We start from the raw sequence: 57671 nt of genomic DNA on the forward strand, positions 1-57671 counted from the left end.
GCGGGAGCGGAACTGCGCACGGCCGCCCACCTCGTCAGTCGCGGCGGCGCGGGTGTGATGGTGACGGCGTACAACCAGGCGGGCGGCAGCGGCAAGGTGCTGGCCATGGACGAAACCCTGGCGCAGTTCGCGGACCACCAGAGGTTTGCCGGGACGCTGGCGCAGTCCGCCGAAGCGTCGAAGGCCGTGCCCGCCGACACCCAGGCGCAGCAGTCAATCAACGACGGCCTGAAGGCGCTGAAAAAGCCTGGAGTGCTGGTCACGGGACCGGGGCCGGTCGCAGTGGCCTCGGGCGACGGTGTGCAGCTTGCCGCCGACGGGCCGATTCTCGGCACGGCGAAAAAGGGCATCCACTTCAGCACGCTCAGGCGGTTCACGGTGGCCGCCGGTGACCTGTTATCGCTCTTTACGCAGAAGGGCATGAGCCTGATCGCGGCGGCGGGCGACTTCGTGGCGCAGGCCCAGCGTGGGCGCATGCAGCTTGCCGCGCAGGAGGACATGTCGGTCGAATCGGTCAACGGCGTGGTGCACGTGAAGGCGGCGAAGGAGATCATCCTGAACGTGGACGGCACCTACGTGAAGCTCAGCGGGGCGGGTGTCGAGATCGGCTCGCGCGGGGGTGTGCTGTACCGCACGGCGGGCGTGAAGGGCACCGGCCCCGCGCAGATGGACCTGGGCGGGGCAGCGTTCGCGCCGAAGTTCGTGCCGTACACGACCGGGTGCGAGGTGTGGCGCACCAATCCGAATTTCGTGCCGCCGCCCGCACCGGTATCGAACCCGGCGGAATGGCCGGCGCTGACTAACACGGGAGCCGTGCCGCCTGCCCCATCGCTCGACGCGGGGTCGATGGCGTCGGCAGGCGGTGGAGCAATGTCAGATGCTGGAAACCCTTGGGGGCCAGGGTTGTCGGGTTCGACAGGATCTGCGGGTGGTCCAGGAGGCAGCGGGATTCTGGTAATTAACGATCCAGAGAATGAGAAGGCGATTTGTGTTGCGCCTGATCCGGTTGAGCTGAAAAGCCCCGCGCCATGTAACTGGCAGCTCTCAGATTTTACGGTGGCGGCCAAAATGGATCGGGAGACGCCAACGTACCAGAAATACGGCTGGACGCGGACTGAACGGCTTGTAAAGGATGGACAGCCTGAAATGTGCGGCGGGACAGCGCCGACCACATGCCGGTTTTCCTATGACTCCAGCAGTAAAACCTTGACTGCAACGGTCGTTACCGCATTGGTGCCGAAACTGCTGGTGCAGATGGACCGTGCGACCAGACAACCTCTACGCGATGCCAGCAACAACTACGTCATTGTGCAGTATGAGACCTTTGGAAACGGAGCTAATTCTGGCAAGTCGTTTGCCGAACAGGGTTTGATGCTGGTCGAACGCGACCCAGCGGAAGTTGATGCCTCGACGTACAAAAACATGGTCGAGAAAACGCTGAACCAGGGGAACTACAAACTGATTCTCGATGGTTGCAGCAAAGGTGGAGCCTGTGGTTGCCGGGTTGCAGTCAAATTCTGTGCCGATGTGCACGTCGTCAGGGAAGCGGACGCACCGGCGCTTAACCCGAACATCACTATCAATTTATTCCCGACGACTGCACGGGCGGACGCTAATAATTGGCCAGAGGCAGACTATCAAATAGTTTCAGGTCGCCCCAGGGAAAAAGTGACGCAAACCAAGGCGCATGAAACCGGGCACCTGTTTAATTTCCCTGACGAATATTGGCAGCAAGGTGGATTCGTGCATTCGATATATATTAAGAATGGCAGGGATATTGATTTCGACCTGGCTGACAAAAATAAGGCTGCGGGTAAATTTTGGGTAATCGAAACCGAAAACAACCTGATGGGCGGCGGGTGTCTTCAGCCAACAGCCACGACTTCACCTTATTACCTTGAGTATGTTCGGAGATGGTTTTCGGCTCATACAAACAAGCTGTGGCGCGTGGGCTATGCCGCACCTGTTGTTCCCGTCAAAAACGCTGCAACAGCAAGTGGAGTCTCGTCGGTGAAAGCGGGGGCTGCTTATGGAAAGAAATAACTGCTCGCCGAGACTTCGAAAGTTGTTGAAGATAGTTCCTTTTATCTTGGTAATGATATGGATGGGGGGTCGATACGCGATGGCAAATGATTCTAATAATGGTGTTTTACGGGCCGATGCGTTTTCTCTTTCATGGTCTGGTGGCCTTGAATATGGTTCGAGGGAGATGACGTTTGATGGCGAAGGCAAGTTTTACTTTGCCAAGGGAGACACCATCAACGACGAGACGCAGACGGGCGTGGGAGTTTTTGTACTGAATCTGCAAAATCGCGACGTCGAGGAATTGAAAGCGGTGGCGCAGACGTTGTGCGACAGCAATATTCAAACTGGTGGACCGGAAACACATGATCCGGCCGCAACGTTCAGCGTTGTTTGCATGGACGAGGGAAAGGTCGTGAGCAGATCGGGTTCCCTGCGCCTGATTCCTGAGAGCTTTAGGCATAAGATTTTCGATGCTCCACTCCGTCTATCGGAGCGGGCGCGGACTGAGGGCAGGAAACTCATCAAACTCGATTTCACCACCGAAAGTGTTGAGTACAAGGACGGCCGCTATATCGTTTCTGTACGTTTCATTAATTCCGGGGATCGCTGGATTAAATTTAAAACACCAGATCAATGGCGAGGGAGTACAACGGGGGGCGATTTGGGTGTTGCCCCATTTAGTGAGATTGGAAAAATGAGTCCGCGCGATGATTGGGGATTTCCCTTGGCCGGGGTAAAGATGGTCAATCAAGAGGATTTTCATGATGGAATTGTGGTTGTGAATCCAGGGAGTAGTAAAACTTTAAAATTCAACGTGCTTCCCGACAATAATATTACCAAAGGGGAATATGACTTCTCTGGCGCTGCTTTTATGAGGATTGAATACGAGGGCTATGGATGGGGCTTGTCAACCCAAGTAGATTTCAGACCAATTAGGACCCGTATTACCATCGACCGCGACTATCCCTCGACGCCCGAGGAACGTGAGCAGTACGAGAAAACTCACCGTGAGAACATGTCCCAGTGGCCGGTCAAGCCCGGCGAAACCTTTCCCGAGGACGGCCTGTATCGCGCCGTACAGATGAGCGGCGGCGTCGCCTTTCGCAGCCTCCAGCTCACTCCGTTCAAGGCCGGGGACGTTGCGCCCACGGACGGCGTGAAGATGTTCACCGAATCCGCCAGCGGCACGGTGCTGAACGGGCGCGCGCAGTGGCTGTGGGTGGGCAGCGCACCTACGCCGGTCAAGCAGTGGTCGCCCGACCTGATCGACGGCACCCAGCAGCGTTGCGCGGCAGGCGATGTCTGTCCACGGACCGGGCGGTGGTTGGCGCGTGTGCATTCGGGGGACTGGAATTACCGCTACGACCTCGCGGGCATCGTGACCCGCAAACGGGGGGAACGCATGCCTGGTGCGAGCGGCGACAGCCACCACGGCGGGTGGGAATGGCTGGGGGCGTGACGTGAGCGAACGCGCCCACATCTACGAAGGCGACCACACTACCGCGGGCGGGACCGTGGCGGACGGCATCGACGGCACTGGCTACGACGGACGCAGGATGGGCTACATCGGTGCGCCGGTAATCTGCCCCGCCTGCGGCACCACCGGCAGGATCGGCAAGAATGGCGGGCGCTTCGAACAGGACTGGTACGGCAAGGTGCCCGCGCTCGAAGACGACTTCTGCCTGTGCGCCTGCGACCCGAAACCCCGGTTGCTTGCGACCGTGAAGAACTGGTCGGTTGATTGACAGGAGGTCTGATGAGTTTTCGCTGGGATCAGCGCATGCCGGACGAATGGCCTGCCGTAAAGCCCATTTCCGGCTGGGTCAGGTTGCTCCTGTACCTGATCGTTGAGATCGTCGCCGTGGCCATTGTGCTTTCAGGGTGGCAAAAAGGGGTTTCCCTTTTGTCGGGGAAATTTTTCCACGATGTGTTTCTGGTTCCGTTTCCTGCCTGGCTGGCGCTCTGTTTCGTTGTGTACATGGTCGCGTATGACGGGCCTGCAATGGAAGCCGCAAGGCACAACAGGAAGCGGTATTTCCAGGCAACCCGCTGGCAGCGGGAGGTCCGCTCGGGTGTTGCGGTGCTTGACAGCGTGGTGCTGGCACCGGAGCCGGACCTTGCGGTGCGCATGCTCGGGCTGGAGGGAAAGGCACTGGACAATCCTGGGAAGGTGATGGCAATCGACGTTACTGGGACGACGGATACGCCGCGCCTTCAATGCGTGCTCACCCAGCTCCTGACTCCCTTGCTGCCCCGGCTCGCGAAGGCCATACGTACCGACTCCTTCGATATCGTCACGCAGGCCGAAGGGGTAGAACTGGCGGCCCAGGTGCACGAAGTCTGGAAGCAACTGGAACTGCCCCGCACGCCTCGCGTCAGGTCGCTCGATATTGGCACGGACCCCGGTTTTGCGGCGTGCTGGTTCGAGGACGATATCCAACCCGCCTACCCCTATGCCTCGTACAACGTGGACCGCACGCCGAAATACCGGCTGCTGCTCACGTGGCATCTGAACAGCGAAGGACAGGAAGGAGAGCAGGCGTTTTCGGAAGCGGCCGTGGCGCTGTTGCTGGGTTCGCCTGCCCTTATGGCGGAAGAGAAGCCACCGAAGCAGCAGGCGTGGCTGCTCCGCGAAATTACCGGTGGCGCTGACGAAGTGGACCGTTCGCTTTCCCTGCTGCTCGATGCCGGACAGGTGCCACGGGAACGCATTCACCACTTCTGGCACAGTCGCCTCAAGGGTATAGCCCAGCACGGGACGATGGGTGCGGTACGGGAAAGCGGTTTGAAGCTGGACGGGCACGACCTGGAACAGGCGGTCGGTCCGCAGGCGCGCGTGTCGCGTTGGCTGCTCCAGGCACTCGCGGCAAAGATGGCGCACTTCGGGCAGGGACCTCAGCTCATTGCATTGCCTCACGAACAGGGCGTTGCGCTGAACCTGGTTGCCAAGGTGCCCGCTCCGATGGACGTGCCGTGGAAGAAGGAATACGGCTACGACCCGGTTGTGGGTCCCGAATCCGGGGCGTTTGCATCGCTCTGGGCGTTTGCCATGTTCGTATCGCCCAACAAGGATTGGGGCACGTTCGAAACTACCTTTTCGGCCGCGATAGTGGCGTGTCTGATCGGGTGTTTCGTCTTCCGCAATCCTGAAGTCGTCAAGGCGGCAGGCGAAGGGGTTATGGATTTTGTGGCGAGCATGACCGGATTTTGAAGAGGACAACGGCGTGAGCAGTGCGAAAGAAAACAGGGCAGTGCTTGAGCAGTACACGGTGGCAGAACCGGAAGCGCGCCGGTCGGAAATCTGGCGTTACTGGCGCGTCTTTCGCTGGCTACTTCTGTCCTTCGCCGGTGCCCTGATCCTGACCGTGGCGGGGTACTTCGGGCCGGGTGACCCTCTCAACGCGGTTACTTTCCGGGCTGGCATCGGCGCACTCGTCTGTTGCCTGGGTCAGAGCGTGTGACCTGTTGTCCCTCTTCACGCAGAAGGGCATGAGCCTGATCGCGGCGGCGGGCGATTTCGCGGCGCAGGCCCAGCGTGGGCGCATGCAGCTTGCCGCGCAGGAGGACATGTCGGTCGAATCGGTCAACGGCGTGGTGCACGTGAAGGCGGCGAAGGAGATCATCCTGAACGTGGACGGCACCTACGTGAAGCTCAGCGGGGCGGGTGTCGAGATCGGCTCGCGCGGGGGTGTGCTGTACCGCACGGCGGGCGTGAAGGGCACCGGCCCCGCGCAGATGAATCTGGGCGGCGCGGCGTTCGCGCCGAAGTTCGTGCCGTATACGACCGGGTGCGAGGTGTGGCGCACCCATCCCGGCTTCGTGCCGCCGCCCGCTGTGCCTGCGCCACTCCCGGCGCAGTGGCAAGCGCCGGCGAATACCGGTGCGGTTGCGTCAGCACCTGACGCGGGCGGTGTAGCACCGTCGCCGCTTGGCGACTTTTTCTCGCGTCAATCCGGCGGTGGCGTGCCGGCGAGCGCGTCTGCTTTTTCGCCGTTTGACGGGCAGCCCTCAAGTGTGGATTCAGGGATATCCAAGGCCAAGGTGACGCTGAATAACCCCGACGATCAGCAAGCTTGTGTTGCGCCTGATCCCATCAAGCTTGTGAACGCGGTGCCCTGCGACTGGAAAAGCACTGACCTAAAGGCAGACGTTTCGGAGCATATTGAAGCCACGTTGTATTGGGGCAGGCTGGACAACCGGACGCCATGGAAAAGCAAGGATGGAGCAACGTGGTATCGGGGTGGAGGTTCAAGAGACTCGAATTTTGAGTTTGCATACAGCGAGCAGGACAAGACGATTACCTGCACCGTTCGGGTGATGCTGGTTCCGATGGAGCTGTTTCCGGTTGATGCAAGAGGAAATCGTGAACTTTCCGCCCAGCTTCAATCGATTCCATATGAATCACCCGTTCATTATCAATTGACCCCTGGCGCTACGCGTAAGCGTATCAAGATGGACTACCGCGAGGCGGTTGGGAATGACTACGACGTTGCCGCATTGAGAAATCGTATCGAAGCCGTGCTGAACCAGGGTGGCTACAAGCTGATTCTGGATGGGTGCTCCAAGGGGGCGGCATGCGGATGCCGGGTAAAGGTCAATTTCAAGGCCGATCTGCGCGTGTCGATCCGGGGTGAGCCGATTAGCGGATTCCGCGAGCACGTTTTGATTCACCTGTTCCCTTCAATTCTCCGGGCGGACACGTCTGCCTGGGGAGAGCAGCAAAAAATGAGGGATGACCAAGGCGGTATACATAATCTTCCGCGTGCACACGTCGAGGCACATGAGTGTGGTCACTATTTTAATTTCCCGGATGAATACTACGACCAGGGCGGTTGGCTCCATGAATCGTATATCAATAACGAGCAGATCGATTTTTCGCTGGTTGATGCGAAAGCTGGAACTCCGGTGTGGCAAGGGCGTTCGCAGAGCAACTTGATGGGCTATGGTGCGAATCTGCCATTTGATCAAGGGCGTGCGACTCTCAAGCCATACTACCTGGAATATGTGCGACGTCAGTTTTCGCTCGCTACAAACAAGTTGTGGAGAGTCGGCTATGACGCGTAATCCATGGATCAAATTGCTGGGTCGAGCGGCCCTGTTGTGCTTTGCCTTTGGAAACAACGTTCATGCTCAAGCTATAAACCCGGAGAATCAGACGATGCAATTCAGCTACACGACAAATGGCGCCGCGGACGGTAACTTCAATAAATATGGGAACAATGAAGTCTCAGTTTCCGGTGATGTGCTGACAGTGGAAATAGGCGATTCTGACGGAGATAGAAATGTTAGCGGTGTGGGAATATATGAATTGAAGTTGTCAAATCAGAATCTGGAAAATGCAAAAAAGCTCGCGAAGCTGCTGTGCTCTCCCAAAGACCCAACAAGTGATGTGCCGAGTACTGACCTTTATGGTGCGATGTGTAACGGCGAGATGAGAAGCAGCTACATCAGGGATTTCAGTCGTCCTGTAGCAGTCAAGATTTCTGATCTGGTAGATATACTCACGAATGTTGGGGTTGAATATGGGAGAAAGGTCGTCAAGCTCGACCTTTTCCTGGATTCTATTGATCGTGAAAAGGATGGTTTTCTGGTTTCTTTCCGGTTTGCTAACGGCGGTGATTATCCGATCAAGTTCAGAACGCCAGATAAATGGAATACTCAAAAGGGCTGGAATATGGACATTCTGGCCGTAAATGGCTATCGGGTGGGCGGCACTGGCAACGATGACGATCAGCTTGGATTGGCATTGGCCGGGAAATTACTTGCCGATCCAAAGCAATTTCCCGACGAAGAAATCAACCTCGCGCCACATAGCTATGTGGTACTGAAAATGAAAACTCATAGCATCAAGAAGTTTTCTGCTGGTACATATGATTTGAATATGAGCGCATTCATGAACATGGAGGTCACTGGAATTCACTCGAATCTGCTGCGCGTCGATTTCCATTCCGACTACAAGAACCCGACCCGCATCACCTTCGACCGTGACTATCCCGCGACGCCCGAGGAGCGCGAACAGTGGGAAGCGGATCACAAAGCCCGCATGTCTTTCCAGCCGGTAAAGCCTGGTCAGACGTTTGCCGAGGACGGCCTGTATCGCGCCGTACAGATGAGCGGCGGCGTCGCCATCCGTAGTCTTCAGCTCACTCCGTTCAAGGCCGGGGACGTTGCGCCCACGGACGGCGTGAAGATGTTCACCGAATCCGCCAGCGGCACGGTGCTGAACGGGCGTGCGCAGTGGCTGTGGGTGGGTAGCGCGCCTACGCCGGTCAAGCAGTGGTCAGCCGACCTGATCGACGGCACCCAGCAGCGTTGCGCGGCAGGCGATGTCTGTCCACGGACCGGGCGGTGGTTGGCGCGTGTGCATTCGGGGGACTGGAATTACCGCTACGACCTCGCGGGCATCGTGACCCGCAAACGGGGGGAACGCATGCCTGGTGCGAGCGGCGACAGCCGCCACGGCGGGTGGGAATGGCTGGGGGCGTGACATGAGCGAACGTGCCCGCATCTACGAAGGCGACCATACGACCGCAAGCGGGACGGTGATCGGCGGTATCGACGTTCTGGCAAGCCGCCTGAAGGGTCTCGCGCTGCACGCCACGCTGGGTACGGCACGGAATGAAGCGGACTCGATACGACTGCCGGTGCAAGAGCCGTGGTGGTTAATGGTGACCCCGGAGATTGCGCCGGAGGCGCGTCCTGGGTGCTGTATCCGTTGATTCTGCCGGGTTTCACCGTAGCTCTGCCATCGGACGCCACTCCCCACGCACGAGCAGAAAATCTTTGCGCGACAAGGTCTTGGCGCGATTGGACAGGTGTTATCCACGGACCTATCAACGGTTTCTGTGGATAACGGCACGGGGTCCTCACGTCCTCGCGGCCCCAATCAGATGACCCACGCAAAAATTACATTTCTATTTCAATTCCATGTAATTTCCCGAAACATTCCAAATCCTTACTAACAGCAACCCTACGATTGAAATAAACAGAAACATATGAAATGATACCGATTCTCATTTGAATCGACCCAAAACGCATCGGTTCAACCTATAACAACCAGCCAGCGTAGCGTCGTGTCCTTGTCCGTTCGAGGGGCGGCCCAGCCAGCCAACGCACCCGTGCCGTCATGCGCTGTCACGCATGTCCAGTCGGCCGGGGCCTTCGTCGGACAGGACTCCCATGTTGAACAGGACGCCGCTCGCGAGTGCGCTCGCGCTGGCCTTTGCCGTGCCCTTCGCTTCCACCGCGCTCGCGCAGAGCGCGCCCGCGTCCGCACCACAGGCTACCGCGCCAGCAGCGGCCTCTTCCGCTGCGGCAGAAGGCTCGACGCTTCCCGCCATCTCCGTTTCGGGACAGACCGATCCTCAGGACTTCCAGGCAGAGCGCTCGACGGTGGGCGCGAAGACGCCCACGGCGCTGCGCGACATCCCGCAGTCGGTTACGGTCATCAACAAGGCCGTGATGCAGTCGCAGGGCGCGACTTCGTTCCAGGACGCGCTGCGCAACGCGCCGGGCATCACGATAGGCGGCGCGGAAGGCGGCCAGATCGGCAACAACATCAACCTGCGCGGCTTCACGGCGCAGAACGACATCTACCTCGACGGTTTCCGCGACCGCAATCAGTACTATCGCGACACGTTCGACCTCGACGCCATCGAAGTGCTCTACGGTCCTTCGTCCATGCTGTTCGGCCGCGGCTCGACGGGCGGCGTGGTGAACCAGGTGTCGAAGAAGGCCAATCTCACGCCGTCCGCGGAAGTCTCCACCACGGTCGGGACGGACGACCGCTATCGCACGTCCGTCGACCTGAACCATCCGCTGGGCGACACGGCGGCGTTCCGCCTGAATGCGTTCGGCCAGTCGCTCGGTTCCACGCGCGACGAGATGAAGAACAAGGACTACGGCATCGCGCCCGAGCTGCGTTTCGGCATCGGCACGCCAACGGAGGTGACGCTCTCCGCGCTGATCCAGCACAACTACGACATGCCCGACTACGGCGTGCAGTCGATCAACGGCCATGCGTTCGCGCCGTCGAAGAGCACGTTTTACGGCCTCACCGACGACCGCACGATCCAGGACGTCCAGACGGTCGCGGCGCGCGTCGATCACAAGTTCAACGACCAGTTCAAGCTCACTAACCAGACCGAGTTCTCGCACTCGCTCACCGACGCGCGCGAGACCGCGCCCGGCGCGGTCCTGACCGGCCCGCTGGCTTCGAGTCCGGCGCTCTCGAACGGCAACTACACGACGCTGCCGCTCTCGGACCTCTACGTCAAGCTCGCGAGCCACGACCGCGTGATCGAGAACCACTCGATCTACAACGACACGATGGCCGAGTACAAGTTCGACACGGGCTTCGTCAAGCACGACGTGATCGCGGGTGTCGAGGTCGGCCACGACAGCTATACGAATCAGGCCTATACGCGCAATAACCTGCCGATTCTCTCGCTGCTCGATCCGGCGTACATGTCCACGCCGTCGAACGTCACGCAGACCGTGGGCAACCACGCGGAGTCGGGTGCGACTTCGCTCGCGGCCTACATGAACGAGACGATGTCGTTGGGCGAGCACTGGAAGCTGATAGGCGGCCTGCGCTGGGACCGCTTCCAGGCGCACATCTCGAACACGATCAGCGCGCCGGGCTACGCGGACCAGACCAACACGTTCACGAGCGTGCGCGCCGGCGTGATCTATCAGCCTACCGATTGGCAGTCCTACTACTTCTCGTACGGCACCTCGTTCGACCCGTCGCTCGAATCGCTCACGGTCACGAACAACACGCAGAACCTCGCGCCGGAACACACGAAGTCGTATGAGGTGGGCGGCAAGTGGGACTTGCTGAACGGCAATCTTTCGGTGACTTCGGCGCTGTTCCAGCAGGAGATGGACAATGCGCGCACGCAAACGTCCTCGGGCGAATACCTGCTGGAAGGCGACGTGCGCGTGCGCGGCTTCCAGGCGGGCGTGAGCGGGCACCTCACGGACAAATGGCAGGTGTTCGGCGGTTACACGTACATGGACGGCGTGGTGCTCCAGGCGCTGGACGGCACCCAGGGCAATACGCTCGCGAATACGCCGCGCAACACGCTGACGCTCTGGACAACTTACGAAGTGGCGCCGCACTGGGAAGTGGGCGGCGGCCCGACCTACATGTCGGCGCGTTATGCGGCGAACACGAACTACGTTTCGGTAGGCGGCTACACGCGCTGGGATGCGATGGCCGAATACGAGCAGAAAAAGTGGGACGTGCGCCTGAATCTGCTGAACCTGACCAACAAGTTCTACTACGACGCGCTCATTCAATCCGATGGCGGACGTTCGGTGCCTGGCGTGGGACGCACGCTGCTCGCGACCTTCGACTATCGGCTCTGAGTGCAAGATGCCGTCACGCGCCGTAACGCAATTGCCCGAAAAATCGCGCACAATGCGCGGTTTTACGCGCACGGCGCACGTGACGCGCGTGGCGCACGGAAAGGAAACCCGATGCTGGTGCACATACCGAATGTCCTGACACCCGACCAGGTGCGCGGCCTGCGCGAGCGGCTCGACCGCGCGGGCGACGTCTGGGTGGACGGCCGCGCGACGGCCGGTTATACCGGCGCGCCCGTGAAGCGCAATCGGCAGATCGCCGAGCACACGCCGATCGCGCGCGAGCTGGGCGACGTGGTGCTGGCCGCCATCGAGCGCAATCCGCTCTTCATCAGCGCGGCGCTGCCCAATCAGGTGTATCCGCCGCTCTTCAACCGTTACGAGGGCGGCATGACGTTCGGCAGCCACGTGGACGGCGCCGTGCGGGTGCTGCCCAACGGCGTGAAGCTGCGCACGGACGTTTCGGTAACGCTGTTCCTTTCGGCGCCCGACGAGTACGACGGCGGCGAACTCGTGATCGAGGACAGCTACGGCGTGCAGGAGGTCAAGCTGCCGGCCGGCGACATGATCGTCTATCCGGCCACGAGCCTGCATCAGGTCACGCCGGTCACGCGCGGCGTGCGTCTCGCAAGTTTCTTCTGGGTGCAGAGTCTCGTGCGCAGCGATACCCAGCGCGCGCTGCTCTTCGACATGGACACGGCGATCCAGCGCCTGAACGCGAGCGACGCGGACGCGCAGGCCCGCCGCAGCCTGGTCGGTTGCTATCACAACCTTTTGCGTATCTGGAGCGAAACGTGAACTATCCCGAGGCCGTGGAAATCGAGGCGACGCAGCCGCGTCCGGCGCAATTCGACGCCGCGGCGCGCGACGAGCGCGCGAAACGTCCACGCCGCGGTTCGCGCCGCGCAACCTTCATCAAATGGCTGCGCAAGGTGCATGGCTGGGTGGGGCTCTGGGGCGCGGCGCTGGGTCTCCTGTTCGGCGTGACGGGTTTCGTGCTCAACCATCGCGGCGAACCGCTGCATGTTTCCCCGGGTGCGCCGCAGGTTTCGACCGTGCAGCTCAAGCTGCCCGATCCCGCGCCTGAAACGCCGCGCGCGCTCGTGAAGTGGTTGCAAGGGCAGCCGGACCTGAAGCTGCCGGCGCGCGTTGGCCGCGTACAGAAGGAGCCGGAACATCCCGTGGCCTGGGGCGACCGCGAGACCGTTCAGCCCGAGCACTGGCAGTTGATGTTCTCGTCGCCGAACGAGAGCGTTACGGTCGAGTACTGGGACGGCAACGACTTCGTGACCCTCAAGCGCAACAGCAATTCGCTGCTCGCCACGCTCACGAACCTGCACAAGGGCGTGGGCATGAGCGTGGGCTGGGTGCTCTTCGTCGACAGCTTCGCCGGCGCGCTGATCCTGCTTTCGCTGACCGGCGTGCTGCTCTGGACCGAGCTCAACAAACGCAAGACGGTGGGCGCCGTGCTCGTGATCGGCTCGATCATCGTGGCCGTTTGCGCGGGGTTGTCCTGATCGCGCCCGGATGGCGCTTCATTGCCGTCAATCAATCGCCTTCGTCTTCCACGCCGCGCCGGCGCAGCAGATAGGTGTCCATGATCCAGCCGTTCGCGTCGCGCGCCTCGCCGCGCACGCGGACGATCTCGTCCTTTACCTCGTCGAGGCGGCCCGAGATGAGGATCTCGTCGGGCGTGCCGACATAAGCGCCCCAGTAGATGTCGAGGTCTTCGCCCGCGAGGTCGCGGTAGGCGTTCTGCGCGTCCAGCATCACGACCACGCTGTCCGTGTCCGCGGGAAAGCCCTGCGCGAGACGGCGCCCGGTGGTGATCGCCACGGGGCGGCCGATGAAGTTGAGCGGCACGCGGTGCTTCGCCGCGAGCGCCTGCACGCTGCTGATGCCCGGAATCACCTCGAAGTCGAACGCGAGGCGCCGTTGCGCCAGGATCGCGTCGAGAATGCGGATTGTGCTGTCGTAGAGCGACGGATCGCCCCACACGAGAAAGGCGCCGCACTGGCCGTCTGCGAGTTCCTCCTCGATGAGCCGCTCGAACACGCGCTGCTTGTCGCGGTTCAGTTCCTCCACGGCCGCGCGATAGTCGGCGCCGTCGCGCCGCCGCTCGGGGCTCGCCGCTTCGACGATCCGGTACTCGCGATCCTCGATGAAGCGCGCGCAGATTTCTTTGCGCAGCGCCACGAGCTTGTCCTTGGCCGGCCCCTTGTCCATCACGAAGAACACGTCTGCCTGATTGAGCGCGTTGATGGCTTGCACGGTCAGGTAGTCGGGGTCGCCCGCGCCGATGCCGATCACCAGTATTTTCTTCAGTTTCATAGGGGGTTCCGTCCAGGATTGCCGGCGTGCGCGCGAAGGCGGAACGCGCTGCCCGGCGAATGATAGCGTGACTTCGGCCTGGCGCTTCGGCCTTCAGCGCCCTCGCTCGCCGCCGAGGGGCATTTCCTTCAATACGCGCTCGCGCGGTCCGCTTACGCTTGGGTCGTGATGCGCTCGCCCGCCGGGCGCGCAATCAGGACAACCCGAGGATGACCGTGAACATGGCACTTTCCATGGCCGCTTTCGCGCTGGCCACGTCGATCACACCAGGACCCGTCAATGTCGTCGCGCTGGGCGCGGGTACGCGGTATGGACTGCGCGCGAGCCTGCGCCACGTGACCGGCGCGACAGTCGGCTTCGTGCTGCTTCTGCTGCTGATCGGGCTCGGACTGCACGAACTGCTCGCGCAATGGCCGTGGCTCACGCGCGCGATCCGCTGGGCTGGCGTGGCCTTCCTGCTCTACGTGGCATGGCGCCTTGCCGCCGACAACGGCGAGATCGACACCGCCACCTCCGCGCGCGGTCCCTCGCTGTGGGTGGGCGCGGCCATGCAATGGCTCAACCCGAAAGCGTGGCTCGCCTCGGTGGCGGGCATGGGCGCCTATGCGGCCTCGGGGGAGAAGGTGCTGGTCTGGCAGTTCGCCGCGATCTACTGCGTCGTCTGCTATCTCTCGATCGCCTGCTGGGCCTGGGCCGGGGCGTCGTTGCGCGAGGCGCTGCGCAAGCCGGCGCGCGTGCGCCTCGTGAACCGCAGCATGGCGGTGCTGCTCGCGGCGAGCGCGCTGTACCTGCTCAAGACCTGAGCGGCGCTCACCCGTTGCCGCGGTACTGTCCCGGCGTGGCCGCGACGAACTGGCGGAACGCGCGCTGGAGATGCGCCTGATCGGCGAAGCCCGCATCCGCGGCGACTTCGGCGATGGCGCGTCCGCGCCGCAACTGTGCCCGGCTGAACTCGATGCGCCGGTTCACCACATAAGCGTGGGGCGTCATGCCGTATTGCTGCCGGAACGCGCGGATCAGATACGAAGGCGAGAGGTCGGCCGCCGCGCAGATTTCGTCCAGCCTGAGCGCGCGCGTGTAGTTGTCGTCGATGTATTCGGCGGCGCGCGCGAGGCGGTGGTTCGGCTCGCGCCCGCTGCAAGGCGCGGGGTTCAGCGTCTGTTGCAGCGTCGAAAACCAGGCCGTGATGGCGCTTTCCTTGCGCAGCGTGCTCTCGTGCATATCGGTGAGCAGCGAGTAGAGCCGGTTGAGCCCGGCGAAGAGATCGGGCCGCAGGCTCAAGGTCTGTTCGAACGCGCGAAAGCCCTGGCCGGCGTTGAAGCCCAGATCCTGCTGCCGTTGCGCGAGCCAGTCCACGTCCAGATAGAACATGCGGTAGGCCCACGGCGCGTCTTTGGCCGGGTTGCATGCATGCGCGACCTCGGGATTGACCACCACGACCGTGCCCGCGCCAATCGGCTCGAGCGTGCGGCCGTTCAGGTAGGTGCTGCGCCCGCCCGTTACCGCGCCGATCGAGAACGTGCTGTGCGCGTGCAGGCCGTAGCGCACCTTGCGGCCGTCGGCAATCGCGCGCACCTCGACGAACGGCAACGCGTCGTCGCGCCAGAATTGGGGCACGGCTGCGGAGGTCCGAGGCGATGAGGGCACGGCGGATTTCCGTTTTGAAAGGCGAGAGTCGATCTTATCGCAAGGTGCCGTTTACCGCTTACCGTCTCGCGTGGCGCGTCACCGTGCGCTGGCGCACATTCCTGTGAAGATTCATAACAGCGTCACATACCCCCCGCGATAATTCCACGCTCGAATAGATGGCTTTATGCGTCATGAGTTGCACAACGATAGTGCGGCCGGCGCAGTAACAGCCCGGGGATTTCGACATGACCATTCGTCACCGCATCACGCTACTCATCGTACTGATGTTCGTCGCGCTGTCCGCCATCGGCGGCTACGCGGTCTATCAGACACGCCGCAGTGCCGCCGACGTCCGCCAGGTTACGCAAGGCGTCGTGCCGAGCGCGCTGGCTTCCTCCGACCTCGTCGCCCTCGTGAAGGACGTGCAGCTCGCCACGATGACGCTCGTCTACGCGCCCGACGCGAACATGGTCTCGCAGGCGCAGGACGACCTGAAGACCAAGGAAGCCGCGCTGCGCGCCGCGCTCGACGTGCAGCGCAAGGCTGCCGCGAGCCACGCGCAGGAAGGTCTCGTCGCGCAGGCCGACGAAAGCATCGGCAACTACTTCTCCGCGATCGACGACACCGCGAAGATGAAGGCCGCGGGCAAGAACGAGCTCGCGCAGGCCTACCTCTTCGCGAACGTCGCGCAGTACCGCGACGAGCTGGAAGGCATCGTCACGACGCTGCGCGTCGAGAAGAACCGCCAGAAAGACGAAGCGATCACGGCGCTCAACGGCACGCTCGACACCACCACGAGCGCCATTGCCGGCGTGACGGGCGGCGCGGTCGTGCTGCTCACGCTGATCGGCCTCCTGCTGTATCGCCAGATCACGCGCCCGCTCTCGAGCATGCAGGCCATGATGAGCGAGATCGCCTCGAACCAGGACTTCACGCGGCGCGTGCCGGTGGGCCGCATGGACGAGATCGGCCATTCGATCGTCGCCTTCAACGGCATGATCGAGAAGATCCAGCAGAGCTCGGCGCAGCTCAAGCGCAAGACCGACGACATCCAGGCCATGCTGCAGAACATGCAGCAGGGCATTCTCACGGTGGTCGAAGGCGCGACCATCCACAACGAGTACTCGGCGTATCTGGAAGCGATCTTCGAGACCAACGAGATCGCGGGCCGCCCGCTCATGGATCTCGTGTTCACGAACACGACGCTCGACGCCGACACGGTCGCCCAGGTGCAAGCCGCCGTCGACGCGTGCCTTGGCGAAGACAGCGTGAACTTCGCGTTCAACCAGCACCTGCTCGTGAACGAGATCACGCGCACGATGCCCGACGGCCGCGAGAAGGTGCTCGACCTGAGCTGGTCGGCGATCACGGACGAAAACGACGTGGTCGTGCGCCTCATGCTTTGCGTGCGCGACGTGACGGAACTGCGCGAACTCGCGGCGGAAGCGGGCGAGCAGAAGCGCCGCCTGCAGATGATCGGCGAGATTCTCGCGGTGAGCGAGGAGAAGTTCCATCAGTTCGTGGAAAGCTCGAAGGGCTTCATCCACGAGAACGAACGCATCATCCGCCAGTACGACTGCGCCGACATGGACGCCGTCGCGGCGCTGTTCCGCAACATGCATACGGTGAAGGGCAATGCCCGCACGTACAGCCTGCAGCACCTCACGGGCGTCGTGCACGAGGTCGAGCAGCGCTACGACGCGCTGCGCCGCGAAGACCCGGATCACACGTGGGACCAGCAGTCGCTGATCGAGGATCTCGAGCGCGTGAAGCATTCGCTCGAACACTACGCGACGATCAATGCCGAAAGCCTTGGCCGCGGCACGGGCGCGAAGGGCGGCGACGGCCGCGTGAGCGTGGCGCGCGAGCAGATCGAAGCCAGCCTGCGTGCGCTCGACGCCGCGCACGACGACGACCTCGCTTCGCTGCGTGCGATGCGCGCGACGGTGCGCGGCCTGCTCGCCCGCATCGGCACCGAAACGGTGGGCGACGCGCTGGCGGGCGTGCTCGACTCGCTTCCTTCGCTGGCCGACGAATTGGGCAAGGTCGCGCCGATCGTTCGGATTGCGGACCATGACTTGCGCCTGAAGAGCGAAGTGGCGCCCACGGTGAAAGACGTGTTCACGCACCTGCTGCGCAACTCGCTCGACCACGGCATCGAAATGCCGGCGCAGCGCCGCGCCCAGGGCAAGGACGAGGCGGGTCATATCGACATCGCGGCGAACGTGGAAGGCGGCGCCCTGAAGATGGTGCTTGCCGACGACGGCCGCGGCCTCGCGCTGGCGCGCATCCGCGGCATTGCGGTGGAGCGCGGCTGGCTCGCCCAGGACGAAGCCGCGAGCGACGAGACGATCGCCGGCTTCATTTTCGGCGCGGGCTTTTCGACGGCGCAGCACGTGACCGAGGTATCGGGCCGCGGCGTGGGCATGGATGCGGTGCGCGCGTTCCTCGAACGCGAAGGCGGCCGCATCGAGCTGCGCTTCACGGACAGCCGGCAGGGCGCGGATTACCGCCATTTCGAAACGATCGTCTGGCTACCGCAGCAATGGGCCGTGAGCGGCGCCGATCGCACCGCGCACGCGCGGGTGCTGGCGGACTGATCCATGGCGGGGGTTGAAGTGGTGTTACCGATCTTGTTGGGGGGCGCGGCCGGGGCCGCGCTCGTGGCGTTTGCCGCCGCGGCGATGCACGCGCGGCAGCGCGCGTTCTGGCGCCGCGCGTCCGAAACGCAGCTCGCCGCGCATGGCGCGGCGCTCGCGCAGGCCGAGGAACTCGCGGACGAACGCGTGGCCGCCGTTATGCAGGAAACCGAAGCGCTGCACACGCAGATCGACACGCTGCGCGCCGAACTGGCCCAGCGCAAGTCGCTCGCGGACGCGCTGGAGGCCGCGCTCGGCGAAGAGCGCGCGCGCAGCGAGGACGCCCTGCAACGTGCCTCGCGCATCGCGGGCGAGGCCGCGCGCCTGCGGCTCATGTCCGCCACCTTCGAGCGCTGGCACGAACAGATGATCTCGCTGATGGCGCAGAACCACGACATGCACCAGAAGAACCAGGAGCTCTCGTCGATCGTGAGCCACGTGCTGATCGTTTCGCTCAACGCATCGATCGAAGCGGCGCGCGCGGGCGCGGCCGGGCGCGGCTTCTCGATCGTGGCGGGCGAGGTGCGCGCGCTCGCCACGCGCTCGCAGGATCTTTCGAAGAGCTACCGTGACAGCCTGAACCGCAACGACCTCATCACGGCGGCCACGTTCCAGGACATTCAGGCCGGCGGCAAGATGATCGCGGCTTCGCTCGCGAGCGTGGAATCGCTGTCGAACCAGCTGCAGGCGCATCTGGAGGAAACGCGGACCGAGGCACACGCATGATCGGCGCGCAGGCAAAGGACAGCATCGAGCGCATCTTCTTTTCGGCGGTGCGCACGCGTCTCGTGACGGACGCGCAGCACCACTGCGAGATCAGCCCGCGCCCGGCGGAAGCCGCGCAGGGCGCGCAGGTCGTGGTGCTCACGATTTCCTCGATGCAGTTCCGCCTGCTGCTGCTCCTGCACTTCGAAGACGACGAAGCGACGCGCCGCTACTACATGGGCGACACGCAGGGCTCGCTCACCGAGTCCTTCATGGAATTCGGCAACCTGTGCTGCGGCGCGATGAACCAGCAGCTCGTCGAGCATTTCCCGGACCTCGGCATGTCCACGCCGTATGCGCTCAGCAGCGCCTGCCTGCCGTACCTGCGCGAGCTGAAGCCGGACTACGTTTCCACCTACGCGCTCACGCTCGACGGCAGCGTGCGGCTTGGCGCGACGCTGTGCGTCTGCTCGCAGACGTCGCTTGATTTCGTCGCCGCGCAGACGGAAACGGCGAACGAGGGAGCGGGCGAGCTGGAACTGTTTTAACGAAGGAAGCGCCGCACGCGGCGCAAGGAAATATCGACATGGCAAAGATTCTGGTGGTGGACGATTCGAGCACGGTGCGCGACGAAGTGGCGGGCTTTCTGCGCAAGAACGGCCTCGAGGTGGACACGGCGGTGGACGGCAAGGACGGTCTCGCGAAGCTGCGCGCGAATCCCGGCGTGAAGCTCGTGGTGAGCGACGTGAACATGCCCAACATGGACGGCCTCACGATGGTCGAGAAGATTCGCAGCGAGCTCGCGAACACGGCCGTCAACGTGGTGATGCTGACGACGGAAAGCAGCCCGGCCATGAAGGAGCGCGGCAAGGCGGCCGGCGTGCGCGGCTGGATCGTCAAGCCGTTCAAGGGCGATGCCGTGCTGGAGACGTTTCGCAAGCTGGCGGGTTAAAGCCGGCCTGAATCTCTTCGAACGCGCGTGAGCCGCGGCGCGCGCGTTCAGGCCGCCGCGGCCTCCGCGCGCACGCCCGGCATCGCGCCCGCTTTCGCCGGGCTCAACAGCACGGGAATCGACTTCGACGTGGGCGTGCCGGCGCCGTCCGCGACGGAAGAGAGCGGCACGAGCGGATTCGTCTCGGGGTAGTAGGCGCCGAGGCAGCCGCGCGGAATGTCGTACTCCACGAGCAGAAAGTCTTCCACGTGCCGCTCCACGCCGTCGTCCCAGACACTCGTGATGTCCACGTGCTGGCCCGGCGCGAAGCCGAGCATCGCGAGATCCTCGCGGTTCGCGAACAGCACGCGGCGCAGGCCGTACACGCCGCGATAGCGGTCGTCGAGGCCGTAGATCGTTGTGTTGTACTGATCGTGCGAGCGCGTCGTCATCAGCGTGAGAAGCCGCTCGCCGTGCAAGGCGCGCGCGCGGTGCAGGGGCGTGTCGAGCGCGACGGGATGCACGACGAACTGCGCCTTGCCGCTGGGCGTCTTCCATACGCGATCGCGCGAGGCCACGCCCAGGTGAAAGCCGCCCGGCTTCTTGAGGCGCTCGTTGTAGTTCTCGAAGCCGTCGAACACCTTCTCGATACCGTCGCGAATCTTCGCGTAGTCGCTCGCCAGATCGAGCCAGCTCACTTTGCCGCTGCCGAGCGTGGCGTGCGCCATGCGCGCGACGATGGCGATCTCCGAAAGCAGGTTCGGCGAAGCCGGACGGTTCATGCCGTAGGAGATGTGGACCATGCTCATCGAGTCCTCCACGCTCACGCCTTGCGGCACGCTGTTCTGCAGGTCGATCTCGGTGCGGCCGAGCGTGGGCAGGATCAGCGCGTCGCGGCCGTGCACCAGGTGGCTGCGGTTGAGCTTCGTGGTGATGTGCACGGTGAGATCGCAGGCCCGCATCGCTTCCCATGTGCGCGGCGTGTCGGGCGTCGCGATCGAAAAGTTGCCGCCCAGGCCGATGAACACCTTCACCTTGCCTTCGAGCATGGCGTGGATCGTTTCCACCACGTCGTAGCCGTGTTCGCGCGGTGGCTCGAAATCGTAGGCCTCGCCCAGGCGGTCGAGGAACGCCTGGGTCGGCTTTTCCTCGATGCCCACCGTGCGGTCGCCCTGCACGTTCGAATGGCCGCGCACGGGGCACAGGCCCGCGCCGCGCCGGCCGATGTTCCCGCGCATCATCATGAGGTTCGAGAGCAGCTGGATGGTCGGCACCGAATTCTTGTGCTGCGTGAGGCCCATGCCCCACGTCGAGATCACGGCGCGCCCCTTCGCGTAGATGTCCGCGAGCTTCAGCACCTCTTCGAGCGGCACGCCGGCTTCGGCGACGAGGGTGTCCCACGACTCGGCGCGCAGATCCTCGGCGAAGGCGGCGAAGCCCACGGTATGCTGCGCGATGAAGTCGATGTCGAGCACGCGTTCGCCGCCGGCCGCGAGCGCCGCGTCGTCGAGTTCGATCACGCGCTTGGCCACGCCCTTGATGAGCGCGAAATCGCCGCCGACGCGCGGCCGGATGAACACCGAACTGATCTTCACGCCGGAGGGCGAGAGCATGTCGAACGTATGCTGCGGGCTCGCAAAGCGTTCGAGGCCGCGCTCCTTGAGCGGATTGATCGAGACGATGGTGGCGCCGCGCTTTGCGCACTCGCGCAGCTCGCCCAGCATGCGCGGATGGTTGGTGGCGGGATTCTGGCCGAAGATGAGAAGCGTGTCGGCGTGCTCGAAGTCGTCGAGCGTGACCGTGCCCTTGCCGATGCCCACCGTGCCCGGCAGCCCCCGGCTCGTGGCCTCGTGGCACATGTTCGAGCAGTCGGGGAAGTTGTTCGTGCCGTACAGGCGCACGAAGAGCTGGTAGAGGAACGCCGCTTCGTTGCTCGCGCGGCCCGAGGTGTAGAACGCGGCGCGGTTCGGGTCGTCCAGTGCCTTGAGATGCTTCGCGACGAGCTTGAACGCGTCGTCCCAGCCGATGGGCACGTAGCGGTCGCGCGCGGCGTCGTAGACGAGCGGGTCGGTCAGGCGCCCATGCTGCTCCAGCTCGTAGTCGGACTGGGCCATCAGTTCGCTGACCGTGTGGGCCTCGAAGAACGCGGGCGTCACGCGCTTGCCCGTTGCTTCGGCGGCCACGGCCTTCACGCCGTTCTCGCAGAACTCGAAGGTGGACGCGTGCTCGCGGTCGGGCCACGCGCAGCCGGGGCAGTCGAAGCCGTCCGGCTGGTTCTGCTTGAGCAGCATGCGGAAGTCGCCGCCCGGCACCCTTTCCTTGACGAGGTTGATCGCAACCTGCTTCAGGGCGCCCCAGCCGGCTGCGGGGTGGTGGTACGGCTCGATGCGGGCGGAAGGCTTCTTCATGATGCGTGGTGTTCGAGGTCAGGGCGCGAAGCCCGATGAGACGAAGCCTACTGTGTTCCTGCGCGGCCGGAGGTCACAGAAAAATGGAAAGTCGAGGGATACAGTTGCGGCGATTTGTCATAGACTGCGGGGATCGCCCCCGAAACTTGCCCCACCGCCGCTCCACTGCTGCATACGCCGCCCATGACTCGCTACGAACGCCTTGCCGACGATATCGAAGCCGCGGTGCGCCGCGGCGTGTTCGGCGCGGGCGAGCGCATTCTTTCGGTGCGGCGCGCAAGCGAGCAGCACGGCGTGAGCATCAAGACGGTGCTGCACGCCTACGCCTTGCTGGAGAGCCGGGGGGTGATCGAGTCGCGGCCGCAGTCGGGCTATTTCGTGCGGGAGTCCTGGCGCGCGCATGGCACGGCGGCGCGCGACGGCGCCGCCGGGAAGCCCAAGGCGCGCCGCGCGGGCGCGCCGAAGGCGCCCGCGGCCGCCCCTGTGGACGTGAGCCGCCTCGTGCTCTCCACGCTGCGCAGCATCGGCGCGCAGGACGCCGTGCCGCTCGGCTCGCCGTATCCCGACCCGGCGCTGTACCCATGGCGCCGCATCAACCAGTATGCGAACGCCATCGCACGCCGCCATGCGAGCTGGAACCTGATCGACGACCTGCCGCCCGGCAATCCCGAACTGATCCGCCAGATCGCCCGCCGTTACGCGGAAAACGGCACGCCGGTCGACCCCGAGGAGATCGTCGTCACGGTGGGCGCGACCGAGGCCATCAATCTGAGCCTGCAGGCGGTGGCGAAGCCCGGCGACACGGTGGCCGTCGAATCGCCGACCTACTACGCGATGCTGCACGCCATCGAGCGGCTAGGTATGCGCGCGATCGAAGTGAGCACGCACCCGGAGACCGGCCTCGACCTCGACGCGCTCGAACGCGTGCTCAGGCGCCAGAAGGTGGCGGCCTGCATGGTGATGCCGAATTTCCAGAACCCGCTGGGCTTTCGCATGCCCGACGAGCGCAAGGCGCGGCTCGTGGCGCTGGCCGAGGCGCACGACATGCCGCTCATCGAAAACGACGTCTATCAAGAGCTTTATTTCGGGCCGACGCGGCCCACGCCGCTCAAGCATTTCGACGCGAGCGGAATCGTGCTGCACTGCGCCTCGTTTTCGAAAAGTCTTTCGGCCTCCTACCGCATCGGCTGGGCGATGCCGGGCCGCTATCGCGCCCAGGTCGAAAAGCTCAAGTTCCTGAATACGCTGACCACGCCTTCGGTGCCGCAGGTCGCGCTCGCCGACTATCTGCGCCACGACGGCTACGACCGCCATCTGCGCCGCCTGCGCCGCTTCTACCGGCAACAGGCGCGGCTCATGCGCGCGATGGTGCAGCGCTTCTTTCCCGCCGGCACGCGCACCTCCGACCCGCAGGGCGGCTACGTGCTGTGGGTGGAGCTGCCGGCGAGCGTGGACTCGATGCGGCTCTACCAGGCGGCGCTCGCGCGCGGCATCACGATCGGGCCGGGCTACATGTTCTCGATGCGCGACGACTTTCACCATTACATCCGGCTGAACTACAGCTATCCCTGGACGGCGCAGACCGAAGCGGCGCTGAAGACGCTCGGCGAACTGATTGCTCAGATGACCTGAGGAAAGAGACGATGAACGCAGAAAAGAATGGAGCAGGCGACGAAGACGAGGGCATCGACCCGGCGCTCGTGGCCGTGCTCGAACAGCTCTGGCGCGCCGAGCGCGAGACGCCGGGGCGCGCGTGGTCGCTCGCGAAGCTCTCGAAGCAGGCCGCCGTGCCGATGAGCGGACTGCGCAGACATTTGACGGCGCTGGTGGACAGCGGCCTCGTGGTGATGACGCTCGCGGAAGACGGCACGGGCACCGCGAGCCTTTCCGCGGACGGCCGGGCGTTTTGCGCCGAGGTGTTCGGCGAGGGCGCGCCTGGCGCAGACGAGGCCTGACACGGCCGGCCTCGGGCAAACAATTGCGGCTGGCGCTAAGCTGGCAGCCATCGGTTCCCCACCGGCTCCCATTGACAGACTGACAAAGACGGGCAACAACGTCCCATGGACTATATCGACAGCCTGCGGATCTTCCGCTCCGTGGTCGAGGCGCGCAGCTTCACGCGCGCCGCGGACATGCACGGGTTCACCACACCGGTCGTTTCGCGTGCGATTGCGCGGCTCGAAAAGCGCCTCGGCAGCCGGCTCTTTCACCGCACGACGCGCGCCGTTTCGCTCACCGAGACCGCCGAGCGTTTCTACGAAGGCTGCTGCCGCGTGCTGGACGACCTCGACGCGCTGGAGGCGGGCGCCTCCGAGCAAACGCGCGAGGCGAGCGGCGTGCTGCGGCTCGTCGCGCACACCACGGCCACGGTGAGCCGGCTCGTGCCGCTCATCGCCAGCTTCAAGCGCGCGCACCCCCAGGTCACGCTCGACGTGATCCTCACGGAGCGCCCCGTCGATCTCGTGGCGGACGGCTTCGACATCGGCCTCGTGCTGCCCTTCATGCTCAACAGCGACTCGACGGTGACGCGCCTGCTCGAACGCATTCCGCTCGCGCTCGTGGCGACGCCGGCCTACCTGGCGCTGAATTCGTCGCCCACGCATCCTTCCGAGCTCGCGCACCATACCTTTTTGACGATGCCGCCTTCGCTGCGCAAGCCGGAGCTCTCGTTCCGTCGCGGCGACGAAGAGGTGACCGTGCCGCTGCGCTACGAGGTGGCTTCGAACAACCCCGAATTCAACCGCGCGATGGCGCTGGAGGGCTTCGGCATCGGCATCCTGCCGGTGGGGCTCGTGCGCGCCGAACTGGCGGCGGGCCGGCTCGTCTCCTTGCTCGACGACTACGAGATCAGCAACGCGGCGATCGAGATCCGGCTTGCGTACAGCACGCGCACGCTGCTGCCCGCCAAGGTGCGCGCGTTCATCGACCATGCCGCTGCGTTCTACGAGGGCATGGAGCCGTCGGCGCAGGAGGTGGCGCCCATGCTTTCGAAAGCGAAATGAAGGAGTGACGCCTATTATTGCCGGCGCGTTCACAATGTGATGCCGGTCCTGGGGCTTGTACCGGGACCGGCTGGCCGCTAATCTGTGCATATGCACAGTAACCCGACACTTCGGCTTCCCGAACATGACGATTGCTTCGCCGTTCGCCAGGCCGCCCGTCATTTGTCGCAGCTCTACGAGCGGCATCTTTCGGCGGCCGGGCTCACGCCGACGCAGTTCAGCATACTCGGCGCGCTCGAACACCGGTCGAGCCTGACGATGGCGGAATTGGGCCGGGCCCTGGTGATGGAGCGCACGACGCTCGTGCGCGCGCTGCGGCCATTGTTGCGCAACGGCCTCGTGGCCGACGCCGCCGGCACACGCCGCCGTCAGCTGGCGTTGACGCCGGCAGGCCGGGAGCGCTTCGGCATTGCGGGCGAGTATTGGCGTTCGGCGCAGGACGAGTTCGAGCGCCGCTTCGGCCCGCAACGGGCGGCATGGCTGCGGCGCGAGCTGTTTCGCGTCACGCGCGCGGTCTGAGGTGGCTTCGGTCGTGCAGCAGTTGGGTTGCCGGTTCGCTTGAAATCGAATAACGGCGCTTTTTTTGTCTTGATAAGTGCATATACACAGGTGAGCGACATGTCGAGTCCTTCCACTCCCGTTACAGGTCAGGCCGCGCCGGCCCCCGGGCGCGCCCGGTCGGCCCGGCCGCCATGGATGGCGCTGGCCGTCGGCGCCGTGGTGCTGGTGCTCGCGCTGGCGGCCGGCTACTGGTTCTTCGTGCTGCGCTTCGAGCAGACGACCGACGACGCCTACGTCGGCGGCAACGTCACGGTGATGGCGCCGCGCGTGAGCGGCTTCGTGAACGACATCCTCGTGCAGGACAACCAGTACGTGCACGCGAACCAGGTGCTGATCCGCCTCGACGCGCGCGACTACGACGCGAAGCTCGCGCAGGCCAATGCCGAAGTGGACAGCGCGCACGCGGCCGTGGCCGAGCTGCAGGCGCGCCAGACGCTGCAGGAAGCGGTCATCAACCAGCATCAGGCGGAGGTGCGCGCCTCGAACGCGGAACTCACGCGCAGCGGCGAGGACGAGACGCGCTATCGCGAGCTCGTGAAGGACGACGCGGTGTCGAACCAGCTCGTCGAGCGCGCCGATGCGGACTACGCGAAGGCTCAGGCAACGGTGGCGAGCAGCGGGGCGGCGGTGCAGGCGGCGCAGCGCGAGCTGGAAGTGCTGGCCGCCCAGCTTGCCGACGCGAAGGCGCGAGTCGCCACGGCCGAAGCGAACCAGCGGCTCGCGGCGCTGAACGTCGAGTACACGACGATCCGCTCGCCGGTGGACGGCTACATCGGCAACCGCACGGCGCGCGTGGGCTTGCTCGCGAACGTGGGCGCGCCGCTCCTGACCGTGGTGCCGGCGACCGACCTTTGGGTGGATGCGAACTTCAAGGAAGACCAGTTGAAGAAGATGCGCGCGGGCGACCGCGCCGACGTCGAGCTCGACGCGGCGACCGGCACGCTGCACGGCTACGTGGAGAGCCTCGCGCCTGCCACGGGCGCGACGTTCAGCGTGCTGCCGCCCGAGAACGCCACGGGCAACTTCACGAAGATCGTGCAGCGCGTACCGGCGCGCATTCGCCTCGAGGTGCCGAAGGGCATGGAGGGCGTGCTGCGCCCGGGCCTCTCCGCGACCGTGAAAGTGCATCTGGACGACACCGTGAAGACGGCGTCGGCGCACTGAAAAGGGGGAGCGACATGAATGCCCCCCAGACCGAGGCCACGCTGGAGCGGCCCGTAGAAACACCGGTCGCCGCGCCCGCCGCCGTCGCGCCCGCGAAGCCGCTCGAACCGCATCTCCAGCCCATGGCGCAGCGCGCGTTCGCATTTGCGCTCATGTGCATCGGCTTCTTCATGGCGACGCTCGACATCCAGATCGTCGCCTCCTCGCTGCGTGACATCGGCGGCGGTCTTTCCGCGAGCCAGGACGAACTCTCCTGGGTGCAGACGGCCTATCTGATCGCCGAAATCATGGTGATTCCGATGTCGGGCTGGCTCTCGAAGGTGTTCTCCACGCGCTGGCTCTTCGTCGCTTCGGCGGTGGGCTTCACGATCACGAGCATGCTGTGCGGCCTCGCCTGGGACATCAACTCGATGATCCTCTTTCGCGGTCTGCAAGGGGCGCTGGGCGCCGCGATGATTCCCACGGTGTTCACGACCGCCTTCGTGCTCTTTCCCGGCAAGCAGCGGCTCGTGGCCTCCACGACGATCGGCGCGCTCGCCTCGCTCGCGCCCACCATCGGCCCCGTGATCGGCGGCTGGATCACCGACCAGTGGTCGTGGCACTGGCTGTTCTATCTGAACGTCGTGCCCGGCATCGCCGTGGCCCTGCTCGTGCCGCGTTACGTCCACGTGGACGAAGCCGATCTCTCGCTCATCAAGCGCGGCGACTACCTCGGCATCGCATTGATGTCGGGCTTTCTCGGCTGCCTCGAATACGTGCTCGAAGAAGGGCCGCGCAAGAACTGGTTCGGCGACCACGTGATCGTCGCGTGCGCCTGGATCTCCGCGATCTGCGGCTTTCTCTTTCTCGTGCACGCGCTGACCGCGAAAGACCCCATCGTCGACCTGCGCGCGCTGGCCGTGCGCAACTTCGGCATCGGCAGCCTGCTCTCGTTCGTGACCGGCATCGGCATCTTCGTCTCCGTGTTTCTCACGCCGCTCTTTCTGGCCGAAGTGCGCGGTTTCAGCTCGCTACAGATCGGTCTTTCGCTGCTCTCGGTGGGCGTGTTCCAGTTGCTCGCGCTCGGCGTGTATGCGTTCGCCACGCGCTACGTCAGCATGCGCGTGCTGATGGTGTTCGGCCTTGTCATGTTCGGGCTGGGCTGCTACCTCTACGTGCCGCTCACGCACGACTGGGGCTGGCAGCAGTTCCTGCTGCCGCAGGCGCTGCGCGGCATTGGCCAGCAGTTCGCCGTGCCGCCCATCGTGACGATGTCGCTCGGTTCGCTGCCGCCCTCGCGGCTCAAGTCGGCCAGCGGTCTCTTCAATCTGATGCGCAACCTGGGCGGCGCGATCGGCATTGCCGTGAGCGCGACCATGCTCAACGACCGCCTCAACTTTCACTATCTGCGGCTGAACGAAAGCGTGACGCACGGCCAGCCGCAGGTGGAGTCGCTGCTCGCGGGGCAGGCGTCGTACTGGTCGTCGGTGGCGGGCGACGCACTCGACACCGGTGCGGCGGCCCTCGCGAACCTGCATGCGCTCGTGCTGCGCGAAGCCCTCGTGCTCACGTTCTCGGACACGTTTTTCGTGCTTTCCCTGTGCTTCGTGGTCGCCATTGCGAGCGTGATCTTCTCGAAGCCGATCACGCTGGGCGGCCCGCCCCCCGACGCTCACTGAGCCATAGAGGTCAACATGGATTCCTCCTTGAACATCATGCCGCTGCGCGTCGCGCGCACGCTGGTTGCCTCGCTCGTGAGCGCCGTGCTCGCGGCGTGCGCGGTGCAGCCCGCCACGCATGCCGACCTGCCGGCCGCCGTCCGCACCACGGCGCCCGCCGCGTGGCGTATCGATACCCCGCAAGACGCGGTGGATGCGCAAACGTGGTGGGGGCAGTTCGGCGACCCGACGCTGAACCGGCTGCTCGACACGGTGCTGCACGGCAACCTGGACCTGCAGGCTGCCGCCGAACGCGTGAAGCAGGCGCAGTCGATCACGACGCAAAAGCATGCCGTGCTGCTGCCGCAACTGGACTTCACGGCACAGGGCGCCTACGAGCGCGAGAACGTGCCGCCGCCGCTCGGCTATGTGAAAGAGGCGGGCGCGGGTCTCGCGCTCTCGTGGTCGCCCGACGTGTTCGGCGGCGAGCGGCTCGACCTGCTGGCGGCCCAGGCGAACCTCGTGGGCCAGCAGCACGCGCTGGATGCGGTGCGGCTCGCGCTCGCGGCCGATACGGCCTCGGCCTATGTCGATCTGCGCTGGGCTCAGGCGGAACTGAAGATCCTTCAGGATAACGTATCGATCCGGCAGCGCGCACTGGCGCTCACGCAGGATCGGCTGAAATACGGCCTTTCCACGCAGCTCGACGTCACGCGCGCACAGACGCAGTTGAGCGAACTGCAGGCGCGCCTTCCGCGCGCCCAGGCGAGCATCGAGCATCAACTGAACCTGATCGCCGTCTATACGGGCCGCACGCCCGAATCCGTCGCGCAGCTTGCGCTCGCAACGCCCGCGCCCATTCCGGCCGCGCCGGCGAGCGCGCCGCGACTGCTGCCCTCGGAAGCGCTGCTGCGCCGTCCCGACGTGCAGGCGGCCTACGCCACCGTCGAGCAGCGCGCCGCCGAAGTGGGCGTGGCGCGCGCGGAGCGCTACCCGAAGTTCTCGCTGAACCTCTCGGACGGCGTGTTGGCCGCCTCGTACCTGGGCATGCCGACGCTCACCGACAACCTCTTCAGCGCGGTCCTGGGCGCGACGAGCCCGATCTTCAACGCGGGCCGCATCACGGCCGACATCGACCAGAGCGAGAGCCGCATGCGCGAGTCGCAACTGAATCTGCAGCAGGCCATGCTGCAGGCGCTGCGCGAAGTGGAGGACAGCCGCACGGATCTCGTGAGCACGGCGGCCCAGACGCAGCAACTGACCGACGCGGTGGCGGCCTCGGCGCAGGCGCTCAAGCTCGCGAACCAGCTCTACAAGGGCGGCGCGACCGACTTCCTCGACGTGCTGACGGCGCAGCAGACCTATCTCGCCGACGCCGACCTGCTCAACCAGGCGCAGCGCGAGCACGCGCTCGCGGCGGTGGCGCTGTATCGCTCGATGGGCGGCGGCTGGAGCCAGAGCGGCGAGGTGATCGCGAAGACGGCCGATGCGCCGCGCGGGTGATGTGCGATGCGAGGACCGCGCCGCCGGCCGACGAAGCGAACGCTATTCGCGCGCCGCGGCGCGCCACTGCGCGGGCGTCATGCCCACATGGCGCTTGAACACGCGCTGGAACGCGGCGTCGGACTGATAGCCCACCGCTTCGCCTATCTCGGCCACCGGCTGGCTGCCCTGCGCGAGCAGGCGGCCCGCGAGGGTCATGCGGATTTCGGTGAGCACGTCCGCGGCCGAGCGGCCGAAGGCCTCGTCGAAGTGCCGCGCGAAGGTGGCCCGCGACATGTGGCACAGCGCGGCGAGCCCGGGCAGCGTCCAGTCGTTGCCGGGCGTGTCGAACATCGCGTCGATGGCCGGCTGCAGGCGCGGGTTGCGCGCGAGCGCGAGCAGTCCGCGCGGCGGCGCGTCGGCTTCGCTTGCGTAGCGCAGCGTGAGCGCGAAGAGCGCGCCCGAGAGATGGTTCACGAGCGACTCGCTGCCCGCCGCCGCTTCGAGGGTCTCGTCGCGCATGAGCGCGATCAGGCGCACGAGACGCTCGGGCGCCGCGCCTTCGTCGTGCACGCTGCGCACGATGAGCCGTGCGGGCAGGTTCTCGCGCAGGAGCCGTTCCGGCACGGCGGGCAGCAGGAAGCGGCCGCACAGGATGTCGGCGGGAGCGCTCGCGCCTTCGTTGGTCTCGAAGGCGAGGCCGTTGCGCATGTGCCGCTGGGTGGCGGCCGGCGTCTCGCCGCTGCCGTCGTGCAGCGTGTGGGCGCTGCCGGTGGGAAAGAGCACGATGTCGCCGGCGCGCATCGCAACCGGCGCGCCGTGCGCGTCCTCGAGCATGGCCCGGCCGCTCAGGAGCACGTGATACGGGATCTCGCGCGCTTGCGCACCCGGGTGCTCGATGCGCCAGGGCATGCCGAAGTGGCAGCGCACGTCGAGACGTCCCGTGACGGGCATGAGCGTAAGCAGGCGGCTGAGCAGGTCCATGGCGGTAAGCACCCCGTAAGGAATGGGATGAGACGATCGGGCATGAATTCGCGTCATTGTGGCATTAAAAAGGCGGGTCTGCGCGACTAGACTGGCATCACGCCATCGCCGATGGCCGCGCAAACCCAACCACCCAGAGTTCAAGGAGTCGATCATGTCCCGTCTTACCGCCATCCAGCCCGAAGCCGCCACCGGCGCCGCCGCTGAAATCTTCGCGAAGATCCGCAAGGCTGTCGGCAAGGTGCCGAACGCCTACGCCACCATCGGCAGCCATAGCCCCGAAGCGCTCGGCGCGATCCTCGGCGTCGAAGCCGTGATTGCCGCGGGCACGCTCACGAAGCAGGAAGTCGAAGCCATCAAGCTCGCCGTGAGCGAAGTGGCGGGCTGTGATTATTGCGTGGCCGCGCACACGCTGGCCGGCAAGTTCTCCGGTCTCTCGCCGGAAGCGATGAAGCAGGTCCGCGCGGGCGAGCCCACGGGCGATGCGAAGCGCGATGCCCTGGTGCGCTATGTGCGCGTTCTCGTGACGACGCGCGGCACGGTGCCCGAAAACGAGGTGAACGCGATTCGCGAAGCCGGCTATACCGAGCGCCAGATCATCGAGATCGCGCTGGCGGTCGCTTCGATCACGTTCACGAATCTCGTGAACCGCGTGAACGACACGACGCTGGATTTCCCGGCCGTGGCGTAAGCGCTTTCGCCAACCTGCGTGCGTCGATAGCGTGACGTCGAGACATAAAGCGTGCCATGCCGGACGAAGTTTGCCTCGACGCAAGCATTTGAATGTGTGCATATGCATACATAGAATGAATCGACGCATGCAGTTTTTTGTTTGATGGAGGATCGAAGATGAGCACTCGCGAGATCGTACTGTGCGAACCGGTACGCACGGCAATTGGCGGATTCAACGGCGCGCTGAAGGGCGTGCCGGCAACGGCATTGGGCGCGGCGGTCGTGCGCGAGACGCTTGCGCGCGCGAAGCTCGATCCCTCCGAACTCGGCTCGGTCGTGTTGGGCAACGTGGTCCAGGCGGGCAACAAGATGAACCCGGCACGCCAGGCGGAGCTCGGCGGCGGCGTGCCCGTTTCGGTGCCCGCGCTCACGGTGAATCGCGTGTGCGGGTCGGGCGCGCAGGCCGTGGCGAGCGCCGCGCAGGAAGTGCTGCTGGGCTTGGCCGACGTGGCGCTGGCGGGCGGCATGGAGAACATGGACCGCGCCCCGTATCTGCTCGACGGCGGCCGCTGGGGCTATCGCATGGGCAACGCGGAGATCCACGACAGCATGCTGCGCGACGGCCTTCTCGACGCGTTCTCGGGCGAGCATTCGGGCTGGCACACCGAAGACCTCGTGACGAAGGCGCAGCTCACGCGCGAAGCGCAGGATCGCTTCGCGGCGCGCTCGCAGCAGCGCTTTGCGGCGGCGCAGGCGGCAGGGCGCTTCAGGGAAGAGATCGTCGGCGTGGAGATCAAGGGCAGGAAGGGCGTGGAAGTGTTCGATGTCGACGAAGCCCCGCGGCCCGATACGACGGTCGAGGTGCTCGCGAAGCTGCGTCCCGCGTTCCGTCCCGACGGCACGATCACGGCGGGCAATGCACCGGGCCTGAACAGCGCGGCTTCGGCCATGCTCGTGGCCGATCGCGCATACGCCGAAGCGAAGGGCATCGCGCCGATGGTGAAGCTGGCCGCCTGGGGCGTGGGGGCGGTCGAGCCGGGCCTCTTCGGCCTTGGTCCTGTGCCGGCCGTGCAGCTTGCGTTGCGGCGCGCGGGCTGGTCGCTCGCGGACGTCGAACGCTTCGAGATCAACGAAGCCTTTGCGGCGGTGCCGCTCGCGGTCGCGAAGCAGCTTGGCATTCCCGAGGACATCGTGAACGTGGAGGGCGGCGCGATCGCGCATGGCCATCCCATCGGCGCCACGGGGGCGATCCTCACCACGCGTCTTGCCTGGTCGATGCGTCGCGACGGCGTCCGTCGCGGCGTGGTGACGCTGTGCATTGGCGGCGGCCAGGGTATCGCGCTCGCGCTCGAGGCCGTATGATGGCCGTGCGCCGCGTGGTGTGGAACTGCAGGGAGTGAACGGCAATGACGAAGCGGGTGACTCGCGAAGAATGCAACTGTTTTGCGCTGCGGCAGGCCGCGCGCTTCGTCACGCAGCTTTATGAGCGGCATCTCTCGCAGGCGGGCGTCACGGCTGCGCAGTTCACGATTCTTTCGCGCCTCGCCGGCCGGCCCGATGCAACGGCCGCCGAACTCTCGGACGACCTCGTGATGGACCGCACCACGCTCGTGCGCGCGCTCAAGCCGTTGCAGCGCGACGCGCTCGTGGTGTCGGCGGCGTCGGAGCACGATACGCGCGTGCTTGTCTACCGCCTTTCGGCCAGCGGCTTGCGGCGCTACGAGAAAGCGCATGCGCTCTGGCAGGACGCTCAGGCCGAATTCGAGCGCTACGTGAAGCGCGACCGCGCGAAGGCGCTGCGCGCCGAGCTGTTTGCGCTGACGAAAGCCGCCTCGGCTTGAGCCGTCTCCGGCCCGCTTTCAATCCGTAAGCACGCCTGAAGCGTGCATAAAGCGTGCAGCCAGCATTGCGATCTGGCTCGAAAATGGCATCATGAGATCCTGGCGCCTGCCGTCAAATGAGCAGGCCACAGGAGTCTGACGCTTTGCCGCCGGGTTCTCATGAAACGACATCGACCGCCGCCGCCGCATCTCCTGCGCGAGCACACGCATTATGCGTGGCGCGATCTCGCCCTCACCTCGCTGCCCGTGGCGTTCTTCTGCGCCGTCGTGGTGGCGCTCGTGGTCTGGCTCGTCAATCCCGCGCCGCCGCGTACCATCACCATCAGCGCCGGGCCGCGTGACAGCGCCTTCATGGCGATGGCCGAGGCCTACCGCACGATCCTCGCGCGCAACGGCGTGAAGCTCAAGGTGATCGAGTCGGACGGCTCGGTGCAGAACCTCGCGCGCCTGCTCGATCCGAAGCAGCACGTCGATGTGGGCTTCGTGCAGGGCGGCGTCGTCGACGGCAAGGACGTGAGCTCGCTCATGTCGCTCGGCAGCGTGGAGTATTTGCCGATGGTCGTGTTCTACCGCGGCTCGGGGCTCACGCAACTTTCGCAGCTCGAAGGCAAGCGCATCGCCATCGGGCGCGAGGGCAGCGGCACGCGGCTCCTCTCGCTCAATCTGCTTGCCGCGAACGGCATCGAACCCGGCGGCGACACCACGCTGCTGCCGCTGGACGGCTTGCAGGCGGCAACGCAGCTCGTCTCCGGCAATGCCGATGCGGCCATGCTGAGCGGCGACTCGGCCACGCGCGGGCTGATGTTGCGCCTGCTCACGATACCGGGCATCTCGGTGATGAGCTTCGACGAGGCTTCGGCCTACACCCGGCTCTTTCCGTATCTGGAGGACATCGAACTGCCGCCGGGCGTGCTGGATCTGCGCCGGCGCGTGCCGGCCGAAACCATTCATCTCGTCGGGCCGACGGTGGAGATCGTGGCGCGCGACACGCTGCATCCGGCCGTCTCCGACCTGCTGATCGAGGCGGCGACCGAGGTGAACGGCGCACCGGGCCTGTTGCAGCGCGCCGGCGAATTCCCGAACACCGAGCTGCACGACTTCCGCATCAGCGAGGACGCCACGCGCTATTACAAGTCCGGCAAGAGCTTTCTCTACCGCACGCTGCCGTTCTGGCTGGCGAGCGTGGCGGACCGGCTGCTCGTGCTCCTGCTGCCGCTCGCGGTGCTCGTGATTCCGGCGCTGCGCACGATCCCTGCGCTGTACAGCTGGCGCGTGCGTTCGCGCATTTACCGCTACTATGGCGCCCTCATCGCCATCGAGCGCGATGCGCTCAAGCACACGAGCGAGGAGGAGCGGCGTCAACTGAAGGAGGACCTCGACGAAATCGAGCGTTCGCTGAACACGGTACGCATGCCGCTTGCCTACGCCGACGCGTTCTACGTGCTGCGCGAGCACATCGGTTTCGTGCGTGTTCATCTGAACGAGAATGAGCCGATGACGCAATGATCGATGCAAGGTGGATTGTTTCGTAGCGCGAATCGAAGTGGGCAATTGATGCATGTCATGAGATGGATCGCGGCGTCGTCGCATAGCGATTGACACCATGCGAGCAAGGCCCTAATTTCCCGGTAGCACACGCAACGTCCGCCTCAGATCGCAGTGTTTTTGCAGGTCCGATCTGTTGCCGGAAAGCCTGGATAACACCTCAAGTCACCAGGAGGACCTCAACGTGAAATCGTCCGGTGTCGGCCAGCGTCACCTCTGGCTCATCTGTGCCGCCCTCGCGGGTGCGCCGCTCTTCGTCGGCCCAACCGGCCCGACTGCCGCGCTGGCGCAGAACGCGGCCAGGCTCTCCAACCAGCAGCTCGATTCGCTCACCGCGCCCATTGCTCTGTATCCCGACGCACTGCTCGCCCAGGTGCTGATGGCCGCCACGTTTCCGCAGGACGTGCAGGCCGCGGCAGCGTGGTCGAAGGCCAATCCGAACCTGAAGGGCGACGACGCCGTGAAGGCAGTGGCTTCCCAGCCGTGGGATCCGAGCGTGCAGTCGCTCGTGGCGTTTCCGCAGGTGCTCGCCACCATGGACTCGAAGCCCGACTGGGTCCAGCAGATCGGCAACGCTTTTCTCGCGCAGCCCAACGACGTGATGGACTCGGTGCAACGCATGCGCGTGCTGGCGCAGAAGGCGGGCAACCTGAAGTCGAACGACCAGCAGAAGGTCGTCGTGCAGCCGGCCTCGAGCACCTCGACCACGCAAACGATCGTGATCGAGCCCGCCAGTCCGCAGGTTGTCTACGTGCCGACCTATAACCCCACCGTGGTGTACGGCGCGTGGCCCTATCCGGCGTATCCGCCCGTGTACATGCCGCCGCCTCCGGGGTATGCCATCGCCACGGGCTTCATGACCGGGCTCGCGTTCGGCGCGGGCGTGGCCGTGGCGAACTCGCTGTGGGGCGGTTTCAACTGGGGCGCGCATGACGTGAACATCAACGTCAACCGCTACAACAACATCAACGTCAACAACCGCATCAACACGAACAACGCCACGTCGAACTGGAACCGCAACCAGAACGTCGAGCGCCGTAACCAGAACTTCAACGGCAACAATCTGAACCAGCAGCGCAACCAGTACCGCGGCTACGACCAGTCGCGCCAGCAGGCCGCGCAGGCGTTCCAGAACCGCACCGGCCAGAGCATGGGCGGCAACGCGAACGAACGGCTGCAGGGCATCCAGAATGGCGGCAACCGGCCCGGTGCCAATGGCGCGAACGGCGGCAATGCGCTCAACAACCGCGGACAGAACGCGAATGGCGGCAACGCGATGAACAATCGCGGACAAAACGAGAACCGCGCAAACGGCAATGGCCTGAACAATCGCGGCGAGAACGCGAACCGCCAGAACGACATCAACAACCGCGCCCAGAGCGCGAACCGCGACAACGCCTTGCGCGGGGCGGGCGACGGCAGCGGCGCGCGCGCCGACACGCAGCGCGGCCAGCAAAGCCGCGACGCCTTCCAGAATCAGAATCGCGGCGGCATGGGCGGCGGCGGCCAGGCGGGCGGCGGTGCCCGGGGCGGATTCGGTGGAGGCGGTGGCGGGGGCGGCCGGCTGGGTGGCGGCGGTGGCGGGGGCGGCCGGCTGGGTGGCGGCGGTGGCGGTGAACGCCATCTGGGCCGACGTTGAATATCTACAGGAGTCTAGCGATGATCCGTATTCAAGCACGCCGCCTGCCGCAAGACGCCAGTCGCCTTCGGACGCAGCTTCCGACGATCCGCCCACTCGGGCTTGCCGTTGCGCTCGCATTGGCGTTCGGCATGGGCGCCGCGCACGCGCAGGCTGTCTATCCCACGCCCGATGCCGCAGCCGAGGCATTCGAGAGCGCGCTCGCCACGAACGACCACGAAGCGATCAAGCACGTGATGGGCGCCAACTTCGAGCAGTTCATCCCCACGCAGAACATCGGCGAAGAAGACGTCTACGACTTCCTCGGCGCATGGGCGAAGGGCCATCAGATCGTGCAGGACGACAAGCCGGTTGCGGGCAAGGCGAGTGCGCACCTCCAGGTGGGCGACAGCGGCTGGACGCTGCCCATTCCGATCGTGCAGGGCGCGCACGGCTGGAGCTTCGATCCGCGCGAGGGCGCGAGCGAAATACTCACGCGCCGCATCGGCCGCAACGAGCGCGCGGCGATGCTTACGTCGCTTGCCTATGTCGATGCTCAGAAGGAATACCAGTCGCAGATGCAGCACTACGCGCAACGCTTCGTGAGCACACCCGGCACGCACGACGGGCTCTACTGGCCGGTCGAGCCGGGCGAAGCCGAAAGCCCGCTCGGGCCGCTTGCCGCCACCATGCCGCACGACGCGAAGGTGGTGCCGAAAGAGGGCTATCACGGCTATCACTTCCGCATCCTCACGGCGCAGGGGGCGCATGCGAGCGGCGGCGCGCGCAACTATCTCGAGAACGGGCAGCTTGCCGGCGGCTTCGCGCTGATCGCGTGGCCGGCCGACTATGGCAAGACGGGGGTGATGAGCTTTATCGTCAATCAGGACGGCCAGATTTACCAGAAGAATCTCGGGCCGAACGGCGCGCGCACGGCGGCGGCAATCAAAACGTTCGACCCCGATCCGTCCTGGCAAACCACCACGCCGTGAGCGGAGCGCCAAGGGTATGAACTGTCGGCCGGCGTCGGGTCGTGACTCGCGACGCCGCGCGCACGCCGGGTTGTTCTATGCTGATTGGGCGGGTACGCGAATTGCTGTTCACGTGCCCGCCCTTTCTTTCGCGTGGAGACAACAATGCAACGACGACATTTCATCCTCACGGCAGGCGCGGCCCTTGCCTCGGGCGGTCTGGCCCTCGCGGGCTGTACCACCACGCCAGGGTCATCTCCCACCGCCGCGGACAACGCCTCGAAGCGCGCATCGATCGACTCGAGCGTGAGCGGCACGATGAGCAGGCTTTACTCCACGGTGCCGGGTTCGCACGAACTCGTCGCCAAATCGCGCGGGGTGCTCGTGTTCCCGTCGGTGCTGCAGGCGGGTTTCATCGTCGGCGGGCAGTACGGCGAAGGCGCGCTGCGCGTGGGCGAAGCCTCGGTGGGCTACTACAGCACCGTGTCGGGGTCGTTCGGACTGCAGGCCGGGGCGCAGTCGAAGGCCATCATCTTCTGCTTCATGACCCAGGATGCGCTCAACCGGTTCCGCAGTTCGGATGGTTGGTCGGTGGGCGCCGACGCTTCCGTGGCGCTCGTGAAGGTCGGGGCGAACGGTGCGGTCGACACGACCACGGCCACGGCGCCCGTCGAAGTCTTCGTGATGACCAATGCCGGCCTGATGGGCGATATCTCGCTGGCAGGCACGAAGGTCTCGCGTCTCAATATCTAGGAAGACCGAACCGGACGAGACATCGGCGTCACGTCCGGTTAATCTGGGGCCCGTTTTTCGTGCGAACGGTCCCCAGCACGGCTGCCGGTTGCGCCGGCAGTACGTCCCTTGCGCCTCGTTCGGGCGCGGATCATGGATATCCCCTATGCAGGCGTCCGGCCTATATGCCGATACGCCGAACGGGCCGCGCCTTCGGGTGAAGAGCGGCCACTACGCTATGGGTTATTCAATGCTAAAGAACCTCACTATTCGCGGGGGGCTCACCCTCGTCATCGGCGCCTTCATTGTGTTTTTGCTGATCGTGATCGGCGTGGCCTACGGCGCGCTCAAGCTCACGAACGACAGTCTCACGGAAGTGCGCACGGGCGCGCAGGCGCTGTCCGACCTGAAGACCAGCTCGGAAAAACTGCTGCAGGTGCGCCTCGAGCTTTCCGGCTATGAGACGCGCTTCAGCGTCGGCAAGTCCACCGACGGGATGCTCGACCACGCGCAGCATGTGCTCACCCAGTCGAACGAACAGTTCCGCCGCTACAGCGCGGGCCCCTTTGCCGATCCCGAGCAGGCGCAGCTAGTCGAGGCTGTCGCGAAGGCGCGCGCCGCGCTCGTGAACCAGGCGTTGGAGCCGGAGTACAAGGCGCTCGTCGACAACGACTTCAATACCTTTCGCACGATCCAGGGCGAAACCGCCGATGCCTTTTATGCCGACTATGCGAAGGCGATCGACGCCCTGGAGCAGTGGCATGTCGCGCGCGGCCAGCACGATGCCGATACGGCCGCGCAACGGTTCCGGCTTTCGCTCATCGTGTTCGGCGTGATCGGCGCAGTTGGCCTCGCGCTGGGGCTGATGGCGCGCGCGGGGCTGGCGGCGGCCGTCATCAAGCCCGTCAACCAGGCGATCCGTCATTTTCAGCGCATTGCCGCGGGCGACCTGAGCGTGGACGTGCGCGTGCGCTCGAACAACGAGATGGGGCAACTGCTGGGCGCGCTCGTGCAGATGCGCGACGGCTTGACCGGCACCGTCTCGCGCGTGCGCGGCGGCACCGAGGAAATCTCGCAGGGCGCGAACCAGATCTCGGCGGGCAATGCCGATCTGTCCGACCGCACCTCGCAGCAGGCGGCGGCGCTGGAGCAGACCGCGGCGAGCCTCGAGGAACTCTCCGGCGCGGTGCGCCAGAACACGGCGAGCGCCAAGGAGGCGAGCGGCCTGGCTCAGGGCGCGCTCGATACCGTGACGCGGGGCGCGGACGTGGTGGCGCGCGTGAACGCGACGATGAGCGAGATCTCGTCTTCGTCGCAGAAGGTCGAGGAGATCACCGGCATCATCGAAGGCATCGCGTTCCAGACCAACATCCTCGCGCTGAACGCCGCCGTCGAGGCCGCTCGCGCGGGCGAACAGGGCCGCGGCTTCGCGGTGGTCGCGAGCGAGGTGCGCAGCCTCGCGCAGCGTTCGGGCACGGCGGCCAAGGAGATCAAGGAGCTGATCTCGGCTTCCGTGGCGACGGTGGGCTCGGGCGCACGGCTCGTAGCCGAGGCGCGCAGCACGATGGACGCGGCGCGCGACGCCGTGGCGCGCGTGAACCACATCATGCGCGAGATCGAGGCGGCGACTCACGAGCAGAGCGACGGCATCGAGCAGGTCAACCGTGCGATCGCGCAGATCGACGAGGTGACGCAGCGCAACGCAGCGCTGGTGGAAGAGGTGGCGGCCTCGGCCCAGTCGCTCGAATCGCAGGCCCAGTTGCTGCGCGAGGCCGTCTCCGTGTTCAGGACGAGCGAAGCGGCGAGGCACGTCATGACGCACGAAGCGGCTGGCGCCGAAGTGCCGATGCTGGCTGCGCCGGCCCTGGCGTGAGGTCTTGACCTGACGGCCTGAAGTTGCCCCTCCCCGGCAATTCGCATTTGCGCGCCGGGGCGGTGACGCGGGCGGCGGCGCAGGCCTTTAAGCGTCCTCCGCCTGCCCCGTCAGCATCTCGATGAACCGCTCCGCCGGCGGCGAAAGCGCGCCGCCTTTGCGCGTGACGATCCCGAAGCTTTGCGACTGCGATTGCAGCGCGATCGGCAGAATCCGCAGCATGCCGTGCTGCGCGCACAGGTTCGCCACGTCCGCGGGCAACACCGAAACGAGCCCGGAGTCCTGCATCAGCAGCGTGATCGTCACGAAGGTCGAAGCGGTCGAAATCGGGTTGGTCGGCAGTGCGAATCCGGCAAGATCCATCTCGCGCTCCACCAGCGCGCGCAGCGGCATCTGCGTCGGGTAGACCACCCAGCGGTGGCCGACGAGGTCGCGCCATCCCACGTCGGCGGGCAACGGCGGGTGCGCATGGCCCACCACCACGGCAAGCGGCTCGTCGCCGATCTTGCGGTAGTGATACTTCGAAGGCTGATCGCTCACCGCGGCGCGTCCGATCACGAGGTCCAGGTGCCCTTCGTCGAGCTGCAGCAGCATCTTCGCGCTCGTGTCCTCGACGATCTCGACCGAGAGGTTGGGCTGGCTCGCGTGCAGCCGGTCGATGACCGGCACGACGATCTCGGGAATCGCCCCCATGATCGAGCCGATCGCGAGCCGGCCGCCGCGCCCGCTGCGGATCTCCGAAATGTCCTCGCAGAGCGCGTTGAGGTCGGTCGTCAACAGCCGCGCGTAGCGGATCACGCAGTGGCCGAACTGGTTCGCGATCATGCCGTTTTTCGAACGCTCGAAGAGCGGCGCGTCGAGCATCGACTCCAGCTCGTGCAGCATCTTGCTCGCGGCCGATTGCGTCATCGACATCGCGCCCGCCGCCTTGTGCAGCGATTTGTATTCGTCGAGTGCGATCAGCAGCTGCAGCTGGCGGATCCGCAGCCTCGACAACAGGGCATCCAGGGTTTTCATCTAAGTCGTAAAAGCGATCACGAGATGGAAATTTCTCAATATACAGGTGCGAAAGGCGGCCCGTATAGTCTCGGCTGGAGACGGTCTCCGGCGCCCCCGCGCCTTCCTGGAACACCACAATGGCAACACTCAGCGACGAAACGGCTCGCCTCAACCCGACTTCCCCCATCATCCGGCTGCACCGCAACGACGACGTGGTCATCGCCCGCTCCCAGCTCGTGGGCGGCACGACGCTGCCCGGCGAGGGCGTGACGGTGGCGGGCCTCGTTCCCGCCGGCCACAAGGTAGCGGTTCGCGCGATCGCGCCGGGCCAGCCCGTGCGCCGCTACGGCCAGATCATCGGCTTCGCGAGCCGCCCGATCGCAGCCGGCGAGCATGTGCATACGCACAATCTCGCGATGGGCGAGTTTCAGCGTGATTACGCCTTCTGCGAAGACGCGAAACCGACCCGTTATGCCGCGACGAGCGCGACCTTCGAGGGCATCGTGCGTCCGGATGGACGCGTCGCGACGCGCAATTACATCGGCATCCTTACGTCGGTCAATTGCTCCGCGACGGTCGCGCGCGCGATCGCGGACCACTTCCGGCGCGACATCCACCCCGAAGCGCTCGCCGCCTACCCGAACGTGGACGGCGTGGTCGCGCTCACGCACGGCGTGGGCTGCGCGGTGGATGCCGAAGGCGAAGGACTCGCGATCCTGCAGCGCACGCTGGGCGGCTACGCGATCCATCCGAACTTCGCGGCGGTGCTCGTGATCGGGCTGGGTTGCGAGACCAACCAGATCACGCGGCTCGTGGAGAAGCAGCATCTTGAGGGCATGGTCGCTTCCGGGCGCCTCAGCACGTACAACATCCAGGACGCGGGCGGCACCGTCAAGTCGATCGCACGCGGCATCGACCGCGTCGAGAGTCTGCTTGCGCAAGCGAACGAGGTGCGCCGCGAGCCGGCGCCGGTTTCGCATCTCGTGGTCGGCCTGCAGTGCGGCGGCTCGGACGGCTACTCGGGCATTTCGGCAAACCCGGCGCTCGGCGCGGCCGTCGATCTGCTGGTGGCGAACGGCGGCACGGCAATTCTCTCCGAAACGCCGGAAATCTACGGCGCCGAACATCTGCTTACGCGCCGTGCCGAGCGCCCCGAAGTGGCGGGCAAGCTCGTCGAGCGCATTCGCTGGTGGGAGGATTATTGCGCGCGCAACCATGCGGCGATGGACAACAATCCCTCGGCGGGCAACAAGGCGGGCGGTCTCACCACCGTGCTCGAAAAGTCGCTGGGCGGCATCGCGAAGGCGGGCCACACGAATCTCGTCGACGTGTACGAGTATGCGCAGCCGGTCGCGGCGAAGGGACTCGTGTTCATGGACACGCCAGGCTATGACCCGATCTCCGCGACCGGCCAGGTGGCGGGCGGCGCGAACCTGATCTGCTTCACGACGGGACGCGGCTCCGCGTATGGCTGCGCGCCGACGCCCTCGGTCAAGATCGCGACCAACGAGGCGCTGTGGCAGCGCCAGCAGGACGACATGGACCTGAACTGCGGGCCGATTCTCGCGGGCGAGAAGTCGATCGAGGAAGTGGGCGCCGAACTATTCCAGCTCATGCTCGACGTGGCGTCCGGCCAGCGTTCGCGCAGCGAGATACACGGCTATGGACAGAATGAATTCGTGCCCTGGCAGATTGGCGCGATTACCTGACGGCAGCCGGCAACCACGAACCGAATCCATCATGAAGACTACTTCCCAGACGCCCTATCTAGGCGTGTTCCCCGTCGTTCCGACCATCTTCGACGATGACGGCCGGCTCGATCTCGACGGCCAGAAGCGCTGCGTCGATTTCATGATCGACGCGGGCTCCAACGGCCTTTGCATTCTTGCGAACTTCTCCGAGCAGTTCGCGCTTTCCGACGCCGAGCGCGACACCGTCATGCATGCCGTGCTCGACCACGTGGCAGGCCGCGTGCCGGTGATCGTGACCACGACGCATTTCAGCTCGCTCGTGTGCGCGGCGCGCAGCCGCGCGGCCCAGGACGCGGGCGCGGCGATGGTCATGATCATGCCGCCGTACCACGGCGCGACCATCCGCGTGAGCGAGCGCGCGGTGTTCGACTTCTTCACGGAAGTTTCGGACGCGATCGACATTCCCGTCATGATCCAGGACGCGCCGGTGGCGGGCACGCCGCTTTCGGCCGCGTTTCTCGCGAAGATGGCGCGCGAGATCGAGCCTGTTTCGTACTTCAAGATCGAAACCGCACAGGCCGCGGCGAAGCTGCGCGAGCTGATCGAGCTGGGCGGCGACGCGGTGATCGGCCCGTGGGACGGCGAGGAGGCGATCACGCTGATGGCGGATCTCGAAGCCGGCGCAACGGGAGCGATGACGGGGGGCGGCTACCCCGACGGCATCCGCACGATCATCGACGCCTACGCGGCCGGCGACGCCGAACGCGCGGCCGAACTCTATCAGCGGTGGCTGCCGCTCATCAACTACGAGAACCGCCAATGCGGGCTCGCGGCGTGCAAGGAGCTCATGAAGGCGGGCGGCGTGATCCGCTCCGCGGCGCTGCGCCGTCCGCTCCCGCCGGTTCATCCCGCGACGCGCGAGGGCCTCTTGCGGGTCGCGCGTCGTCTCGATCCACTCGTTTTGCACTGGGGACATTGATATGTCGATTTCGACGGATTTGATCATTGGGCAGCGGGCCGTGCCCGGCACGAACGGCACGCTTCGCGGCGTCGAGGCGGCGAGCGGCGCCGCACTCGAACCGGCGTTCGGCGGCGCGACGCCGGCGGATGTCGATGCGGCCTGCGCGCTCGCATGGAGCGCGCTCGACGCGTACCGCGAGACCACGCTCGAAGCGCGCGCCGCGTTTCTGGAAGCGATAGCGCAGAACATTCTCGACCTTGGCGATGCGCTGATCGAACGCTGCATGACCGAGACGGGCCTGCCGCGCCCGCGCCTTGAAGGCGAACGCGGTCGTACCGTCGGCCAACTGCGGATGTTCGCGCAGGTGGTGCGCGCCGGTGACTGGCTCGGCGCGCGCATCGATCCGGCTCAGCCTGAACGCAAGCCGCTGCCGCGTGTCGATCTGCGTCTGTGCCATGTTGCGCTGGGGCCGGTCGCCGTGTTCGGCGCGAGCAATTTTCCGCTGGCATTTTCCGTGGCGGGCGGCGATACCGCCTCGGCGCTCGCGGCGGGCTGTCCCGTGATCGTGAAGGCGCACCCCGCGCATCCCGGCACGAGCGCGCTGGTCGGCGGCGCCGTGAAGCGGGCTGTGGCGGACTGCGGCATGCCCGAAGGCACGTTCTCGCTGCTCTTCGATGCGGGCATCGAGGTGGGGCAGGCGCTCGTGAAGGACCCGCGCATCAAGGCGGTCGGCTTCACGGGCTCGCGCCGCGCGGGCGTCGCGTTGATGGATCTTGCCGCCGCGCGGCCGGAGCCGATCCCCGTCTATGCCGAGATGAGCAGCATCAATCCGGTCCTGCTGTTCCCGGCGGCGCTGGAGGCCCGCGCCGAGTCGATCGGCACGGCGTTCGCGGCCTCGCTCACGCTCGGGGCCGGGCAGTTCTGCACGAATCCGGGGTTGATCATTGCGGTGGACGGGCCGGGACTCGGCCGCTTCGTTGCGGCCGCATCGAATGCGCTCTCCGGCACCGAGGCCGCGACGATGCTCACGCCCGGCATTCATGCCGCCTACGAGGCGGGCGTGGCGCGTCTCGCGGACCATCGCGAGGTGACGACGCTGGCGCGCGGGCTCGAGATTGCCGGCGGCAATCGAGGCCAGGCCGCGTTGTTCGCCACGAGCGCGGAGTCGTTCCGTGCCGATCCGCATCTGCAGGATGAAGTATTCGGCGCGGCGGCGCTGATCGTGCGCTGCCCGACCGCGGAGAGCATGCTCGATCTCGTGGAAAGTCTGGAAGGACAACTGACGGTCGCGCTGCACGTCGACGAAGCCGATTACGAAAGCGCGCGCGCGTTCCTGCCCGCGCTCGAACGGCGGGCAGGCCGCGTGCTGGCGAACGGTTTCGGCACCGGCGTGGAAGTCGGGCATGCGATGGTGCATGGCGGACCTTATCCGGCGACCTCGGACGGACGCACGACTTCGGTCGGGAGCCTGGCGATCGCGCGCTTTCTGCGGCCCGTGAGCTATCAGGATCTGCCCGAAGCGCTGCTGCCGCCCGCGCTGCGCACGGCCAACCCGCTGGGCCTCAACCGGCTCGTGGACGGCAAGCCGCAGCGCGCCACAGACGCCGCATAACGGCGCATACGACGCATTGCAGTACCCATGAAGGAGACAGGCTAAATGGAAGCCACGCAGGTTGCCGCAGTCCGCATGTCCAGCACGCGATGGAAGATCTTTCTTTTGCTGCTGATGCTCGTGTCGCTCAACTATATCGACCGGGCCGCGCTTTCGGTCGCCATGCCGAGCATCGCGCAGGAGTTTCAGCTGACGCCCGAGAAGCAGGGCCTCATCCTGAGCGCCTTCTTCTGGACGTATCTCTTCATGCAGGTGCCGTCCGGCATGCTGGCCGACCGCCTCAAGCCGCGTGTGGTGATCGCGGCGGCGACGATCGGCTGGGGCTTCTTTCAGGGCATTGCCGCGCTGAGCGTCGGCTGGTTTACGCTGCTGCTCACGCGTTTTGGCCTGGGCGTGAGCGAAGCGCCGATCTATCCGGCCGGCGGCAAGCTCAACGCGATGTGGCTCACGCAGAACGAACGCACGCGCGGCGCCTCGCTGATCGACGGCGGGTCGGCGCTCGGCTCGGGTGTCGGCGCGATCGTGACGGCACTGCTGATGGGCTGGTTCGGCTCGTGGCGCGCGGCCTTCGCGGTGGCCGGGATCGGCACGGTCCTGTGCGGCATCTGGGCGTGGTGGTACATCCGCAATACGCCGCGCGAGCATCCTCGCATCAACGACGCCGAGGTCGCGTACATCGAAGAGGCGTTAGCCGAAGAGGACCATCGCGAGCCGAAGGCCGAGGCGGGATCGTCGGTGCTGAGCTTCCTGCGCTACCGTTCGGTGTGGGGCATGTGCATGAGCCACACCTGTACGAACCTGATCTTCTACGGCCTGATGACCTGGTTGCCGAGCTACCTGTACAAGGCGCACGGCTTCGACCTCAAGTCGATGGGCAACGCGACGTTCCTGATCTTCCTGATGGGCTTCATCGGCGAGATCTGCGGAGGCTGGATTGCCGACCGCTGGAAGATGGCGGGCGCCGGCGCGAATCTCGTCTACCGCACGATGATGGTGATCGGCGCGGCGGCCGTGGCGGCCTCGATGTGCGTGGTGGCATACGCCGGTTCGCCGGTGGTTGTCGTCGCCCTGCTTTGCGTGGCGCTTTTCTTCGTGCGCTGGTGCGGCGGCTGCAACTGGGCCACGCCCGCCATGCTCGCCACGCGCAAACGCGCCGGGTCGCTCTGTGGCATCATGAATTTCGTCGGCAATATCGCCGGCATCTTCGTGCCGATCTTCATCGGCTATATCGTGCAGCAGACCGGCTCGTACTTCCTGGCCCTGATGTTCTTCGTCGCGGTGGCCGGCTTCCAGATTCTGTGCGCACTGCTTATCAACTATCAGAGGAAGCTGCCGGTGTGACGGCGGCGCTGCGAACCATGAACCAGATCGAGATTCCAGAACGTATCCGGCGCGTTGGCGTGATCGGCCTCGGACTGATGGGCGACGCGATTGCGCACAATATCCTGAAGCGCGGCTTCGCATTGACGGTGCTTGCGCACCGCAGCCGCACGAACGTGGACGCGCTCGTCGCGCGCGGCGCGACCGAGGCCGCTTCGGCCGAGGAACTGGCGCGCAGCGTGGACGTGGTGCTGATCAGCGTGACCGGCACGCCGCAGGTGCGCGACGTGCTCACGCGCGAGCATGGCTTGCTGGCGGGCGCGCATGCGGGGCTGATCGTGATCGACGCCACGACCGCCGACCCCGAGTTCGCGGAGGAAGCGGCCACGGCGCTCGCCGCGCGCGGCGCGCAGTTTGTCGACGCACCGGTCAACCGCACGCCGAAGGAAGCGCGCGAAGGCCGCCTCAATGTGCTCGTGGGCGGCGAAACCGAGGTGGTGGAGACGCTGCGGCCGCTTTTCGAAACCTACGCGGAGACCATCCATCATCTCGGGCAGGCCGGTTCCGGCTATCGCGCGAAGCTGATTCACAACTTCATCGCGCAGGCGAATGCCGCGGTGCTGGCCGAGGCGTTCGGCACGGCGGCGAAGGCCGGCGTGGACCTGCGCGAGTTCGCGGCCCTGTGCCGGCTGAGCGGCGGGCATAGCCGGACCTTCGACCGCATCGTGCCGTATGTGCTGGAAGGCGACGACAGCGGGCAGCAGTTCGCGCTGCGCAATGCGTTGAAGGATATGCGCGCGTATGCGCGCCTCGCCGGCGAACACGCGTCGACCGCCATCGTTGCGGAAGCGGCGCGCCAGCTTTATTTGCTCGCGACGAATCTGGGGTACGGCGACGAGTACGTGCCGCATCTGTTCGACGTGGTGGGCGAGTTGAACGGCGTGCGCGTGCGCGCCGATTGAGGACACCTAAGAAGCCTCGCGCACAAACGAAAATGACGCAGCCCCGCGAGGGATTGCGTCATTGCCGATGTGCTGCTTCGCTGTACTGCGCGATTCGTTGGTAGGCTCGATTGGACTCGAACCAACGACCCCCACCATGTCAAGGTGGTGCTCTAACCAGCTGAGCTACGAGCCTGTCGAGGCGCGAATTATAGAGAGAGTCGAACGCGCTTGCAAGCCCTTTATGACTCGGGAGCGTTCGGTACTTCTAGCGCTGTCGCCATCTCCAGCGCCGTGCGCGCCCACCTGGGCTTACTTCAGCAAGGTCATCTGCACGACCTTCACTACGACGAGCGCGACGGCGATGATCAGATAGCCGCGCAGCACGCCCATCCACACACGCTTGCTGAGCGTGAGGTTCGGCGCCGGCAGTTCGTCGAGCGGCGGCATGCGCCACATGTCGCGCGCACCCTGCGGCCACGCTTGCGCGGCCGGTTCGTCGCCGTTGCGGCCGCGCAGCTTGCGTGCGATTGCAGTCGCCGCGTAGCCGAGCACGGCGAATACCGTGCCGCCCGCGAGAATCTCGATGATCGTTTCTCCGGTCATGTCCGGGTACATCACCGAAGCCGTGAGGATGATCGAAAGCATCACGAGCACCCAGATCACGCCGCCCGTGAAGAGGTTGAGCCGCTTCGAGTTGACCCACGGGCCCAGCACCGCGCGATCGTTGCAGAGCAACAGCAGGAACACCGTGGCGCTTGGCAGCAGCACGCCCGCGAGCGTTTGCACCGCTTCGGTCAGGAGGCCGAGCGGACTGCCGGGGATCAGCACGATGGCCGCCGCGAGGGCGACGATGCCGAAGTACACGAAGTAGAAGCCCTTGGCGTCGTTCACGCCGCGATGCAGCGAGTGGCGAATCTTGAACACGTCGCCCATCGCGTAGGCCGTGGACAGCGAAACGGCAGCCGCGCCGATGATGGCCGCGTCGAACAGCGCGATGGCGAACAGCACCGCCGAGGTGTGGCCGGCGTACTTATCGAGGCCGGCGATCACGCCGCCCGCATCGGTGAAGTTGCCGAATTCGGGCCTGCCGGCGAAGAGCTGCGCGCAGAACGCGATCATCGCGACGGCGCCGATCAGCACGAAGGCAATGCCGATCCACAGGTCGGCCTTCTCGTACTTCATGAAGCGCGGCGTGATGCGCTTGTCGATCACATAGCTCTGCTGGAAGAACAGCTGCCACGGCGCGACGGTCGTGCCGACGATGCCGATCACGAGCAGCATCACGTCGGAGAGCTTCGAATGCGCGGGCCAGTTCGGGATGAAGAAGTCGCGCGCCATCTGGCCGACCGGCGGGTGAATCATCACCAGCACGGGCACGAGCAGCAGGCTCAGGAGGCACAGCCCCACGGCGAAGCGCTCGAAGCGCCGGAAGTTGCCGGTGCTGACCGCGGCCATGGTGAGCGCGGCGGCGATGCACACGCCCGCTACCTTCGACACGCCGAAGAAGTCCAGCACGAAGGTGATGCCGATGAACTCGGTCACGATAGTGAGCGCGTTGAGCAGGAACAGGTCGATCACGCTGAACGCGCCCCAGAACTTGCCGAAGCGTTCGAAGATGAGCCGTGCGTGGCCCACGCCGGTTACGGCGCCGAGGCGTAGCACCATTTCCTGATTCACGTACAGCACGGGTACGAGCAGCAGCATGGTCCACAGGAGCGTCGTGCCGTAGTTCTGGCCAGCTTGCGTGTAGGTGCCGAATGCGCCGGCGTCGTTGTCGCCGACCATGACGATGAGGCCCGGACCGAGAATGGCGAGCAGCGTGCGAAGGCGCGCCCACCAGTTGCTGCGCGGGGCAATGTCGTGACGGGAGATCGTGCCGAGCGCGCCCTGAATGTCGCCGAGATGCGCGTCGTCGAGCACGGCGCTGCGCTCGAGTGCGACGGAGTTTGGCGAGTAGTCGGATTGCCTGTACATGTTATGGATTCCTTGATTATGGGTAGGCGAAAGCCGCGAGCCTGGCCACCATACGTAAGTGTGTGAGCCGCCTCGTGACGGTCGCGCTTGCGTATGGCGGAAGGGTGTGCGGAATCAGGAGGCGAAAGCCTTCACGCGCCGCCAGAGCGCACCGAGGCGGGAGTGCGCCGTGCGCGGCTGCAGCGAGAGAAAGGAGGAATAGTGGCTGCGCGACTCTTCCACGTGCGGCAGGTTCGAAAGAAGGAGGGCGAAATGCATATGAGTGCTCCGTGCGCCGGGCTCGGCGCGTAAATCGCGGAAAGCCGGCGGACACGGATCACCCCGCGCATCATGAGCGCGGCAGCCGTCCGCCTGCTTTCCCCGGTTGAATGTGAGGTAAGCGGCATAAGGGATGACTGTCACTGTCAGGCATGACGGCTCCTTTTCGGGTTGGCCGCGCGTTGGCAACGCGCGTGTTGAACCACGCGCCCATTCTGCGAGCAGAAACGGCGGGCGCGAACGAATGCGGCCGCGAGCGACGGCTCGCGACACGGCACCGGCGGAGCGGGGCGAGCGAGCAGCACGCGAAAGGCGTGCGCGCGCGAACCTGGCGTCCGAATGGCGCTAATTCAAAAGGTGCACGGGAGGGTGAAGCGATGGCGCGCACCGTCTGCCTGATGGCGGGACGGCGGCGAAATGCGGGGCGCGGACGTCTGGCCGGTCAGGCAGAAAAACAGATCGAAGATCGACTACTGCAAGAGTCCACGGCGTGGGCCCCCGGTTGTGAAGATGGGCGGATTCTAGTGACGGAGAAAGCACAAGTCAACACGTTTCCCTAAGCAGAACCAAGGTATTTTTTTACGGCGGCAATACGGCACGCAATGACGGGATTGAGTCTTTCATCCGCCCGACATTGAAACCGTCCGGAAAGCATGGCGCGCCATGCCGCGTGCGCTGAATGCGAACCGGATGCATTCACCGCAGCGCCGCGTGGTCGACCTTCGGGCTGGTCGCCGAACGCCTGCTGGATCTTTCGCACTGCGATTTCATTTGATGCTTTTTTTACTTGCCGTTGGGTGGAAGTGGCGAATACAATGCGCCCGTCTCAAAGAAAGGAGTCCCTCGTGGACACATGCTCTAGTAGTGGAAGTCCGATGCCGGCCCGCGCCGGCGATATGTTCGCGAGATAGCCGCAAAAGGCTGCTCGGGGGTCTCGCAAGCGATCCCTCAAGCACCGCTCCTTTCGCCGCTAACTCGCCGAGTCGGGTTAGCGCGCTCCCTTCGTGACAGGCAAGAAGCCTGTCCGCCTGCAGCACGCTCCCTCTGTTTCGACCGTCTATCGCAACACCGCTTGCGAGGGGCCGTCACGTATTCATTCGTCGCCCGATGCGTTCGGGCTGGACGGGGGTGAGTCATGTCGTTCAAGTTTTTTGTGTTTGCTTGCCGTGGCGCGCCGCTCGCGCTTCGCCTGCTTGCTTCGCCGGTGCTCGCGGGTCGTCCGCTCACGCCGTGCGGTTATGCCGTCATTGCGCTCGTCATGATCGGAATCCTGCTGGCGGTCGTGATTGCGACCAGCTTTGCCGGCAACGAATTCGACAGTGCATTGCCGCTTTCGTGGTGGTTCGCGTAAAGCGCGGCCGCCGTCACGCATTTGCCATTCCGCGCGTGTGATATCTCCCTGCACGCCTGGTTAAACCCACAATCCATCCGTCGCTCGACTTGCCATGAAGAACAACCTTAAAACCTGCCTGCTCTCGACCGGCACGCCGCTCTCGCTCGCCGCGCTGCTCGCCTTCGCCATCGCACCCGCCGCATTCGCTCAATCGTCGGGCGAAACGCAGCCGGTTCCCGCCGCGGCCGATTCGTCGGCCCAGCAGCCCGCCGCCGCGGCCGCCGCGCCCACGGGGCTGTGGGAGCGCTCGAATCTCTTGGGCGACATGGGCGGCTTGCGCTCGTGGATGGGCAACTACGGCGTGACTTTCGGTCTGCAGGAAACGAGCGAGTACATGGGCAACTTCTCCGGCGGCACGCACCGCGGCGGCGCCTACGACGGCGTCACGCAGTTCGGCCTCGGGGTCGACACGCAGAAGGCGTTCGGTCTGCCGGGCGGGATCTTCAACGTGTCCGCGCTGCAGATTCACGGCACCGACCTGAGCGAACGCAATCTGCAGACCCTGCAGCCCGCCACGGGTGTCGAGGCCGATGCAGGCACGCGCCTCTGGGAACTCTGGTACCAGCAGTCGCTGCTGGGCGGCAAGGTCGACGTGAAGGTCGGCCAGCAGAGTCTCGACCAGGAGTTCATGGTCAGCCAGTACGCCGGCACTTTCATGAACGCGACGTTCGGCTGGTCGGTGCTGCCTTCCGTCGATCTGCCCGGGGGTGGTCCGGCCTATCCGCTTTCGTCGCTCGGCGTGCGCGTGCGCGCAACGCCCACCGACGCCATCACGGTGCTGGGCGGCGTGTTCGACGGCAACCCCGCGCCGGGCGTGGGCGACCCGCAAAAGCTCAACGCCAGCGGCACGACGTTCAACCTGCATAACGGCGCACTCGTGATCGGCGAAGTGCAGTATGCGATCAACCAGCCGCCGTCCAATCCGAACGATCCGAAACCGTCAGGACTGCCGGGTACTTACAAGCTGGGCTTCTGGTACAACAGCAACCGCTTCGCCGATCCGGGCTACGACAACACCGGCCTTTCGCTCGCCAATCCGGCCAGCACGGGCATGCCCGCCACGCACGGCGGCGACTACAGCATCTATGCCGTCGCCGACCAGATGATCTGGCGTCCGAGCGCGGACAGCCCGCAGTCGGTGGGCGTGTTTGCACGCATCATGGGCGCGCCGGGCGACCGCAATGTCGTCGACCTGGGCGTGAATGCGGGCGTGACGCTCAAGGCGCCGTTCAAGGGGCGCGACAACGACGTGGTGGGGCTGGCGGTGGGCTATGCGCATATCGGCTCGCACGCGCAGGATCTGGCGAGCGCGCAGGCGAATTACACCCCGGGTTATCCGTCGCGCAGCGCGGAGACGGTACTCGAAGCGACCTATCAATATCAGGTCGCGCCGTGGTGGCAACTGCAGGCCGACTTCCAGTACGCGTTCCGTCCGGCGGGCGGCATCCCGAATCCGGATAACCCGTCGCAGCGCGTTGGCGACGAGGCGATTGTCGGCTTGAGGACGACGATTGCGTTCTAAAGCAGGCGGTGGCCACTGAAACCTGGCACAGGGACTACGCCGCCGGGAGAGCCTCGCACATTGCCAGGCCGACTCCATGAGTCATGATCAGGAGTGCTATTAAAAATAGAAAGCACGAATGTAAGGCGACGGATTCGCTTTTGCCGGATTCGTGTCCTCGCGCGTGATCGAGCGGGGCGGGCGCTTTGGCGTTCCGCCGCCAAAAAGAACCCGACACCTATTTCTCAACCAGGCCGCTCAGTCAAAACATAGGGATATCCATTAAGGGTTCTGTCGGATGGCAAGCGAAGATTTGCCGCGTATATTGGCCTCAACGAAAAAAAATGCAGTGAGTGAAAAAAATTTCATCTCCTGCTTTTGCATCTGGAGAGGACATGACGAAATCCGCCGGCAGGCCTGATCCCGAGGACAGTCTCGCCATCAGGGCCGCCTGGTTGCATTACGCGGCAGGGCAGACGCAGGCCGACGTGGCCGCGCGCCTTGGGGTAAGCAACGTCAAGGCGCATCGGCTGATCATGCGCGCCAATCAGAGCGGCGCCGTGAAGGTCACGATCGACGGCGAAATCGCGGAATGCGTGGTGCTGGAAACGGAGCTTGCCGAGCGCCATGGGCTCGCCTATTGCGAGGTGGTGCCGGACCTGCACGAGGTGGGCCTGCCCCTGCGCGCCCTGGGCATTGCGGGGGCCCAGTTTCTGCAACGCGAGATCGCGGCGTGCCAGGGCGGCGTGATCGGCATCGGGCACGGCCGGACGCTGGCGGCCGCCGTTGCCGAGATGCCGCGCACGGAAGCGGGCAACGTGCGCTTCGTGTCGCTCGAGGGCGGCGTGACGCGAGACTATGCGGCGAATCCGTATGACGTGATCTACCGGCTGGCGGAGAAAACCGGCGCGGTGTCTTACGTGCTGCCGCTGCCGTTTTTCGCCAATACCGCTGAAGACCGGGAGGTGTTGCTCTCGCAGCGCGGCGTGCGCGAAGTATTCGACCTCGCGGCGCACGCGGACCTGATGATCGTCGGGATCGGCAGCGCCCATCCCGACGCGACGCTCGTTGCCTCGCAGATGATCGAGCCGCAGGAAATCCGCGAGGTGAGCGAACTGGGTGGCCGGGGCGAGCTGCTTGGGCACTTTTTCGATTACGCCGGCAAGCCCGTCCAGACTTCGTTGGCCGCGCGCACGGTTGCGCCCGCGCTGGCCGATCTGGCGGGGCGCCGCATCGTGGCGATCGCCGGCGGCGCCGAAAAGGTCGATGCCATCCGCGCCGTTCTGCACAGCCGACTCCTGAGCGGACTCGTGACGGACGAGGCCACGGCGCTCGCGCTTCGCGACGAGCCGCAAGCGGTGGAGTAAGCGCGATGGCAAGCCCCGGACACGATCTCCTGATCGGCATCGACGCCGGCACCTCGGTCATCAAGGCGGTGGCCTTCGATTTGAGCGGGCGGCAGATCGCCGTGGCGTCGACCCCCAATCGCTACGCGACGAGGGCCGACGGCGCGGCCTTTCAGTCCCTGACCCAGACCTGGGCAGACTGCGCGCGCACGCTGCGCGATCTCGGCGCCCGGGTGGAAGGCCTCGCGCAGCGCACCCGGGCGGTGGCGGTCACGGGGCAGGGCGACGGCACCTGGCTCGTCGGCGCGGGCAACGAGCCCGCGAGCGATGCCTGGCTCTGGCTCGACGCGCGTGCCGCAGGCACGGTGCGGCGGCTGCAGGGCAAGCCGGCCAGCCGTGCCCGCTTCGAGGCGACCGGCACCGGCCTTGCGGCGTGCGGCCAGGGCGCGCAGCTCGCGCATATGGCGGCGACGCTGCCCGAACTGCTGGACCGTACCGAAGTCGCGCTGCATTGCAAGGACTGGCTGTATCTGAAGCTCACCGGGGTCCGCGCAACGGATCCCTCGGAGGCGAGCTTCACCTTCGGCAACTTCCGCACCCGCGAGTATGACGACGCCGTGATCGAGGCACTCGAACTGACGGCGCGCCGCGCGCTGCTGCCCGAGATTCTCGACGGCACCGAGATCACCCATGAACTTTCGCCCGAAGCCGCGAAGGCAACGGGGCTGCTGGCCGGTACGCCGGTGTGTCTCGGCTTCGTCGACATCGTGCTCACGGCGCTGGGCGCCGGCATCCATACCGCCGATGCCGCCGGTGCGAGCTGCTCGATCATCGGGTCGACCGGCATGCATATGCGTGCGATGCGTAACGCCGACGTACACCTGAACGCCGAAGGCACGGGCTATGTCATCGCGCTGCCCATGCCGGGCATGTCGGCGCAAGTGCAGTCGAACCTTTCCGCGACGCTCAATATCGACTGGATCCTGAACCTTGCATGCGACCTGCTTGCGGAGTTCGGCCCCACGCTGTCGCCGGGCGACCGGGTGAACTACATCGACGGATGGCTGCAGCGCGGCCGGCCGGGTGCGCTGCTTTACCATCCGTACATTTCGGAAGGGGGCGAGCGAGGACCGTTCATCAACGCCAACGCGCGAGCGGATTTCATAGGACTCACAAATGAAATCCGCTTTCCGGATCTGCTGCGCGCCGTGGTCGAGGGGTTGGGCATGGCCACGCGCGACTGCTATGCGGCCATGGGCGGCGCGATGCCGGCGGACTTGCGGCTCACCGGCGGGGCGACGCGCTCGCGCGCCTTGCGCGCGGTGCTGGCCGCGGTGGTCGGGGCCCCGGTGCGGATTTCCGCGCGCGAAGAAGCCGGCGCGGCCGGGGCGGCGATGATGGCCGCGGTTGCGCTGGGCGTCTACCCCGACATGCACGCCTGCATTGCCGAGTGGGTCACTCCGCTGCTGGGGCAGGCCGAGGCGCCGGACCCGGATCTCGTGCGCACTTACGCGCAGCGCTTCCCTGCCTACCGCGGGGCGCGACATGCGCTCGAGCCCGTATGGGAGGCAATGGCCGGGGAGACGAAGGCGAGCCTTCAGTCCGAAGCGCTTCATGCCGGCGTGCAAGCCGAACCGGGGGTGGTGCAATGAGCGACAACGCGACAGTGGACCTGCTCGTCATCGGCGGCGGCGTCAATGGCGCGGGCATCGCGCGCGATGCCGCGGGCCGCGGACTCTCGGTCATCCTGTGCGAAAAGGACGATCTCGCGCAGGGCACCTCGTCGCGCTCGGGCAAGCTCGTGCATGGCGGCCTGCGCTACCTCGAGTACTACGAGTTCCGGCTCGTGCGCGAGGCCCTGATCGAACGCGAAGTACTACTGAATGCCGCACCGCACATCATCTGGCCGATGCGCTTCGTCCTGCCGCACAGCCCCGACGACCGTCCGGCCTGGCTCGTGCGGCTGGGACTGTTTTTGTACGATCACCTGGGCGGGCGCGAGAAGCTGCCGGGAACGCGCACACTGGACTTGCGCCATGGCGTCGAAGGTCAGCCGGTCAAGGATCAGTACCGCAGGGGCTTCGAGTATTCCGACTGCTGGGTCGACGACGCGCGCCTCGTGGTGCTCAACGCCGTGGATGCCGCGCAGCGCGGCGCCCGGGTGCTCACGCGGACCGCGTTCGTTGCTGCCCGGCGCGAAGGCGGTGCGTGGCGCGTGGAACTGCGCGACACCCGTGACGGCGCGACTCGCGTGGTCACCGCGCGGGCGCTGGTCAATGCGGCCGGCCCCTGGGTCGCCGACGTCGTCGGGCGCGTGACGGACGGCCACTCGACCCGCAAGGTGCGGCTCGTGAAGGGCAGCCATATCATCACCCACAAGTTCTGGGAGGGTACGCACGCCTGGCTGGTTCAGAACCGCGACAAGCGGGTGATCTTCATCAATCCTTACGAAGGGGATATGGCGCTCATCGGCACCACCGACGTCCCCTGGGACGGTGCGCCGGAAAGCGTGTCGATCGACGAAGTGGAAATCGAATACCTGCTGGCCGCCGTGAGCCGGTACTTCAAGGCGCCGCCGCGGCGCGAGGACGTGGTGCAGACCTTCGCGGGCGTGCGGCCGCTTTACGACGACGGCAACGGCAACCCCTCGGCGGTGACGCGCGACTATGCGTTCGACCTCGACGCCAATGGCGGCGCGCCGCTGCTCAACGTCTTCGGCGGCAAGATCACCACCTTCCGCAAGCTGGCCGAGCAGGCGCTGCAGCATCTGCAGCCGACGTTTCCGCGGATGGGGCGCGACTGGACGGCCACCGCCCCCCTGCCCGGCGGGGACATCGAGGGCGGCGACGTGCCGAAGTTCACCGCACGTCTGCAGCGCAACTATCCCTGGCTGCCGGGGGAACTGGCGCGCTACTACGTGCGGACCTACGGAACGCGCACCGCGCAGGTGATCGGTTCCGCGACCTCGCTGGCAGGACTCGGCCGGAAATTCGGGCCGAACTTCTACGAGGCCGAGGCGCGTTATCTGATGGCGCACGAGTGGGCCGAGACGGTGCCCGACATTCTGACGCGGCGTACCAAGCACGGGCTGCACATGAGCGCCGGGCAAATGGCTGCGTTCGACGTCTGGTTCGATGGCCGCCTGGCGGCGATGTCCGCCTGAGCCGGGACGCGATCGATCCCACCACTCCACGGAACGAACATGGCTTTCACGCTTTCACTCAACACCAACCCGCTCGTCAATCGCTTCGCGCAAGCCGACGACCTCATCGACACCATCGCGCACGGCATGAAGATCCGCGACGTGCAGCTCACGCACGAGTTCATCAATCCGTCGTGGCCTGCGGCCGTCAACCGGCGTCTCGTGCGCCAGATGCGCGCGGCGATGGCGCGAACCGGCGTGCGGATCACGTCGGGCATGACCGGACCCTACGGGCGGCTCAACCACTTCGGCCATCCGGACGCCGACGTGCGGCGCTACTACGTCGACTGGTTCAAGACCTTCGCCGATATCGTCGCCGACCTCGGCGGCAACGCGATCGGCACCCAGTTC

General features: G+C 65.4%; 49 protein-coding genes and 1 tRNA gene (1 of these 50 running past the window's edge). 42 read left to right on the forward strand and 8 right to left on the reverse strand.

Annotated features, from left to right (window positions below; genetic code table 11):
• From BAC01S_RS32205 to BAC01S_RS21950, 11 genes are all read left to right on the forward strand, one after another.
• Positions 1-2043: DUF2345 domain-containing protein (locus tag BAC01S_RS32205; RefSeq protein ID WP_156954497.1), on the forward strand; the 2043-nt coding region annotated here is incomplete at its 5' end.
• 79 nt (positions 2044-2122) lie between these two features.
• Entirely contained in the window at positions 2123-3484 is a 1362-nt protein-coding gene (locus BAC01S_RS21910; protein WP_156954498.1) for a hypothetical protein, read from the forward strand.
• A gap of 1 nt (position 3485) precedes the next feature.
• Positions 3486-3770: a PAAR domain-containing protein gene (locus BAC01S_RS21915; RefSeq protein ID WP_027796683.1), complete on the forward strand. Its 285-nt coding sequence runs from the start codon at positions 3486-3488 to the stop codon at positions 3768-3770.
• A gap of 11 nt (positions 3771-3781) precedes the next feature.
• A complete protein-coding gene (locus BAC01S_RS32210) occupies positions 3782-5236 on the forward strand; it encodes a hypothetical protein (protein WP_043203224.1) in 1455 nt (484 codons plus the stop codon).
• A 13-nt stretch (positions 5237-5249) separates the two neighbouring features.
• A complete protein-coding gene (locus BAC01S_RS34790) occupies positions 5250-5486 on the forward strand; it encodes a hypothetical protein (RefSeq protein WP_156954499.1) in 237 nt (78 codons plus the stop codon).
• 28 nt (positions 5487-5514) lie between these two features.
• On the forward strand, positions 5515-7089 hold the full coding sequence (locus BAC01S_RS21930) for a DUF2345 domain-containing protein (protein ID WP_027796685.1): 1575 nt from the start codon (positions 5515-5517) through the stop codon (positions 7087-7089).
• Entirely contained in the window at positions 7079-8512 is a 1434-nt protein-coding gene (locus BAC01S_RS21935) for a hypothetical protein (RefSeq protein WP_027796686.1), read from the forward strand. The genes BAC01S_RS21930 and BAC01S_RS21935 overlap by 11 nt, the downstream gene beginning before the upstream one ends.
• Before the next feature lies 1 nt (position 8513).
• Entirely contained in the window at positions 8514-8744 is a 231-nt protein-coding gene (locus tag BAC01S_RS32215; RefSeq protein WP_043203225.1) for a hypothetical protein, read from the forward strand.
• 460 nt (positions 8745-9204) lie between these two features.
• Positions 9205-11397 carry a TonB-dependent receptor gene (locus BAC01S_RS21940; RefSeq protein WP_027796687.1) on the forward strand — a complete coding sequence of 731 codons (2193 nt, stop codon included), beginning with the start codon at positions 9205-9207 and terminating at the stop codon, positions 11395-11397.
• 111 nt (positions 11398-11508) lie between these two features.
• On the forward strand, positions 11509-12192 hold the full coding sequence (locus tag BAC01S_RS21945) for a Fe2+-dependent dioxygenase (RefSeq protein WP_027796688.1): 684 nt from the start codon (positions 11509-11511) through the stop codon (positions 12190-12192).
• Positions 12189-12911, forward strand: a complete 723-nt coding sequence (locus BAC01S_RS21950; protein ID WP_027796689.1) for a PepSY-associated TM helix domain-containing protein — start codon at positions 12189-12191, stop codon at positions 12909-12911. The genes BAC01S_RS21945 and BAC01S_RS21950 overlap by 4 nt, the downstream gene beginning before the upstream one ends.
• Before the next feature lie 31 nt (positions 12912-12942).
• Here BAC01S_RS21950 and cobF read toward each other — a convergent pair whose 3' ends face one another.
• The gene (cobF, locus tag BAC01S_RS21955; RefSeq protein WP_245616648.1) at positions 12943-13725 is read right to left on the reverse strand and encodes a precorrin-6A synthase (deacetylating); all 783 of its coding nucleotides are present in this window, start codon (positions 13723-13725) and stop codon (positions 12943-12945) included.
• 215 nt (positions 13726-13940) lie between these two features.
• Between cobF and BAC01S_RS21960 the strand changes: the two genes are divergently transcribed.
• Complete coding sequence (locus BAC01S_RS21960) at positions 13941-14528, forward strand: LysE family translocator (protein ID WP_027796691.1); 588 nt, start codon at positions 13941-13943, stop codon at positions 14526-14528.
• Positions 14529-14535: 7 nt separating this feature from the next.
• Here the strand turns inward: BAC01S_RS21960 and BAC01S_RS21965 are convergent, their stop codons facing one another.
• A complete protein-coding gene (locus tag BAC01S_RS21965; RefSeq protein ID WP_245616649.1) occupies positions 14536-15342 on the reverse strand; it encodes an AraC family transcriptional regulator in 807 nt (268 codons plus the stop codon).
• Positions 15343-15599: 257 nt separating this feature from the next.
• Between BAC01S_RS21965 and BAC01S_RS21970 the strand changes: the two genes are divergently transcribed.
• Genes BAC01S_RS21970 through BAC01S_RS21985 form a run of 4 tightly spaced genes read left to right on the forward strand, consistent with a single transcriptional unit; the run spans position 15600 to position 19650 of the window.
• Positions 15600-17954 (forward strand): HAMP domain-containing protein, encoded by a 2355-nt coding sequence (locus tag BAC01S_RS21970; RefSeq protein ID WP_027796693.1) that lies wholly within the window; start codon positions 15600-15602, stop codon positions 17952-17954.
• Between the two features lie 3 nt (positions 17955-17957).
• Positions 17958-18719 (forward strand): methyl-accepting chemotaxis protein, encoded by a 762-nt coding sequence (locus BAC01S_RS21975; protein WP_043203226.1) that lies wholly within the window; start codon positions 17958-17960, stop codon positions 18717-18719.
• The gene (locus BAC01S_RS21980) at positions 18716-19246 is read left to right on the forward strand and encodes a hypothetical protein (RefSeq protein ID WP_027796695.1); all 531 of its coding nucleotides are present in this window, start codon (positions 18716-18718) and stop codon (positions 19244-19246) included. The genes BAC01S_RS21975 and BAC01S_RS21980 overlap by 4 nt, the downstream gene beginning before the upstream one ends.
• A gap of 38 nt (positions 19247-19284) precedes the next feature.
• Complete coding sequence (locus tag BAC01S_RS21985) at positions 19285-19650, forward strand: response regulator (protein ID WP_027796696.1); 366 nt, start codon at positions 19285-19287, stop codon at positions 19648-19650.
• A gap of 47 nt (positions 19651-19697) precedes the next feature.
• Here BAC01S_RS21985 and BAC01S_RS21990 read toward each other — a convergent pair whose 3' ends face one another.
• Positions 19698-22037, reverse strand: coding sequence for an FdhF/YdeP family oxidoreductase (locus BAC01S_RS21990; protein WP_027796697.1), 2340 nt, complete (start codon positions 22035-22037; stop codon positions 19698-19700).
• Between the two features lie 183 nt (positions 22038-22220).
• On the opposite strand from BAC01S_RS21990, the gene BAC01S_RS21995 reads away from it, so the two are divergent.
• From BAC01S_RS21995 to BAC01S_RS32220, 7 genes are all read left to right on the forward strand, one after another.
• Positions 22221-23669 carry an aminotransferase-like domain-containing protein gene (locus tag BAC01S_RS21995; protein WP_027796698.1) on the forward strand — a complete coding sequence of 483 codons (1449 nt, stop codon included), beginning with the start codon at positions 22221-22223 and terminating at the stop codon, positions 23667-23669.
• 11 nt (positions 23670-23680) lie between these two features.
• On the forward strand, positions 23681-23992 hold the full coding sequence (locus tag BAC01S_RS22000; protein WP_027796699.1) for a helix-turn-helix domain-containing protein: 312 nt from the start codon (positions 23681-23683) through the stop codon (positions 23990-23992).
• 105 nt (positions 23993-24097) lie between these two features.
• On the forward strand, positions 24098-25039 hold the full coding sequence (locus BAC01S_RS22005; protein WP_027796700.1) for a LysR family transcriptional regulator: 942 nt from the start codon (positions 24098-24100) through the stop codon (positions 25037-25039).
• A gap of 90 nt (positions 25040-25129) precedes the next feature.
• Complete coding sequence (locus tag BAC01S_RS22010) at positions 25130-25558, forward strand: MarR family winged helix-turn-helix transcriptional regulator (protein WP_043203228.1); 429 nt, start codon at positions 25130-25132, stop codon at positions 25556-25558.
• A gap of 99 nt (positions 25559-25657) precedes the next feature.
• Positions 25658-26764, forward strand: coding sequence for an HlyD family secretion protein (locus tag BAC01S_RS22015; protein ID WP_027796702.1), 1107 nt, complete (start codon positions 25658-25660; stop codon positions 26762-26764).
• 122 nt (positions 26765-26886) lie between these two features.
• Positions 26887-28422, forward strand: a complete 1536-nt coding sequence (locus BAC01S_RS22020; protein ID WP_043203286.1) for a DHA2 family efflux MFS transporter permease subunit — start codon at positions 26887-26889, stop codon at positions 28420-28422.
• Positions 28423-28437: 15 nt separating this feature from the next.
• Complete coding sequence (locus tag BAC01S_RS32220; RefSeq protein ID WP_245616650.1) at positions 28438-29904, forward strand: efflux transporter outer membrane subunit; 1467 nt, start codon at positions 28438-28440, stop codon at positions 29902-29904.
• A 42-nt stretch (positions 29905-29946) separates the two neighbouring features.
• Here BAC01S_RS32220 and BAC01S_RS22030 read toward each other — a convergent pair whose 3' ends face one another.
• The gene (locus BAC01S_RS22030; RefSeq protein ID WP_027796704.1) at positions 29947-30867 is read right to left on the reverse strand and encodes a cupin domain-containing protein; all 921 of its coding nucleotides are present in this window, start codon (positions 30865-30867) and stop codon (positions 29947-29949) included.
• Positions 30868-31021: 154 nt separating this feature from the next.
• Here BAC01S_RS22030 and BAC01S_RS22035 point away from each other — a divergent pair, with 154 nt between their 5' ends.
• From BAC01S_RS22035 to BAC01S_RS32225, 8 genes are all read left to right on the forward strand, one after another.
• Positions 31022-31558: a carboxymuconolactone decarboxylase family protein gene (locus BAC01S_RS22035; protein ID WP_027796705.1), complete on the forward strand. Its 537-nt coding sequence runs from the start codon at positions 31022-31024 to the stop codon at positions 31556-31558.
• Positions 31559-31716: 158 nt separating this feature from the next.
• Positions 31717-32901, forward strand: coding sequence for a thiolase family protein (locus BAC01S_RS22040; RefSeq protein WP_027796706.1), 1185 nt, complete (start codon positions 31717-31719; stop codon positions 32899-32901).
• A gap of 44 nt (positions 32902-32945) precedes the next feature.
• Positions 32946-33380: a MarR family winged helix-turn-helix transcriptional regulator gene (locus tag BAC01S_RS22045; protein ID WP_027796707.1), complete on the forward strand. Its 435-nt coding sequence runs from the start codon at positions 32946-32948 to the stop codon at positions 33378-33380.
• Between the two features lie 159 nt (positions 33381-33539).
• The gene (locus BAC01S_RS22050) at positions 33540-34886 is read left to right on the forward strand and encodes a TAXI family TRAP transporter solute-binding subunit (RefSeq protein ID WP_027796708.1); all 1347 of its coding nucleotides are present in this window, start codon (positions 33540-33542) and stop codon (positions 34884-34886) included.
• 223 nt (positions 34887-35109) lie between these two features.
• Entirely contained in the window at positions 35110-36564 is a 1455-nt protein-coding gene (locus tag BAC01S_RS22055) for a DUF3300 domain-containing protein (protein ID WP_027796709.1), read from the forward strand.
• Between the two features lie 20 nt (positions 36565-36584).
• Positions 36585-37535, forward strand: coding sequence for a DUF2950 domain-containing protein (locus BAC01S_RS22060; protein WP_027796710.1), 951 nt, complete (start codon positions 36585-36587; stop codon positions 37533-37535).
• A gap of 144 nt (positions 37536-37679) precedes the next feature.
• On the forward strand, positions 37680-38267 hold the full coding sequence (locus tag BAC01S_RS22065) for a BPSL1445 family SYLF domain-containing lipoprotein (RefSeq protein WP_027796711.1): 588 nt from the start codon (positions 37680-37682) through the stop codon (positions 38265-38267).
• Positions 38268-38496: 229 nt separating this feature from the next.
• The gene (locus BAC01S_RS32225; protein WP_043203288.1) at positions 38497-40119 is read left to right on the forward strand and encodes a methyl-accepting chemotaxis protein; all 1623 of its coding nucleotides are present in this window, start codon (positions 38497-38499) and stop codon (positions 40117-40119) included.
• Between the two features lie 87 nt (positions 40120-40206).
• Here BAC01S_RS32225 and BAC01S_RS22075 read toward each other — a convergent pair whose 3' ends face one another.
• The gene (locus BAC01S_RS22075; RefSeq protein ID WP_027796712.1) at positions 40207-41136 is read right to left on the reverse strand and encodes a LysR family transcriptional regulator; all 930 of its coding nucleotides are present in this window, start codon (positions 41134-41136) and stop codon (positions 40207-40209) included.
• Between the two features lie 119 nt (positions 41137-41255).
• On the opposite strand from BAC01S_RS22075, the gene BAC01S_RS22080 reads away from it, so the two are divergent.
• The 5 genes from BAC01S_RS22080 to BAC01S_RS22100 are packed head-to-tail and all read left to right on the forward strand — an operon-like array spanning position 41256 to position 47664.
• Positions 41256-42827: a UxaA family hydrolase gene (locus BAC01S_RS22080; protein ID WP_027796713.1), complete on the forward strand. Its 1572-nt coding sequence runs from the start codon at positions 41256-41258 to the stop codon at positions 42825-42827.
• A 31-nt stretch (positions 42828-42858) separates the two neighbouring features.
• A complete protein-coding gene (locus BAC01S_RS22085) occupies positions 42859-43788 on the forward strand; it encodes a dihydrodipicolinate synthase family protein (RefSeq protein ID WP_027796714.1) in 930 nt (309 codons plus the stop codon).
• A 1-nt stretch (position 43789) separates the two neighbouring features.
• Positions 43790-45382, forward strand: a complete 1593-nt coding sequence (locus BAC01S_RS22090) for an aldehyde dehydrogenase (NADP(+)) (RefSeq protein ID WP_027796715.1) — start codon at positions 43790-43792, stop codon at positions 45380-45382.
• A 45-nt stretch (positions 45383-45427) separates the two neighbouring features.
• Complete coding sequence (locus tag BAC01S_RS22095) at positions 45428-46723, forward strand: MFS transporter (RefSeq protein ID WP_027796716.1); 1296 nt, start codon at positions 45428-45430, stop codon at positions 46721-46723.
• A 17-nt stretch (positions 46724-46740) separates the two neighbouring features.
• On the forward strand, positions 46741-47664 hold the full coding sequence (locus BAC01S_RS22100; protein ID WP_043203289.1) for an NAD(P)-dependent oxidoreductase: 924 nt from the start codon (positions 46741-46743) through the stop codon (positions 47662-47664).
• A 98-nt stretch (positions 47665-47762) separates the two neighbouring features.
• Here the strand turns inward: BAC01S_RS22100 and BAC01S_RS22105 are convergent.
• From BAC01S_RS22105 to BAC01S_RS35165, 3 genes are all read right to left on the reverse strand, one after another.
• A tRNA-Val gene (locus tag BAC01S_RS22105) sits at positions 47763-47839 on the reverse strand.
• A gap of 116 nt (positions 47840-47955) precedes the next feature.
• Positions 47956-49620 (reverse strand): Nramp family divalent metal transporter, encoded by a 1665-nt coding sequence (locus tag BAC01S_RS22110; RefSeq protein WP_027796718.1) that lies wholly within the window; start codon positions 49618-49620, stop codon positions 47956-47958.
• Between the two features lie 114 nt (positions 49621-49734).
• A complete protein-coding gene (locus BAC01S_RS35165) occupies positions 49735-49878 on the reverse strand; it encodes a hypothetical protein (protein WP_169740146.1) in 144 nt (47 codons plus the stop codon).
• A 1135-nt stretch (positions 49879-51013) separates the two neighbouring features.
• Here BAC01S_RS35165 and BAC01S_RS22125 point away from each other — a divergent pair.
• The 6 genes from BAC01S_RS22125 to BAC01S_RS22150 all read left to right on the forward strand — a co-directional run.
• Positions 51014-51229, forward strand: coding sequence for a hypothetical protein (locus tag BAC01S_RS22125; protein WP_027796719.1), 216 nt, complete (start codon positions 51014-51016; stop codon positions 51227-51229).
• A gap of 94 nt (positions 51230-51323) precedes the next feature.
• Positions 51324-52793, forward strand: a complete 1470-nt coding sequence (locus tag BAC01S_RS22130) for a carbohydrate porin (protein ID WP_027796720.1) — start codon at positions 51324-51326, stop codon at positions 52791-52793.
• 374 nt (positions 52794-53167) lie between these two features.
• The gene (locus tag BAC01S_RS22135) at positions 53168-54139 is read left to right on the forward strand and encodes a sugar-binding transcriptional regulator (protein WP_027796721.1); all 972 of its coding nucleotides are present in this window, start codon (positions 53168-53170) and stop codon (positions 54137-54139) included.
• A 5-nt stretch (positions 54140-54144) separates the two neighbouring features.
• A complete protein-coding gene (locus tag BAC01S_RS32230) occupies positions 54145-55770 on the forward strand; it encodes an FGGY-family carbohydrate kinase (RefSeq protein WP_043203234.1) in 1626 nt (541 codons plus the stop codon).
• Complete coding sequence (locus BAC01S_RS22145; protein WP_027796722.1) at positions 55767-57281, forward strand: glycerol-3-phosphate dehydrogenase; 1515 nt, start codon at positions 55767-55769, stop codon at positions 57279-57281. The genes BAC01S_RS32230 and BAC01S_RS22145 overlap by 4 nt, the downstream gene beginning before the upstream one ends.
• A 39-nt stretch (positions 57282-57320) precedes the next feature.
• On the forward strand, positions 57321-57671 hold the 5' portion of the coding sequence (locus BAC01S_RS22150; protein WP_027796723.1) for a sugar phosphate isomerase/epimerase family protein. It continues 582 nt past the right edge of the window; 351 of the gene's 933 nt are visible here — the first part of the coding sequence; the start codon lies at positions 57321-57323; the stop codon falls past the right edge of the window.

The sequence above is a fragment of the Paraburkholderia acidipaludis NBRC 101816 genome (genome assembly GCF_000684975.1).
GTDB classification, from domain to species: Bacteria; Pseudomonadota; Gammaproteobacteria; order Burkholderiales; family Burkholderiaceae; genus Paraburkholderia; species Paraburkholderia acidipaludis.

What these genes read in the sequence shown, in the direction of transcription:
- BAC01S_RS21910 (WP_156954498.1), top strand. Translation starts at nt 2,123, where the DNA reads ATGGCAAATGATTCTAATAATGGTGTTTTACGGGCCGATGCGTTTTCT.
- BAC01S_RS32210 (WP_043203224.1), top strand. Translation starts at nt 3,782, where the DNA reads ATGAGTTTTCGCTGGGATCAGCGCATGCCGGACGAATGGCCTGCCGTA.
- BAC01S_RS21930 (WP_027796685.1), top strand. Translation starts at nt 5,515, where the DNA reads ATGAGCCTGATCGCGGCGGCGGGCGATTTCGCGGCGCAGGCCCAGCGT.
- BAC01S_RS21935 (WP_027796686.1), top strand. Translation starts at nt 7,079, where the DNA reads ATGACGCGTAATCCATGGATCAAATTGCTGGGTCGAGCGGCCCTGTTG.
- BAC01S_RS32215 (WP_043203225.1), top strand. Translation starts at nt 8,514, where the DNA reads ATGAGCGAACGTGCCCGCATCTACGAAGGCGACCATACGACCGCAAGC.
- BAC01S_RS21940 (WP_027796687.1), top strand. Translation starts at nt 9,205, where the DNA reads ATGTTGAACAGGACGCCGCTCGCGAGTGCGCTCGCGCTGGCCTTTGCC.
- BAC01S_RS21945 (WP_027796688.1), top strand. Translation starts at nt 11,509, where the DNA reads ATGCTGGTGCACATACCGAATGTCCTGACACCCGACCAGGTGCGCGGC.
- cobF (WP_245616648.1), bottom strand. Translation starts at nt 13,725, where the DNA reads ATGAAACTGAAGAAAATACTGGTGATCGGCATCGGCGCGGGCGACCCC.
- BAC01S_RS21970 (WP_027796693.1), top strand. Translation starts at nt 15,600, where the DNA reads ATGACCATTCGTCACCGCATCACGCTACTCATCGTACTGATGTTCGTC.
- BAC01S_RS21975 (WP_043203226.1), top strand. Translation starts at nt 17,958, where the DNA reads ATGGCGGGGGTTGAAGTGGTGTTACCGATCTTGTTGGGGGGCGCGGCC.
- BAC01S_RS21980 (WP_027796695.1), top strand. Translation starts at nt 18,716, where the DNA reads ATGATCGGCGCGCAGGCAAAGGACAGCATCGAGCGCATCTTCTTTTCG.
- BAC01S_RS21985 (WP_027796696.1), top strand. Translation starts at nt 19,285, where the DNA reads ATGGCAAAGATTCTGGTGGTGGACGATTCGAGCACGGTGCGCGACGAA.
- BAC01S_RS21990 (WP_027796697.1), bottom strand. Translation starts at nt 22,037, where the DNA reads ATGAAGAAGCCTTCCGCCCGCATCGAGCCGTACCACCACCCCGCAGCC.
- BAC01S_RS21995 (WP_027796698.1), top strand. Translation starts at nt 22,221, where the DNA reads ATGACTCGCTACGAACGCCTTGCCGACGATATCGAAGCCGCGGTGCGC.
- BAC01S_RS22000 (WP_027796699.1), top strand. Translation starts at nt 23,681, where the DNA reads ATGAACGCAGAAAAGAATGGAGCAGGCGACGAAGACGAGGGCATCGAC.
- BAC01S_RS22005 (WP_027796700.1), top strand. Translation starts at nt 24,098, where the DNA reads ATGGACTATATCGACAGCCTGCGGATCTTCCGCTCCGTGGTCGAGGCG.
- BAC01S_RS22010 (WP_043203228.1), top strand. Translation starts at nt 25,130, where the DNA reads ATGCACAGTAACCCGACACTTCGGCTTCCCGAACATGACGATTGCTTC.
- BAC01S_RS22015 (WP_027796702.1), top strand. Translation starts at nt 25,658, where the DNA reads ATGTCGAGTCCTTCCACTCCCGTTACAGGTCAGGCCGCGCCGGCCCCC.
- BAC01S_RS22020 (WP_043203286.1), top strand. Translation starts at nt 26,887, where the DNA reads ATGGCGCAGCGCGCGTTCGCATTTGCGCTCATGTGCATCGGCTTCTTC.
- BAC01S_RS32220 (WP_245616650.1), top strand. Translation starts at nt 28,438, where the DNA reads ATGGATTCCTCCTTGAACATCATGCCGCTGCGCGTCGCGCGCACGCTG.
- BAC01S_RS22030 (WP_027796704.1), bottom strand. Translation starts at nt 30,867, where the DNA reads ATGGACCTGCTCAGCCGCCTGCTTACGCTCATGCCCGTCACGGGACGT.
- BAC01S_RS22035 (WP_027796705.1), top strand. Translation starts at nt 31,022, where the DNA reads ATGTCCCGTCTTACCGCCATCCAGCCCGAAGCCGCCACCGGCGCCGCC.
- BAC01S_RS22040 (WP_027796706.1), top strand. Translation starts at nt 31,717, where the DNA reads ATGAGCACTCGCGAGATCGTACTGTGCGAACCGGTACGCACGGCAATT.
- BAC01S_RS22045 (WP_027796707.1), top strand. Translation starts at nt 32,946, where the DNA reads ATGACGAAGCGGGTGACTCGCGAAGAATGCAACTGTTTTGCGCTGCGG.
- BAC01S_RS22050 (WP_027796708.1), top strand. Translation starts at nt 33,540, where the DNA reads ATGAAACGACATCGACCGCCGCCGCCGCATCTCCTGCGCGAGCACACG.
- BAC01S_RS22060 (WP_027796710.1), top strand. Translation starts at nt 36,585, where the DNA reads ATGATCCGTATTCAAGCACGCCGCCTGCCGCAAGACGCCAGTCGCCTT.
- BAC01S_RS22065 (WP_027796711.1), top strand. Translation starts at nt 37,680, where the DNA reads ATGCAACGACGACATTTCATCCTCACGGCAGGCGCGGCCCTTGCCTCG.
- BAC01S_RS32225 (WP_043203288.1), top strand. Translation starts at nt 38,497, where the DNA reads ATGCTAAAGAACCTCACTATTCGCGGGGGGCTCACCCTCGTCATCGGC.
- BAC01S_RS22075 (WP_027796712.1), bottom strand. Translation starts at nt 41,136, where the DNA reads ATGAAAACCCTGGATGCCCTGTTGTCGAGGCTGCGGATCCGCCAGCTG.
- BAC01S_RS22080 (WP_027796713.1), top strand. Translation starts at nt 41,256, where the DNA reads ATGGCAACACTCAGCGACGAAACGGCTCGCCTCAACCCGACTTCCCCC.
- BAC01S_RS22085 (WP_027796714.1), top strand. Translation starts at nt 42,859, where the DNA reads ATGAAGACTACTTCCCAGACGCCCTATCTAGGCGTGTTCCCCGTCGTT.
- BAC01S_RS22090 (WP_027796715.1), top strand. Translation starts at nt 43,790, where the DNA reads ATGTCGATTTCGACGGATTTGATCATTGGGCAGCGGGCCGTGCCCGGC.
- BAC01S_RS22095 (WP_027796716.1), top strand. Translation starts at nt 45,428, where the DNA reads ATGGAAGCCACGCAGGTTGCCGCAGTCCGCATGTCCAGCACGCGATGG.
- BAC01S_RS22100 (WP_043203289.1), top strand. Translation starts at nt 46,741, where the DNA reads ATGAACCAGATCGAGATTCCAGAACGTATCCGGCGCGTTGGCGTGATC.
- BAC01S_RS22110 (WP_027796718.1), bottom strand. Translation starts at nt 49,620, where the DNA reads ATGTACAGGCAATCCGACTACTCGCCAAACTCCGTCGCACTCGAGCGC.
- BAC01S_RS35165 (WP_169740146.1), bottom strand. Translation starts at nt 49,878, where the DNA reads ATGCATTTCGCCCTCCTTCTTTCGAACCTGCCGCACGTGGAAGAGTCG.
- BAC01S_RS22125 (WP_027796719.1), top strand. Translation starts at nt 51,014, where the DNA reads ATGTCGTTCAAGTTTTTTGTGTTTGCTTGCCGTGGCGCGCCGCTCGCG.
- BAC01S_RS22130 (WP_027796720.1), top strand. Translation starts at nt 51,324, where the DNA reads ATGAAGAACAACCTTAAAACCTGCCTGCTCTCGACCGGCACGCCGCTC.
- BAC01S_RS22135 (WP_027796721.1), top strand. Translation starts at nt 53,168, where the DNA reads ATGACGAAATCCGCCGGCAGGCCTGATCCCGAGGACAGTCTCGCCATC.
- BAC01S_RS32230 (WP_043203234.1), top strand. Translation starts at nt 54,145, where the DNA reads ATGGCAAGCCCCGGACACGATCTCCTGATCGGCATCGACGCCGGCACC.
- BAC01S_RS22145 (WP_027796722.1), top strand. Translation starts at nt 55,767, where the DNA reads ATGAGCGACAACGCGACAGTGGACCTGCTCGTCATCGGCGGCGGCGTC.